This window comes from Pantoea sp. RCC30.1, assembly GCF_058148845.1.
Genome location: NZ_JBXUHX010000004.1, coordinates 56675 through 113887, shown reverse-complemented (window position 1 = coordinate 113887; position 57213 = coordinate 56675). Strand labels below are relative to the sequence as shown.

The window sequence follows — 57213 nt, the reverse complement described above, 5'->3', positions numbered from 1 at the left end:
TGCTGTCGGTACAGATGGCATCGACGCCCCACTTCAGTAATTCCCGCGCCCGATCCGGGCTGTTCACGGTATAAACCAGAATCTTCAGTCCGACTCCTTTCAGTTCGGCGACACGCTCAGCGGTCAGCACCTTATGATTGAGATGGATCGACACGCACGCCAGCGCGGTCGTTTTTTCCCGCCACTCTGGATCCCAGCTGTGCGACAGCAGGCCACGCGGTAGCTGCGGCTCGACCTGCATCGCCGCTTCCAGCGCCTCAAAAGAGAACGAAGAGAGCAACGGTGCTGTCTGACCCTGCCACAGGATCGCGGCAGCCTGGGCCACGGCGCGTCCGGTTTCGGCGTCACTGCCGGTGGTCGGTTTTATTTCGATGTTCGCCATCATCTGATGCTGGCGGCAGCGGGCCGCGACTTCATCCAGCCGCGCCAGCTTCTCGCCGGTAAACGCGTTGCCAAACCAGCTGCCCGCATCGAGCTGCGATAGCTTCTCCCACGGCAGCTGACCCGCCACGCCCCAGCCGTTGCTGGTGCGATCCAGCGTGTCGTCATGCAGCAGGAAGATCTGCGCATCCGCCGATAACTTGGCATCAAACTCAATCATCTGATGACCATATTTCGCGCCGGTGTCGATCGCTGCCAGCGTATTTTCCGGTGCCAGTTTACCGCCGCCGCGATGGGCGACGATGCGGGGATAGGGCCAGTGTTGTGTGCTCATTCCAGACGCTTTCCATGGGTTGAATCGAAGAAGTGTAACGCATCTGACGGCAGATGCAGCCACAGCGTACTACCGGGCTGTGGGCGTTCGCTATGGGCTAAGCGTACCACCAGTGGCGTGTCACCGATGCGACCATGTGCCAGATTATCGGCGCCCAGCATCTCCAGCGTATCGACTCGTAGCGGCACGCCGCCCTGCTCGCGGCTACTGAGCTGGATATGCTCTGGCCGGATACCCAGCACCACCGGCCGGTTAGCCCATTTCGCTTTTGTGTCGCTGAGCGGCAATGCGTGCGAAGCGTCAAGGTTGAAGCGTGAGCCATCACTGCTGAACTGCCCTTTCAGCAGGTTCATGGCGGGCGCGCCGATAAACGAGGCAACAAACTTGCTGGCAGGACGTTCATACACTTCGACCGGCGTGCCGAGCTGCTCAACCACCCCTTTGTTCATCACCATCACCCGCTGCGCCAGTGTCATCGCCTCGACCTGATCGTGAGTCACATAGAGGCTGGTGGTCTGTAAGCGGCGATGCAGTTGCTGCAACTCCAGCCGCATCTGCACCCGCAGGCGGGCATCAAGATTCGACAACGGTTCATCGAACAGAAACACCGCCGGTTCACGCACGATCGCGCGGCCCATCGCCACACGCTGGCGCTGTCCGCCCGAGAGTTCGCGAGGCCGACGCATCAGCAGATGATCCAGCTCCAGGCTGCGCGCCGCGTCGAGCACCCGCTGGCGGATCTGCTCTTTGCCCATCCCGCGGATTTTCAGGCCATAGGCCATGTTCTCCTCCACCGACATGTGAGGATAGAGCGCGTAATTCTGGAACACCATCGCAATGCCGCGATCTTTCGGCTCTTCCTGGGTGACGCGACGGTTGTCGATATAGATATCGCCGGAGGTGACGCGCTCCAGTCCGGCCACCATGCGCAGCAGAGTCGATTTCCCGCAGCCAGATGGCCCGACCATCACCATAAACTCGCCGTCATTGATGGTGACATTCAGAGGCTGAATGATCTGATTTTTGCCATCGTAGGACTTGGTTACTGCCTGAAGGGTTACGCCTGCCATCTTATTTCTCACTCTCAACCAGACCGCGCACAAAGGCACGCTGCATGACTAATACCACCACCAGCGGTGGGATCAGGGTTAATAACATTGCCGCCATCACTTCGTTCCACTGGGTCGGCGAGCCGCTGGTGGAGATCATGCTTTTGATCCCCGCAACCGCCGTGCCGAGACTGGCGTCATTGATGATCAGCAGCGGCCAGAGATACTGGTTCCAGCCGTAGATAAAGGTGATGACAAACAGCGCCGCCAGATTGGTTTTAGACAGCGGCAGAACAATGTCGATGAAGAAGCGCATCGCGCTTGCCCCGTCGATGCGCGCCGCTTCCACCAACTCATCCGGCAGCGACATAAAGAACTGGCGGAACAGGAAGGTGGCGGTCGCCGACGCCATCAACGGCAAGGTTAATCCGCTGTAGCTGTCGAGCAGATGAAGGTCGGCAATCACCTGCACCGTGGGGAAGATACGCACCTCAACCGGCAGCATCAGAGTGATGAAGATCAGCCAGAAAAAGAGCGTGCGTAGCGGAAAGCGAAACCAGACCAGCGCAAACGCCGACAACATCGACACCGTGATTTTGCCGACGGTGATGCCCAGCGCCATGATCATGCTGTTGAGGAGCATCAGGCCAAACGCCGGCCCGCTGCCGTTGACGCCGTGCGTCCAGATGCGCGAGATGTTCTCCCACAGGTGCGTACCGGGCACCAGCGTCATCGGCACCTGATAGACCGCCTCGTTATCCAGCGTCGCCGCCACAAAGGCGACATAGAGCGGAAACAGAATAGTGAGCACGCCCAGCACCAGCACGATGTGGCTGAAGATATCCAGTCCGCGTCGATTCTCAATCATTGGTATTGCACCTTACGTTCAACAAAGCGGAACTGGAGCACCGTCAGCCCAATGACCAGCAGCATCAGCACCACCGACTGCGCCGCGGACGAGGAGAGATCCAGCCCGGTAAAGCCTTCGCGATAGATTTTGTAGATCAGCGTGGTGGTCGCCTGCACCGGCCCGCCGCCGGTCGCGGCATCGATCACCGGGAAGGTATCGAAGAAGGCGTAGATCAGGTTCACCACCAGCAGGAAGAAGCTGACCGGCGTAATCAGGGGCAGTGAGAGGTTGAAGAAGCGACGCACCGGTCCGGCACCGTCAATCGCGGCGGCTTCCACCAGCGATTTAGGGATAGATTGCAGTGCGGCGAAGAAGAACAGGAAGTTGTAGCTCATCTGCTGCCAGATCGAGGCCAGCACCACCAGGAACATCGCCTGACCGCTGTTTTGCGCGTAGTTCCAGTTGTAGCCGATGTGGTTCAGCAGATAGCTGAACAGGCCAAGGCCTGGATTAAACAGGAACATCCACAGCACCGCGGCCACCACGGGCGCAACGGCGTAGGGCAGCAGCAGCAGGGTCTGATAGAGGCGGCGCAGTCGTACCACATAATCCACCAGCGCTGCCAGCAGCAGCGAGAAGACCATGCCGAACACCGTGACCATGCCGCTGAATTTGATGGTGGCCCAGAACGAATCCAGATAGTAAGGATCGGCAAACAGCCGTCTGAAGTTTTCCAGCCCGACAAAGCTGCTGGAGATGCCAAAAGGATCGAGGCTTTGCAACGAGTACCACAGCGCTTCACCGGCAGGCCAGAGAAAGAAGATAGCGGTAATCAGCAGTTGCGGCAGCACCAGAAGATAGGGCAACAGGCTGGTGCGAAAGACCGGACGAGATGAAGACATTGCGTACCTGACGTCAGAAAAGAGGGGCCAGCCAGGCTGGCCCGCATGGAGAGATTACTTTACCTGCTGCTGGAAGCGGCGCAGCAGCTCGTTGCCGCGTTTCACTGCGTTATCCATCGCGTTTTGCGGTGACTGTTTGCCGGTCCAGACGCTTTCCAGCTCTTCGTCGATCACGGTACGAATCTGCGGCATGTTGCCCAGACGCATCCCTTTGGTGAACGGCAATGGCGGCTTGTTCATCATCTGGCGGGTGGCAATATCCGCACCCGGATTCTTATCGTAGAAGCCCTGCTGTTTCGTCAGCTCGTAGGCGGCGGTAGTAATCGGCAGATAGCCGGTTTTCTGGTGCCATTCCGCAGCGATTTCCGGTTTAGCCAGGAACTGCATGAACTCAGCTACGCCTTTGTAGGTTGCCGCATCTTTGCCTTTCATCACCCACAGGCTGGCACCGCCGATCAGGGCGTTCTGCGGCGCATTCGGCACGGTATCGTCATACGGCATCATGCCAACGCCGAAGTTGAATTTGGCGTAATGACGGATATCAGCCAGCGAACCGGATGAGGCGGTAGTGATACCGCAGTCGCCGTTGTAGAACTTGGCGGTGGATTCATCTTTGCGGCCAAAGTAGGTGAAGTCCCCTTTCTTGTTCATCGCTTCCAGCTGTTCGATATGACGAACCAGTACCGGTTTGTTGAACTCCAGCACCGCATCGAGTCCGTCAAATCCGTTGTTTTCAGTCGCTACCGGCAGAGCATGCCAGGCGCTGAAGTTTTCAATCTGGATCCAGCCCTGCCAGCCGCTGGCGTAGCCACAGCTCATGCCCGATTTACGCAGTGCGGCGGCATCCGTCGCCAGCGCCTGCCAGGTTTTAGGCGGCTGGTCCGGGTTCAGGCCCGCTTTTTTAAAGGCGTCTTTGTTGTAGTAGAGCACCGGCGTCGAGCTGTTGAACGGCTGAGAGATCAGCTGACCTTTGCTATCGCTGTAGTAGCCCGCCACCGTTGGCACGAACTGTTTTTCATCGAAAGGAATTCCGGCATCTTTGAAGACCTGATGCACCGGCACAATCGCTTTTGAGGCCATCATGGTCGCCGTACCGACTTCATAGACCTGCAACACCGCAGGCGCTTTGCCGCTGCGCACAGCCGCAATTCCTGCTGCCAGGCTCTGCTCGTAGTTACCTTTGTAGGTCGGAACAATTTTGTAATCGGGATGCGTCTCGTTAAAACGCTGTGCCAGCGAATCCACTTCTTTGCCTAACTCGCCTTCCATAGAGTGCCAGAAAGGGATCTCAGTAGCGGCCATGGCATGGCTGCTGAGCGTCAGACCGAGCAGCGCGCTCATCAGGCTACGACGAAAGGTAACGACGGACATAGAATTTTCCTGTGCAGGTAAATACGCGTGAAATCACGGATTTCTGGTTCGCGAAGTAACATGACACGGGGAAATGACAGATTAATAACAACCAGATGACAGCCGGATGACAGGCTAAAGCGAGGAAAAGAGGACGCTGGCAGCGCGGCGGCAAAGTACCACCACCGCCAGGTTTTGGTTACATAATTTGCAAAGTGGTTGGGAAGTGAAAACATGTGATGCTGGTTTTCACTTCACCAGACTCAAAGGCTAATGGCGGCTCCACCATCATCGATATTCAAGGCCGTCGGCGTCGCAGGCAGTTCGGCGCCGGCCAGCGCACAGCATCCAGAGCGTACTGAAGTACGTGAGGAATTCGAGCACTGCCCGGTGTCGAAATGGCCAGTAAGCCAGGCCGTGCCCCATCAGGCACCTAAGTACGCGCTGCGGACGGCTTCGTTGGAGAGTAGCGCTGCACCTGTGTCTTCGAGCACCACATGCCCGTTCTCCAGCACATAGCCCCGATCCGCCAGTTTCAGTGCCTGATTCGCATTCTGCTCCACCAGGAAAATCGTCATCCCCTCGCTGCGCAGCTGCTCAATGGTGTCGAAGATCTGCTGAATAATGATCGGTGCCAGCCCCAGCGACGGCTCATCCAGCAGCAGCAGGCGCGGCTGGCTCATCAGCGCACGGCCAATCGCCAGCATCTGCTGTTCGCCGCCTGACATTGTCCCGGCGCGCTGGATTTTGCGCTCTTCCAGACGTGGGAAGAGTTCATACACGCGCTTAATCCGTGTCAGATAGTCCGGACGGCTGGCAAAAAAGCCGCCCATCGCCAGGTTCTCTTCCACCGTCATGCGCGAAAACACCCGCCGTCCCTCTGGCACGATGGCAATCGCTTCACGCATGATGCGCGCCGTTTGCCAGTCGGTGATGGCTTTACCATCAAAGGTAATCGTGCCCTGGGTCGCGCGCGGCTCACCGCAGAGCGTACCCAGCAGCGTGGTTTTTCCGGCTCCGTTAGCGCCAATCAGGGTGACGATTTCGCCCTGATTGATATAGAGGCTGACGTTGTGCAGCGCCTGAATTTTGCCGTAATGGGCGCTAACGTTCTCAATGGTTAACATCGCATTTGCCATCTCAGGCCTCTCCTAAATAGGCACGAATGACATCCGGGTTATTACGAATCTCCTCCGGCGTTCCGTTAGCCAGCGGCGTTCCCTGATTAACCACGTAAATACGGTCAGAAATGCCCATTACCAGCTTCATATCATGTTCAATCAGCAGCACCGACACCTTGTGTTCGCCACGCAGCTCTGCAATCAACGCGTCCAGCTCGTGGGTTTCTTTAGGGTTAAGGCCCGCCGCCGGTTCATCCAGCATCAGGATCTCCGGGCGTGTCACCATGCAGCGCGCAATCTCCAGCCGACGCTGCTGACCATAGGCCAGATTGCCCGCCTGACGGTTAGCAAGATCCAGCAGACCGACCCGCTCCAGCCAGGTCGCCGCACGGTCCAGCGCCTCACTCTCACTGCGGCGAAACGCCGGAGTCTTCAGCAGGCCGGAAAACACGCCGCTTTTCAGATGCTGATGTTGCGCGACCAGCAGGTTCTCAATCACCGTCATCTCACGGAACAGACGTACATGCTGGAAAGTGCGTACGATGCCCATCCGCGCAATCTTATGGCCCGGCAATCCTTCCAGATGCTGCTCACGCAATGTGATCGTGCCGCCAGTCGGCTTGTAAAAGCCGGTCAGGCAGTTGAACACGGTGGTTTTACCGGCACCGTTGGGGCCAATCAGTGAAACGATCTCCTGCGGACGCAGCTCCAGCGCCACATTGTTCACGGCTAACAGACCGCCGAAGCGCATCATCAGGCCTTCAACGGCTAATAAAGGCTGAATCATGCCTGCTCTCCTTTTTTAGCGGCTCTGAGCTTCAGATGCGGACGCTTCATCGGCAACAATCCCTGCGGACGCCAGATCATCATCAGCACCATCAGGCCACCCAGCACCAGCATGCTGTATTCATTAAGATCACGCATCAGCTCGCGTGATACCACCAGCAGAATGGCGGCCAGAATCACCGCAAACTGCGAGCCCATCCCGCCCAGAACCACAATCGCCAGCACAAAGGCAGATTCGACAAAGGTAAAGGATTCGGGGCTGACAAAGCCCTGACGCGCCGCGAACAGACTGCCGGCAAAGCCCGCAAACGCAGCACTGATGGTAAAGGCGGTCAGCTTGATGCGGGTCGGACTCAGGCCCAGTGAACGGCAGGCAATCTCATCTTCGCGCAGCGCTTCCCAGGCCCGCCCCAGCGGCATGCGGAGCAGCCGGTTAATCACGAACAGGGTCAGCACCACCAGCAGCAGCGCCACCAGGTAGAGGAAGATAATGCGGTCGCTGGGATCGTACTTCAGCCCAAAGAAATTATGGAAGGTATCCCAGCCGCCTTCACGCGGCGTACGGCCAAACTCCAGACCAAACAGTGTGGGTTTCGGGATCTGGCTGATGCCATTCGGGCCACCGGTCAGGGCGGTGTTGTTCAGCAGCAGAATACGCACGATTTCACCGAAGCCCAGCGTCACAATCGCCAGATAGTCACCGCGCAGTCGCAGCACCGGGAAGCCCAGCAGCAGACCAAACAGCGCAGCGACCATGCCGGAGAGCGGCAGGCACTGCCAGAAGCCGAGACCGTAATAGTGGTTCAGCAGCGCAAAGGTGTAGGCACCGATGGCGTAGAAGCCGCCATAACCCAGCACCAGCAGGCCAGAAAGGCCGACCACCACGTTTAAGCCCAGACCGAGCATCACGTAGATCAGCGTCATGGTAGCGATATCGACGGTGCCGCGTGACACCAGGAATGGCCAGGCAATCGCGGCGATAATCATCACCGTCATCACCAGCTTCTGCTTCGGCGTCGAGCCATCCAGGCCGGGTAACACCAGCGCCGGACCGGAGATTTTATTCAGGCCGCTTTGCCACACCGGACGCATAAGCTGGAACAGAAACACCACCGCACAGCCTGCGGCGATCCAGTTCCAGCGCACGCTATCGGCGTTCTGCACCACCAGATTAGTGCCATCCAGATTCAGACGTAGCCCCATAAAGAAGGTGGCGAGCACCAGCAGCATCACCGAGGAGATCAGAGCGTTGATAAAGGAAGACTTCATACTTTTTCGACCTCCGGGCGACCCAGAATCCCGGTGGGCATCACCAGCAGCACCACAATCAGCAGGGCAAACGAGACAACATCTTTATATTCCGTGCTGAGATACGCCGAGGTCAGCGCTTCAGCAATGCCCAGCACCAGGCCGCCAATCATTGCGCCCGGAATACTGCCAATCCCGCCCAGTACGGCGGCGGTGAAGGCTTTCATGCCCGCCATAAAGCCGATGAAGGGGTTGATCGAACCGTAGAACTGGCCCAGCAGCACGCCTGCGACTGCCGCCATCGCGGCACCGATCACAAAGGTCAGCGAGATCACGCGGTCGGTGTTAATCCCCAGCAGGCTGGCCATTTTCAGATCTTCAGCGCAGGCGCGACAGGCGCGGCCCATGCGGGAATAGCGGATAAAGGTCGTCAGCGCCAGCATCGCCAGGAACGTCACCACCCAGATCACAATCTGCATGGTAGAAATCGTGGCGGCAAAACCGTTGCTCTCGCCTACCGTCCACTGTCCGGTGATCAGGCTTGGCAGCGCCAGGTCGCGTGAACCCTGCGTCAGGCTGACGTAGTTTTGCAGGAATATCGACATGCCGATGGCGGAGATCAGCGCAATCAGGCGCTTGGACGAGCGCACAGGCCGGTAGGCGACGCGCTCAATGCTCCAGCCGTAGGCGCTGGAGATAATGACCGCCATCACAAAGCCAGCTGCAATCATCAGCCAGGTGGTGTCGATGCCCATCATCATCAGGGCGGCAATCACGATAAAGGAGACATAGCTACCGATCATGTATACCTCGCCATGGGCGAAGTTAATCATGCCGATAATGCCGTAAACCATGGTGTAACCGATGGCGATCAGCGCGTAGGTGCTTCCCAGGGTCACACCGTTAAACATCTGCTGAATAAAATAGAGGAACTGCTCGGACATACCTTGACCCTTACTTAACCGATCGCAGGCGATCGGGGTACAAAAAACGCCTGGCAGAGGAGCACCAGGCGTTCGTGTCGCTGATCAGAGGAAACCGGTTAACCGGCTTCCCGCTCACCACAAAACAGCCTGGTTTACTTCACTGCGGTCGAGGTGCCATCGGCATGCCATTTGAAGACGCCGAATTCAAAGCCCTTAAGATCGCCCTTCTCATCCCAGTTCAGGTTGCCCATCACGGTTGGCACAGCAGCGCCTTCCTTGAGGTTTTTCACGATAGCGTCCGGCTCAGCACTCTTGCTGCGCTCCATACCGGTTGCCAGTGACTGCAGTGCTGCATAGGTGGTCCAGACGAACGGTCCGGTCGGATCCAGTTTCTTCGCTTTCAGGGCTTCAACGATCGGTTTATTGGTTTCAACCTGGTCGTAGCGTTTCGGCAGGGTCACCAGCATGCCTTCAGAAGCCGCACCGGCAATGTTCGACAGAGAAGCGTTACCCACGCCTTCTGGTCCCATAAACTGGGTTTTCAGACCAGCAGCACGTGCCTGACGCACGATCTGGCCCATTTCCGGATAGTAACCGCCGAAATAGACGAAATCGACGTTCTCTTTCTTGAAGCGCGCGACCAGGGTAGAGAAGTCTTTGTCGCCTGCGGTAATCCCTTCAAACATCACGATATTGGCACCCTGCTTTTTCAGGCTCTCCTGCACGGAGCGCGCCAGGCCTTCACCATATTGCTGTTTGTCATGAACCACGGCGATGCGCTTGGGTTTAAGCTCGCTCATCACATATTTCGCGGCGGTCGGCCCCTGGTCGGAGTCGAGACCGGTGGTGCGCATAATCAGCTTATAGCCACGGGCAGTCAGGTCAGGTGCGGTCGCGGCCGGGGTGATCATCAGTACGCCTTCATCTTCATAGATGTCAGACGCGGGCTGGGTGGAGGAAGAGCAGAGGTGGCCGATAACGTAATGGATGCCGTCGTTAATCACCTTGTTCGCTACCGCAACCGCCTGTTTCGGGTCGCAGGCGTCATCATATTTCACCGCAACCAGCTTATTACCGTTAACGCCGCCTTTGGCATTGATGTCTTCAATCGCCTGCGTTGCACCCGCGAACTCCATGTCACCGTACTGTGCCACCGGACCCGACATTGCGCCGACAATCGCCACTTTGATATCTTCAGCCAGCGCCGCTTGGCTCATCGCCAGTGCTACACATCCCGCCAGTAATGCGCGACCTTTCATTTTCATCCTGACTACCCCATTTGTTTTGTCGTGTATGTTGTGAGTGCTTGCGTTGCCAGATAAAGCCGAAAACTGATTAATCATGAAGGAGTTAGCGTACTTTTCTGGCATTTTTTAGTAATAAGGCTTTATTTTTCAGGTTATTAAACAGGAAGTTTCTTCTGTAAATCAACTGACATATTCAGAATTGACTGAGTGAAACAGCATAATACACTGGAGGCAACGGCCGGTTTTTCATCACTTTGCCAGCGCGTTATGCTGGATTGATCGCCAGCTAACCCTGTTTACAACTATCATCCTGGCATCCAGGCCACCTTTTGACCTGTTTTATTGATGAAAATGTGGTAGCACTCTGGTTGTATATTTTCGCTGCACTTTCCCCTATTACAGAGGTTTTTGTTATGAAGCTCACTATTCAGCGTTTAACCACGCTGACCGCGCAGGACCGCATCGATCTTGGCAAAGTCTGGCCGGATCTGGAGATTGAAAAACTGGAACAGAATCTGAGTGAGCGACATCGTCTCTACGCCGCGCGCTTTAACGATCGGCTGCTGGCGGGTTTGCAGCTGGAAATCTCGGGGATGCATGGCAAGATTCACCGGCTGACGGTGCGCGATGTCACCCGGCGACGCGGAGTGGGACAATATTTACTGGAGGAGACGATCAGGCAGAACGGATCGATATCGGACTGGTGGATTGCCGATGATGGCAGTGACGATCAGCAGGTGCGGGCAGCGTTTATGCAGGCGTGTGGCTTCAGGGCACAGAGTGATGGCTGGATACGGGCGGTAGAATAGGCAAACGCAGAAAACAAAAAGGGCGACATCATCTGTCGCCCCTTGAGGTGTTGAAGTGCGTTACGCTTCGATCGCCATACGCAGTTTCTTCATGGCGTTCTTTTCCAGCTGCCGGACACGTTCGGCTGATACGCCGTACTGATCGGCCAGCTCCTGCAGCGTGGTTTTATTGTCTTCATCCAGCCAGCGGGCGCGAATGATGTGCTGACTACGCTCATCCAGACCTTCCATCGCATAGCTCAGCTTGTCAGCGGCGTGCGCGTCCCAGTTATCCTCTTCAATGCCATCAGCAAAGTCAGAGGTTTTATCCTGAAGATAAAGCACTGGCGCCATCGAACGGCCTTCACTGCTCTCGTCGTCGGCAGACATATCAAAGGTCATGTCCTGCGCGGCCATACGCGATTCCATTTCACGCACATCTTTGCTGCTTACGCCCAGCTCACGCGCAACCATCTCGACTTCGTCCTGATTGAACCAGCCCAGACGCTGCTTGGTTTTACGCAGGTTAAAGAACAGCTTACGCTGTGCTTTAGTGGTCGCGACTTTCACGATACGCCAGTTACGCAGCACGTATTCGTGAATCTCCGCTTTAATCCAGTGCACGGCAAACGAAACCAGACGCACGCCCACTTCAGGGTTGAAGCGACGCACCGCTTTCATCAGGCCGATGTTGCCTTCCTGGACCAGGTCAGCCTGTGGCAGACCGTAGCCGGAGTAATTACGAGCGATATGAACTACAAAGCGTAGGTGAGACAGGATCAGCGTCTTTGCTGCTTCCAGATCGCCCTGGTAATGCAGCCGTTCAGCCAACGCTTTTTCCTCTTCAGCCGAGAGCATCGGCCAGGTATTCGCAGCCCGGACGTAAGACTCCAGGTTGCCAAGAGGAGCAATAGCTAAAGTTTGCATTTCTTTGGTCATTCAAACCCTCACAAATTTAGTGGAATTGCCGCACATTTCCCTGCGCAGACGATACATTAAGTCAACGTCGCGCGAAATCCGAAAGCAATCTGTGCTACTTAGAGTGATAAAGTTATCCACAAGTTCAATTGTAGCAGTGAATATTTTACACACAGATGACGGGAAGGGAAGAGGGGAAAATATCCTCTGCTCCCACCATCGGTAGCAGAGGACCATTATAACAAAAAAATGTTGCAGGCGTTTACTGCGGCGTAAATCGACGTAAATGTTGTACCGTTGCCAGCCATGCAGCCACCCAGCCGATGATTGCCGCAATCAGTAACAGCAGCAGCGCCTCATCCCACGAGAAGCCTTCCAGTGAGAAGGTGGTACCAAATACGGTCGCCACACTGGCGACAACGGATTGCAGACGCAGCACCAGCACTTCTGACAGCAGCAGTGACAGCACCGCCCCGCTGAAGCCCAGCAGCGCCCCGCCATAGAGGAAAGGACGCAGGATAAAGCCGTCAGTAGCGCCAATCAGCTTCTGCACGTTAATCGTGTCGCGTCGGGCAAAGATGCTGAGCCGGACGCTGTTACCGATCACCAGGAACACCGCCACAATCATCAGCACGCCAATCATTGAGGCGATCTGCCCCACCAGCCCAGTCAGCGCCGCCAGTCTTGCAAACCAGCTGTCATCCATCCGCACCTCATCCACGCCCTGCACTTTGCTCACCCGATCGCGCAGGCTTTGCATGGTGTCGGAGTTCTGGAAGTTAAGCTTAGGCGTGATGATGGCCACAGCAGGCAGCGGATTCTGCTCCAGCATATCCATTGCGCCGCCAAAGCCTGACCAGTTGCGGAACTCGTTCAGCGCCTCTTCCCGTGTCAGATAGTTGACGTTATCCACGCCTTCAACCTGCTTGAGCTGTGCCACGACGTTCTCTGCCGCCGTATCATCCAGCGTTTTGGAGAGATAAACGGTTAACTGCGGAGCCGGATACCACTGCGTGGCCGCCTGGCTGACGTTTTTCCACACCATGTAGCAGACGCTGGGCAGCGTCAGCGAGATGGCGATAACCATGACCGTCAACAGAGTAGCCAGCGGCTGACGCCACATATCAGAAAGCGTGCCGCGCAGCGCATAGCGCCACTGCTCCTGCCAGCCGCCCTTGAGCGCTTTACTCTTCGACTGCTGCTTCGCTTTCGGCGCAGCCGGACGTTTAATGCGTTTATTGACCATCGTGGCCTCCGTGCAGACGTCCCTGATTCAGCGTCATCATCCGGTAGTTGCGTCGGGCGATAAGACCGCTGTCATGCGTCGCCATCAGGACGGTGACGCCGACGCGGTTGAACTCTTCGAACAGGCGCAGAATGTCTTCTGACAGCGCGTCGTCAAGGTTACCGGTCGGTTCATCAGCCAGCAGCACGGCTGGCTTGTTCACCACCGCACGGGCGATGCCCACACGCTGCTGTTCACCGCCAGAAAGCTGAATCGGATAACTTTTCGCTTTGTCGAGCAGACCCACTTTATCCAGTGCCGCCGAGACGCGACGACGAATATCTTCGCCGCTGGCACCGGAGATAATCAGCGGGATCGCCACATTTTCATAAACCGAACGATCCATCAGCAGGTGGTGATCCTGGAAGATCATGCCGATCTGACGACGCAGGAAAGGCACCTCGCTATTTCGCAGGCGGGAAATGTCATGGCCGCTGAACCAGATTTTTCCGGCACTCGGGCGCTCAATGCCACAAATCAGCTTCAGCAAGGTACTTTTACCGGCACCGGAGTGTCCGGTCAGAAACGCCATTTCGCCAGGACGCAGACGGAAATCTACCCCCTGCAGCGCCTGACGTCCGCCGAGATATGCCTTACTGACCTCTTCAAAGCGAATCATCCTAATTAGTCCTCTCGGGCAAACAGTGCCTCAATAAAATCTTCCGCCTTAAACGGCCGTAAATCTTCAATGCCTTCACCAACGCCGATGTAGCGAATCGGAATACCGAACTGATCGGCCACCGAGAAGATTACGCCGCCTTTGGCGGTGCCATCCAGCTTGGTGAGCGCGATACCGGTCACACCAACAGCTTCGTTAAACAGTCGGGCCTGGCTGACCGCATTCTGTCCGGTGCTGGCATCCAGCGTCAGCATCACTTCGTGTGGCGCTGAATCATCCAGTTTTTTCATCACGCGGGTGATTTTTTTCAGCTCTTCCATCAGGTGCGATTTGTTCTGCAGACGGCCGGCAGTATCGGCAATCAGCACGTCAACGCCTCGCGATTTCGCTGCCTGAATGGCATCGAATATCACCGAAGCAGAATCTGCGCCGGTATGCTGAGCAATCACAGGAATATTATTACGCTGGCCCCACACCTGCAGCTGCTCAACCGCCGCTGCACGGAAGGTATCACCAGCCGCTAACATCACCGTTTTGCCTTCGGCCTGATACTGGCGCGCCAGCTTACCGATGGTGGTGGTTTTACCCACGCCATTGACGCCAACCATCAGGATGACAAACGGCGTTTTGCCTGAGACTTCCAGTGGCGCATCCACTTTTGCCAGAATCGAGGCCATTTCCGCTTTCAGCAGGCCGTAGAGCGCTTCCGCGTCACGCAACTGCTTGCGGTTTGCCTGCTGGGTAAGATGGGTAATGATGCGGCGCGTGGTATCCACGCCGACATCTGCAATCAACAGCTGCTCTTCCAGCTCATCAAACAGGTCATCATCAATTTTTTTGCCACGGAACAGGCTGATAAAACCGGAGCCGAGGTTCTGACGGGTTTTGACCAGGCTGCGCTTCAGGCGGGCAAAGAAGCCCTCTTTGCTGGGACGTTCCTGCTCCTGCACGATGAGTGGCGCGGCGGCCAGCGGAAGATCGCTGACGGTATCGGATAACGTATCAGCCGGTTCCGCGTCAGTGACTTCGGCTTCACCTAATGCCAGCGCGGTCAGCTCTTCTTCACTTAATGGCGCATCCGCTTCACTGTCCGGGATTTCAACGATCGGGGCGTCATCCAGCGCCAGCGCAGCCAGCTCTTCTTCGCTTAATGGCGCGTCTGCTTCACTGTCCGGGATTTCAACGATCGGGGCGTCGCCCAGCGCCAGCGCGGTCAGTTCTTCTTCGCTTAACGGCGCGTCTGCAGGAGCCTCGTCAGCGATCGGCGTGACCACGGCGTCGGCGTCGATAACCGGCATCGCGTCATGTTCAGGTGCGGAGACTTCCAGTAACGCTTCAGGATCGGCCTCAATTGGCTCAGCCTCATCGAGCACCGCGGGTGCTGATTCATGCGGCGCTGCCGCGGTGACTTCCGCCTCACGCTGCTGTCCGGCCACCGTTTCAGTGATGACGACAGTCTCTTCCGCTTGCGCTTCAGCCTGGCTTAATGCCGGGGCTTCCTGTTCTGTCTGCTGCTGTTCGGGTTCAGCGACCTCTTGTGTCTGCTCCTCCGCTACAGGTTGTTTCTCTTCCTCTTTGCCAAATCCCAGCCAGGAAAAAAAGCCACGTTTTTTCTCTTTTGCCATTGTGTGACGACACTCCTCGATGGCTTTGTCCCGGTCGCGCGTGGTTTCCAGGGGTAAATCAATGAAAGTCGGTCAGCGCCAGACCGGCGTAAACCGCAGAATAATGCATGACTTCAGCAACTCAGTAGTCTAACACTTTCCAGCCAGCTCACCACAGCACCCTTTTTTAACGTTTCTTCTCACCGATTCGCCCGTTAAACTACTCAACAAATTATGACGAGTTGTGAGCAAGATGAATAAAAACCCCCGCAGTACAGGCGGTGCCGGGCAGATTCGCATCATTGGCGGCCAGTGGCGCGGACGCAAATTGCCGGTGCCGGACAGTGCCGGACTGCGCCCGACCACCGATCGGGTGCGTGAAACGCTGTTTAACTGGCTGGCCCCGGTCCTGCCAGAGGCTCGCTGCCTTGACTGCTTTGCCGGTAGCGGCGCATTAGGACTGGAAGCGCTGTCGCGTTACGCGGGATCGGCGACCCTGCTGGAGCTGGAACGTCCGGTGGCACAGCAGCTGACAAAAAATCTGCAGACGCTGCACGCCAGTAATGGCACCGTGATTCAGACCAATGCGTTAAACTGGCTGGCACAGCCAGGTACACCCTTTGATGTGGTGTTTATCGATCCGCCGTTTCGTCAGGGATTGCTGGAACAGACGTTGCAGCTGCTGGAGCAGAATCACTGGCTGGCCGCTCAGGCGCTGATTTACGTCGAAAGTGAAGTAGAAAATGGCGCACCGTCAGTGCCGCCAGAGTGGGATCTTTATCGCGAGAAAATAGCCGGACAAGTGGCTTATCGTTTGTATCAACGTCAACAGGAGACGCAGGATGTTACTTAATTTGGGGCGTCTGTTGATGCTATGCGTGTGGGGATTTTTACTGGCTAACCTGGTTCATCCCTACCCTAAACCGCTGACTTATTTTATCAACGTTGCGCTGATTTTCATGATCCTGATGCATGGTCTGCAACTGGTATTACTGCGCACGACGCAGACCAAAGATGCGCCGCCGATTGACCGCGTCACCCAGGCCAAAGTTTTTCTGTTCGGGGTGTTCGAACTGGTCGCATGGCAGAAGAAAAACTTCCCACGCAAGAAATAGTGCCGTGCGGGCGCAATGCCCGCCGGTTACTGCAGAGGCATGAAGCTGATAAAGCGCGTGCCCTGCATCTTCAGCTCGCCTCTCGCGCCTTTATCCAGCTGATGATATTCCGCCTCTTTCAGCTGTACTTTGATGTCGCTGGCACCGTTCAGCGGATGAAACAGCACCTCATACCGCATCTCTTCCCCGGCGATCACTTCGCGCTGCCGTGAACGGCGATTAGGAGAAGGAAATTCACGCTTGGTTTTGACCTCAGCCTGCAAAGCACGCTCCGGTGACGCGTCGTTCACTGCCACTTCACGACGTTGCTTGATGAACTGACGAGTCGCCAGCACGGCGATAATCGCCAGGACGATGATAATAATTAGCGGCGGTTTGCTCATAGCGCTCTCGTGCCTGTGGGGATAATGAATCAGGCGGCAAAGCATACAACCAGAGTTGCCTGATTGTCACATCTCAGAGGCTTAACCTAAACTGGAAGGGATATTTTGGGATCTTTCACCATTTTGAGTAAAAAAGGGAGAAACAATGCTCTGGTCTTTCCTCGCTGTACTTTTCTCCGGCTGGCTCTATGTCGATGCCACCTATCGCGGGCCTCAGTGGCAACGCTGGCTGTTTAAACCGGTCACGCTGCTGCTTCTCGTCGGGCTGGCCTGGCAGGCACCGGTGCTGCAGACCACGGACTACCTGATTCTGGCCGGGCTGGTCGCGACGCTGGTCGGTGATGCGTTAACGCTGCTGCCTCGTCAGCAAATGCTCTATGCCGTCGGGGCTTTCTTCCTGTCGCACCTGCTTTATACGCTCTGCTTCGCCGCCAGCATGACCATGACCTTCTTCTGGCCGATTCCGCTGACGCTGCTTATCATCGGTGCCGCCCTGATTGGCATCATCTGGAGCCGACTGGAAGATCTGCGCTGGCCTGTCTGTACCTTTATCGGCATGACGCTGGTGATGGCCTGGATAGCGACCGAGCAGTACTTCTTCCGCCCGACCGATTACAGCTTCTCGATCATGGTCGGTGCCGGTCTGCTGCTGCTGGCAAACGCCGTCTGGTTTATCTCGCACTATCGCCGTCGCTTCACCGCTGACAGCGCGATTGTTGCCGCCTGCTACTTTGCCGGTCACTTTATGATCGTGCGTTCATTGTGGGTCGTCTGAGAAAATAGCCTTGACTCTGGAGTTCACTCCAGAGTGTAGGATAGCGGGATGGGCAGCGTTGCTCATCCCATTATCCGGAGGTCATATGCATCAAGATCACGCCTGTGGCTGCGGCAAACCGCGTGCCAGCCACGCCGCAGCAAAACCGCTGTGCCAGGTTCGCCAGGCCCGTCCCCTCTCCCTTTCCATCCATGCTGCTACGCCCGTGACGGCGGATACAGCAGGCTGTTGCTGTGACAGCAACAGCAGTCCTGGCAACGAGGCTGACACCGCTGAGGAAAGCGACCGGCGAGGGTCCACTTATCCCTTTAGCTGGCAGGTCAGCGGAATGGATTGCCCGAGCTGCGCCCGCACCATTGAAACTGCCGTCCGCCAGGTAAAAGGCGTGACCGACGCCCGCGTGCTGTTCAGCAGCGAGAAGCTGGTTGTCAACGCAGACCAGGATGTGCAAAACGCCGTTGAACAGGCGGTGAAAAAAGCCGGTTTCCAGCTCGCAGCCTCATCAGCCACGTCGGCTACATCCCCCGCCAGTACGGGCTGGCAGCATAACCGGATGCTGATTTTACTTGCACTGCTGGTGCTCGCCAGTAGCATTCTCAGCCAGTTCGCACCCGCCTGGGGCGATCGGCTGTTCGTGCTGACCACGCTGGTCGGCCTGGTCCCGGTAGCGCGCGGTGCATGGCAGCGCATTCGCAGCGGATCGCCTTTTACCATTGAGACATTAATGACACTGGCGTCAGCCGGTGCGCTGATTATTGGCGCGCACGCTGAAGCCGCGATGGTGCTGGTGCTGTTTCAGCTGGGTGAACAACTGGAAAGCTATGCCGCTTCCAGGGCGCGCAGCGGCGTCACCAGCCTGATGGCGTTGCGGCCTGAATCGGCGATTCGCCTTGAACAGGGCAAACGTCTTGAAGTACCGCTGGCGGCGCTGCAACCCGGCGATGTGATTGAAGTCGCGGCGGGCAGCCGCCTGCCGGTCGACGGCCGTTTAATCAGCCCGCTCGCCAGTTTCGATGAGAGCGCGTTAACCGGGGAATCATTGCCGGTAACCCGCGCCAGCGGCGAAAAGATTCTCGCCGGAGCCACCAGCGTGGATCGACTGGTGATGCTGGAAGTGGTGTCGAAGCCAGGTGAAAGCGCGATTGACCGTATCCTGCAGCTGATCGAGGAAGCGGAAACGCATCGTGCGCCGGTTGAACGCTTTATCGATCAGTTCAGTCGCATTTATACGCCGCTGGTGATGCTGCTGTCGCTGCTGGTAATGGTGGTGCCGCCCTTGCTCTTCGCAGGCGACTGGCAGCCGTGGATCTACAAAGGGCTGACACTGCTGTTGATTGGCTGCCCCTGTGCACTGGTGATCTCAACGCCTGCCGCCATTACCTCCGGGCTGGCTGCGGCGGCGCGACAGGGCGCACTGATCAAAGGCGGTGCGGCGCTGGAGCGGCTGAGTTCGGTGCGCAGAATGGCGTTTGATAAAACCGGTACCCTGACGCTGGGTAAGCCACAGCTGACGCAAATCCTGCGCTTTGGCACGGCCAGCGAGTCAGAGATGCTGGCCCTGAGCGCCGCTGCGGAACAGGGTGCGACCCATCCGCTGGCCAGCGCTATCGTGTCGGCCGCGCAGGCGCGTGACCTTGTTATTCCTGAAGCGCAGGATCAGCAGGTGCAGGCCGGCCGCGGTATCAGTGCGCAGGTTTCAGGCCAGCAGATTCAGCTGCTGACGCCCGGCCATGCTCCCGGTCTGACGCCGCAGCAAAGCGCGCAAATAGCTCAGCAGGAAGCCGAAGGTGAAACCCTGGTGGTGCTGATGCGCGATGGCGAGGCGCTGGGTGCGCTGGCCCTGCGCGATCAGCTGCGTGACGATGCAATGGAGGCGTTAAAAGCGTTGAAAAAGCTGGGTATTGAGAGCCTGATGCTGACCGGCGATAACCCACGCGCCGCAGCAACCATTGCCCGCCAGCTGGATATAGATTATCGCGCCAGCCTGCTGCCCGCCGATAAGGTGGCGGCCATCCGTGAACTGAGTCGGCAGCAGCCGCTGGCAATGGTGGGAGATGGTATTAACGACGCCCCGGCGATGAAAGCGGCGACGCTGGGCATTGCGATGGGTAGCGGCACCGATGTTGCGCTGGAAGCGGCCGATGCAGCCCTGACGCGTAATCAGCTCAGCAATCTGGCCCCGATGATTGCACTGGCACGCCGGACACGGCGCATCATCCGCCAGAATGTCGGAATTGCGCTGGGTCTGAAGGCGATTTTCCTGGTCACTACCCTGCTGGGTCTGACCGGACTCTGGCTGGCGGTGCTGGCGGATTCCGGTGCGACCGCGCTGGTCACCGCCAACGCGTTGCGGTTACTGCGTCGTCGCGCCTGAGTGTGAGGCTTCTGATCGATGAGTGAGGTTAACCACGGCCCGAACGGCTGTCGTTAACCTGCCATGCCTTTGCGGATCAGAAACTGGTAGGGCAGCGTGTCGGTCTGCTGCGCCAGCAGGCCATGTTCCATAAAGCGGCAGAAACCAGGAATATCGCGGGTCGTCGCCGGATCATCGGCGATGATCAGCAACGTCTCGCCATTCTGCAGGCCGCGTACGGTTTTGCGCACCATCATCACCGGCTCCGGGCAACGCAGGCCACGGGCATCCAGCTGATGGTCGGCAGAGGAAAAAGCATCGCTCATAATCAACTCGGTTCAGGTAAAGGGCGCTCATTCTAACGCGTGCTGGCGGTGAAGCAAGGCGATAACGATTGCGCTAAAATTAACCATTGCATAAAAAGCACAACGCGGTAAGATGCCGCCGCTTTTTGCTCATGAAACTGCCAGGCGCTGCTCGAACGGCGTCCCGCAATGGGTTCCCTCACCCCAACATTAAAAAGGTTGAATATGCTCGCATTTTCTTCACGTCAGCGCATGCATGCGCTTTTCTGGTTGTCGCTGTTTCACCTGCTGGTGATCACATCAAGTAACTATCTGGTACAGCTGCCAATTTCCGTTTTTGGCTTCCACACCACCTGGGGTGCGTTCAGCTTCCCGTTTATCTTCCTGGCGACCGATCTCACCGTGCGTATTTTTGGCGCACCGCTGGCCCGACGCATTATTCTGGCCGTGATGATCCCGGCGCTGTTTATCTCTTACGGCGTCTCGGCACTGTTTTATCAGGGTGAATGGCAGGGCTGGCACGCACTGGAAGTGATGAATCTGTTTGTTGCCCGTATCGCCTGCGCCAGCTTTATGGCTTATGCGCTGGGTCAGATCCTCGACGTTCATGTGTTTAACCGTCTGCGTCGTCTGCCGCAGTGGTGGATAGCACCGGGCTGCGCGATGTTTCTGGGGAATATCAGCGATACGCTGGCCTTCTTCTTCATCGCCTTCTATAAAAGCCCCGATGCGTTCATGGCGCAGCACTGGGTTGAGATCGCTCTGGTGGATTACAGCTTCAAGGTGCTGATCTGCATGATCTTCTTCCTGCCCGCCTACGGCGTGCTGCTCAACGCCGCGCTGAAGCGTCTGGCTGAACGCCAGACCGCCCGCCAGGTAAATTTCGGCTAAGAACCCATACAGTGTTCTGCCATTACCCGCTAAGATCTTCTGACAATCATCAGGTTGCGTTTGCAACCTGATTCCTGTTGTATTAATGCCTGACTGGAAACTTAAAAAGGGATTCTGATGCGCAACCTGGTGAAATATGTAGGAATGGGTTTACTGGTACTTGGCCTGGCGGCCTGTGACCAGAAGAAAGATGAAGCGGCGAATGACAACGGCGTCAGCGCCAGTCAGTCGGCGCAGACCGTCACGCTGATGGATGGCAAACTGAGCTTCTCACTGCCACCAGGCATGTCAGATAAAAGCGGTAAACTGGGTTCGCAGACCACGAACATGCACGTTTATGCCGATGAAACCGGTGCCCGCGCCATTATTGTGATTGCCGGTGACCCGACAAATGATGGGCTGGATGTGCTGTCGAAGCGCATGGAACAGCAGCAGCGCAACCGCGACCCGCAGCTGCAGGTGGTGTCGAACAAATCTGTGACGCTGAAAGATCAGCCCGCACAGCAGCTGGATACAGTGATTTCTGCCAACAACCAGACCTCATGGTCTTCCGTGGTTCTGGCAAAAGTGGATGGCAAGCTGGTGACACTGCAGATTACGCTGCCAGGCGATAATCAGCAGCAGGCGCAGAGCGATGCTGACAACATTGTGAAAAGTATTACGCTGAAGTAAAGCAAAAGGCTGGCTTCCCATAGGGAGGCCAGCCTTTGTTCAGAGGACGTTATAAACCTGTATTTTCCCGGATATATTTCCGCGCTTTCACTGCATACTCAAACGGATTGGCCAGCGCCGGATCCTGCTCCGCTTCCACCACCATCCAGCCTTTGTAGCCGTAATCATCCAGGATTTTAAACACCGGTTTGAAGTCGATCACGCCATCGCCCGGCACGGTAAAGGTGCCCTTTTTGACGCCTTCCAGGAACGAGAGATGATTCTCACGTACCTCGGTGACCACCTCATCACGCACATCCTTGAGATGAACGTGAAAGATGCGCGGCAGATATTTTTCCAGTACCGCCAGCATCTTCTGCTGGGAGCCTTCGGAGTAGTAGACGTGGCCGGTGTCATAGAGCAAACCAACCTGCTCGTCGGTCATCGCCATAAACCGGTCGATCTCTTCAGTGGTCTGAATGCCGGTGCCCATATGATGATGCAGCGTCACGCGCATCCCCTTCTCCCCTGCGATGCGGGCCAGTTCGTTGTAGCCCTCTGCGGTTAACCGCCACTCTTCATCGCTGAAAATCGCTTTCTCTTCAAACACCGCAAGCCCGGTGCCCTGAATACTTTTACTCTGCTCTGAACAACCAATCACCCGCGCGCCCATCGCATGCAGGAAGTTCATGTGCTCGATGAACTGTTCGATGGTTTTCTCTTTATCGCCGTTGGCAAAAAAGGTGCTGAACCAGGCGTTGCAGATTTCAATGCCGCGAATGTCGAGCATCGGTTTCAGAATCGCTGGATCGCGCGGATATTTGCTGCCCACTTCGCTTCCGGTAAAGCCAGCCAGCGCCATCTCACTGACGGTCTGCTGGAAGGTATTCTCACTGCCGAGATCCGGCATGTCATCGTTGGTCCAGCCGATTGGCGCGATCGCCAGTTTTACGTTCTTTTTGTTCATCTTCTTATTCCCAGGCGGAGAGCGGCTATGCCGCATAGAGAGCTGAATCAGTTATAGAAAGCAGGACGCGGCGGCATCTCTACCGGCTCAATCGCACCACTGTTCTGCGCTTTGATGCAGGCATCGGCGGCCACTGAAGCGGCGAAGCCATCCCACGCAGAAGGTCCGGTAAGCTGGCCCGCTTTGATGTCGTTGATAAATGCCTGCAGCTCAACGTCATAAGCCTCGATAAAGCGATCTTTCCAGTCCACCAGAATGGTGTTCGACAGGCGGGCATCTTTGCGCAGTTGCACTGAAGATGGCTCTGGCAGGCGGGCAATGCCCTCTTCACCGACCACTTCACACTGAATGTCATAGCCGTAGGCGCAATTAACGAAGATCTCGACGTCGATGCGTACCCCTTTGTGGGTTTCGAACAGTACGATCTGCGGGTCTTTCAGCTGACCATGCGACTTTGACGTCACGCGCGGGAAGATCACCTGCACCGTTTTATAGTCGTCGTTTGTCAGCCAGCGCAGCACATCCAGCTCGTGGATCAGGGTGTTGGTGATTGCCATCGGCGTGGTGTAGTTCTCCGGCACGGTCGGGTTACGGTGCGCGCAGTGCAGCATCAGCGGCTCCCCGATATCGCCATCGGTGATGACTTTTTTCAGGGCGCGATAACCCGCATCGTAAGGACGCATAAAGCCAACCTGCACCAGGCGTTTACCCGCCTGAATCTCTGCATCCACCACCCGGCGGCAGCCCTCAGCGCTCATCGCCAGCGGCTTCTCACAGAAGACCGGTTTACCGGCGGCAATCGCCGCTAAGGTGAACTCTTCATGGGTCGGATCCCATGAGGTGACCAGCACCGCATCGACGTTGGGTGACTGAATCACATCGTGGCCATTTTCGAACACCTCTGCCTCAATGTTCAGGCGTTGCAGTGCGGCACGCGCGCCTTCGACATTGATGTCAGAGACGGCAACCACCTGGGCGCCCTGCAGCACATGGCTGCAGCGGCGAATATGTTCCTGACCAATTGCACCTGTACCGATGACGCCAAGTTTCAAAGTCATAATTACACCTGTGTAGGGTTCGTACGGAGAAGAGGAAAACGGGCCGCAACACGGCCCGGAAATTAATATTTGCGCGCCTGATCCAGATGACTGTTGAGCTTGTCCGCCACCGCCTGAGCGCGTTCGGTTTTAGAGGTCTGCGCCACGCCGACATGCCACCAGCTGAAATATTTGTGGATCATGGTTTTTGGCAGCACTTTGATGTCGATAAGGGTGGAAACAGTCTGGGTACGGGCATCTTCCAGCGCCGCTTTGAGCTGCTCCAGTGTGGTGACCCGATAGGTTTTGCAGCCATAACCGGCAGCAATCGCGGCGAAATCGACCGGGATAAAACCGCCATCCAGCTTGCCGCCTTCCGGATTACGGAAGCGGAACTCGGTGGTAAAGCTGTCCATGCCATGTTCCATCTGCAGGTTATTGATGCAGCCGTTAGTCATGTTATCCAGCAGCACCACGTTGATCTTCGCCCCTTCCTGAATCGAGGTGACCAGCTCTGAGTGCAGCATCATAAAGGAGCCATCACCGACCAGCGCATAAACCTCGCGCTGCGGCTGTGCCAGCTTCACACCCAGTGCGGCATTCACTTCATACCCCATACAGGAGTAGCCATATTCGACGTGGTAGGCGTTGTAATCTTTGGTGCGCCAGACGCGCTGCAGGTCGCCCGGCAGACTGCCCGCCGCCGCGACCACCACCGCGTCTTTCGGCAGTTGCTCGTTTAAAGTGCCGAGCACGCTGCTTTGCGTCAGCAGCGACTGAGTCAGGCGATTGAATTCAGCGAACACCGCTTCGCGGTCGAGATGGTCAGCAATCTCCGGCACAAAGTCGCCATCGTGATATTCCACCTGATAGACGCGCTGCGTCTCTTTCAGCAGCTGACTCTGCGCTTGCTCAATCTGATCGCCCCAGTCGTTGCTGTAGTGCTGTGAGGCCAGCGCGGCGGTGAGCGCGGTCAGCCCTTCGCGGGCATCGGCCAGCAGCTGCACGCCATCAAGCTTGTAGCTGTCGAAGTTGCTGACGTTAATGTTCAGGAAGCTGACATCGGGATGCTGGAAAATCCATTTCGATGCGGTGGTGAAATCGGTGTAGCGGGTGCCAATGCCGATCACTAAATCGGCCTCTTTTGCCAGCAGGTTAGCGGCCAGACAGCCGGTTTCACCCACGCCGCCGACATTCAGCGGATGGTCAGAGACCAGCGTGCCTTTGCCGGCCTGCGTCTCGGCAAAGGGAATCTGATAGCGCTCGGCAAACTGGCGCAGCGCCTCGCCCGCTTCGGAGTATTTGACGCCACCGCCGCAGATAATCATCGGCTTGCGCTTACGGTTAATCAGCGTCAGGGCATCTGCCAGCTGGGCCGCCACCGGAAGGCGGCGATCGAGACGGTGCACGCGTTTCTGGAAGAAATAGTCCGGGTAATCCCAGGCTTCACCCTGCACATCCTGTGGAAGAGAGAGCGTGACCGCACCGGTTTCTGCCGGATCGGTCAGTACGCGCATGGCGTTGATACAGGCAGACATCAGCTGCTCCGGGCGGCTAACGCGATCCCAGTATTTGCTGACGGCGCGGAAGGCGTCATTGGTGCTGATGCTGAGATCGTAGCTCTGCTCAATCTGTTGCAGTACCGGATCGGGCTGGCGGGTAGCGAAAACGTCGCCGGGCAGCAGCAGCAGAGGAATGCGGTTAGCGGTCGCCGTGGCGGCGGCGGTGATCATATTCGCCGCACCAGGCCCCACGGATGAACTGCAGGCGATAATCTGACGACGCAGTGACTGGCGGGCAAAGCCGGTGGCAGCATGGGCCATGCCCTGCTCATTACGGCCCTGATAAACTATCAGATCGCCGCTATCCTGTTCCAGCGCCTGGCCCAGCCCCAGCACGTTACCATGTCCGAAGATCGCGAAGATGCCTTTGACGAACTTCGTTTCAACGCCATCGACATCAATGAATTGATTATCAAGAAATTTAACCAGCGCCTGTGCCGTGGTGAGTCTGATAGTGCCCATATTCTTCCTTACATGCTGGTGGACCCCAACTTCCGCGACAGCGCGCCAGGCGCTGTCATCGGCGGAAAAGGCGACCGGAATAACTGAAACGTGAGGCGATTATAAACAAATATATTTTTCATAAAACACGATTACAGAAGAAACATTTCATTTTGCGAGTGAGATCAAATTTAATGGCGGCGACAGGTCTGGCGGGCAATGGCAGAGGGGAAATCTGGAACGTTTAACAGAGAGTGGTGCATGATGAAAAAATTCATTTCAATGCAGCAGCTTGCCTGACTGGGGTGCGGATTCCTGCGATCCCCTTCACAACCCTGACACACCGCACATCGCGATGGCAGAGACCGCGCAAGCGGACGACAATCAGGAGTTTTACCTGGTTCACAAATTTGCGATGGATATTTCATTTTGCATTGAATATGGAATTTTTATTCCTCATACTCCCCTCATAGCCAGTCAGACACCCATAGACCCGGAAGCAGAGCGCACCTGGTGTCGGTCTTTTCGCCCGCCAGCTCTGCTAATCACAGAAGGAAACCACAGGTATGAGTACACAACAGAAGCCGCTTGATGTGATTTGTATCGGGCGCATCGCCGTTGATTTTTATGGCCAGCAAATCGGAGCGCGACTGGAAGATGTCACCTCGTTTGCGAAATATCTGGGTGGATCGTCGGGCAATGTCGCCTATGGCACCGCGATTCAGGGGCTGAAATCGGCGATGCTGGCGCGGGTGGGAGATGAGCATAATGGTCGCTTTCTGCGTGAAGAGTTGCAGCGCGTAGGCTGTAACACCGATGCGCTGATCACCGATCCGCAGCGTCTGACCGGACTGGTGATCCTCGGCATCAAAGATGAAGAGACTTTTCCGCTGATTTTCTACCGTGATAACTGTGCCGACATGGGCCTGGTGCCAGACGATATCGACGAAGCCTTTATTATCTCTGCGCGTGCCGTGGCGGTAACCGGCACCCACTTATCCCATCCTCAGACTCGTGAAGCGGTGCTAAAAGCGCTGGATATCGCCCGCCGTAACGGCCTGCGCACGGCGCTGGATATTGATTACCGCCCGGTGTTGTGGGGACTGACCTCTTTGGGCGACGGTGAAACGCGTTTCATTGAGTCGTCTCAGGTCACGCAGCAGTTGCAGGAAGTGGTGCACTATTTCGATTTGATCGTCGGCACCGAAGAGGAGTTTCATATTGCCGGTGGCAGCACTGATACCCTTACCGCCCTGAAGAACGTACGTAAAGCAAGCCAGGCAACGCTGGTCTGCAAACGCGGTCCGCTGGGTTGCGTGGTGTTTGAAGGTGATATTCCGGATAGCTGGGAAGAGACTCAGTTGCACACCGGCGTGCGCGTCGAGGTTCTCAATGTGCTGGGCGCAGGCGATGCCTTTATGTCTGGCCTGCTGCGTGGCTGGCTGAATGATGAAGGCTGGGAGCAGGCGTGCCGTTACGCCAATGCCTGCGGAGCGCTGGTGGTTTCACGCCACGGCTGTGCCCCTGCCATGCCAACTAAAGCGGAACTGGATGATTTCCTGAGCCGCGACAAAGAGGTGAAACGTCCCGATCTCGACAGTCGTCTGAACCACCTGCACCGCGTGACCACACGTAAGCAGGCGTGGCCGGAGCTGAATGTCTTCGCCTTTGATCACCGTAAACAGCTGGCGGACATGGCGCAGGAAGCGGGTGTTGACGAGAGCCGTATTCCGCAGCTTAAACTGCTGCTGCTGGAAGCCGCTCAGCAGGCTGCCAGAGAGGCGGGATTAGAGAATAAGAGCGGCATTCTGGCGGATACGACCTATGGTCAGAAAGCGCTGAATGCTATTACCGGTAAGAACTGGTGGATTGGCCGCCCGATTGAGCTTCCCAGCTCACGTCCGCTGCGCCTTGAGCATGGCAATATTGGCTCGCAGCTAATCGACTGGCCCGCCGAGCACGTAGTGAAATGTCTGGTCTTCTATCATCCTCATGACAGTGCTGAACTGCGTAAAGAGCAGGATGATGTGGTGCTCGACGTCTGGAAAGGCTGTAATAAAAGCGGTCATGAGCTGCTGCTGGAAGTGATTTTGCCGGAAAGCAATCCGGATAAAAATGAAGCCTATTATCTTGATATGCTGACTCATTTCTACAGTCTGGGCATCCAGCCTGACTGGTGGAAACTGCCACCGCTGTCGGCAGAGAGCTGGCAGGCGATCAGCACGCTGATTGAGCAGCAGGATCCCCACTGTCGCGGCATTCTGTTACTCGGTCTGGATGCGCCCGAAGAGAAGCTTAAAGCAGGCTTTGCCGCGGCGGCCAAAGCGCCATGGGTAAAAGGCTTTGCGGTGGGTCGCACAATCTTTGGTCAGCCTTCGCGCCAGTGGTTGCAGGGTGAACTGGACGATCAGGCGCTGATTGAGACCGTAAAAGGCAACTATCTGAGGCTGATTAATTACTGGCGCGCTGCCCGCGCCTGACTTCCTGCTCTGCCAAAAGCCGCTTTGATAAAGTGCAGACGCAGGGAACACGGTCAGATCAGAAAGGCGCAAAAGCCGCCATCCATGGCATGCCCGGCCCGCGACGTCCTGTCGCGGGCCGCTTTCCTTTTCTGACCGTGTTCCCTGCTCGTTATGCTAATCCGTTGCTGCCAGACCCGATTTTTCAGCATTCTGCCGTCATCCCAGCCTGGATGGCATTTTTACTCGCTACACTCTTCTCCCCACCGAAATTCAACGCCGGTTTTCACACTGTCATTGTCCGCGAAAAGGCAGGCCTGAGGCGCTAAAGCTAATCTGTGAACCATTTCATAAAGCCATGAAATAAACTGCATCGTTGATGCAAAGAAATGAAATTTTCCATCCATCTGGTAATATAGCGCTCATTATGCAGCCATTATTCTAATTATACGGGCAGAAGTGATGAACAATAATCCCACCCAACTTTCTCTCTTGCAGGACGATATTCGTCGCCGCTATGAAACACTGAGCAAGCGTCTTAAACAGGTTGCGCGCTACATCCTTGATAACAGTAACAGTATTGCTTTCGATACCGTCGCCTCGATTGCCCAGCAGGCCGATGTGCCGCCTTCGACGCTGATCCGTTTTGCGAATGCATTTGGCTTTAGCGGTTTCAACGAAATGAAACAGGTTTTTCGTCAGCACCTGATGGAAGAGACGGTAAACTATACCGAGCGTGCACGCCTGTTTCGTCAGACCTCAACAGACGACAGCGCCAATGCGCCTGAAAGTCCGTCGGAGATCCTCAACGTCTTTACTATGGTGAACAGCCAGGCGCTGCAGCAACTGGCAATGCAGGTTAATCCTGAGCAGCTGAACAAAGCGGTGAAACTGCTGAATGAGGCTGAGAACATCTATGTGATCGGCCTGCGTCGCTCTTTCAGCGTCGCATCCTATCTGGTCTACGCGCTGCGTCACCTGGAGCGTCGCGCTTTTCTGATTGATGGCCTTGGCGGGATGTTTACCGAGCAGCTCAGCCTGGTAAACCCGAAAGATGTGGTGATTGCGATCAGCTACTCGCCGTATGCGCGTGAAGCGGTCGAAGTGGTGGAAATGGGTGCCAAGCGTGGCGCGCATCAGATTGCTATTACCGACAGCCAGGTTAGTCCGCTGGCCGCTTTCAGCGATGTCTGCTTTGTGGTGCGTGAAGCGCAGGTCGATGGCTTCCGTTCGCAGGTTGCCTCACTCTGTCTGGCGCAGACGCTGGCGGTGTCACTGGCTCTGAACAACGCCGATAGTTCCGCTCAGTAACCTTGCGTTCCGCACAGTAAAAAGGGCAGCCCAATCGGCTGCCCTTTTTGATGCTATCCACGCACTATGCACGCACTGATAAAACCGCAGTGACTTATGCTTTGCGCGGATAGCTATCGCTGTTCACCCAGGCGTGATCTTTCTCCCAGCTGAATTTCCACAGCCGCACCGGCCCCGCCATCACGTTCAGATAGTAGTTGTTATAACCCGCCAGCGTCGCCACCGGATGATAGCCGCGCGGCACCATCACCACATCGCGATTATAGGGTGCCATACAGACATCCAGTGAGCGGTCATCGGTATAGACGCGCTGCATGGCAAAGCCAGGCTCGGGATCGAAACGGTGATAGTAGGTCTCTTCCAGGTAGGTTTCGTTTTCACTCTCCTCCTGGTCATGCTTATGGCTGGGATAAGAGCTGGTATCGCCCTCATTGGTATAGACCTCAACCACCAGCAGGCTGTCAGCGGGTGCAGTGTCAGGCAGGATGTTATGAACCAGACGCTGGTTGCGCCCTTTTCCACGATGCTCAACGCCAACATCGGCTGGCGCAATCAGTCGCGCAGGCAGATTTCCCTGACCGGGCGCGTTACAGACCGCCAGCTCAAGATCGCTGTCAGCGTAAACTTCCACTTCATCGTCATGCGGCACATAAACGGAATAAGGCGGCACGCGTTCAAACGGCGACATGCGCTTACCGATACCGGGAAACTCAGCATGGCGGGTTTTCACCGAGGCCAGCCCGGCCACCAGCACCAGACACAGCTCTTTGTCACCGCTGTTGAGGCGCAGGGTTTCCCCTTTCTTCAGCAGATAAGCATCAAACCCTACATAACGCCAGCCAGCGCGCTCAGGCGTGACATGCTGAATACGGCCCTGTGCGTCAGGGGCCTGTGCTTTCGACAGTAAAGACATCCTGATCCTCCTCTCTGTCACGATTAACACGGCGAGAGTCACGCGGGCACAATGCCAGCGAACAAAGCGACCGGCAGACTATCCTGCCGGTCGCACACCGTGATCAGCGTTTAAATGAATTAGCCTAAGGTTGGCATACTGAATTCAGACACGGTCTGCTGACCGGACGGCCAGCGCACAGTGGCAGTTTTCATGCGCGTATAGAAACGCACGCCATCCGGCCCGTGGACATTAAGCGCACCAAACACGGAACGTTTCCAGCCGCCGAAGCTGTGGAATGCCATCGGCACCGGAACCGGCACGTTGACACCGACCATGCCTGCCTCAACATTCTGCACAAACTCACGCGCGGTGTGACCGTTGCTGGTGAAAATAGCGCTGCCATTACCAAACTCATGGCTGTTGACCAGTTGCAGGGCACTGTCGTAGTCCGGAGCGCGCATAATGCTCAGCACCGGCCCAAAAATCTCTTCACGCCAGATCACCATCTCAGAAGTGACGTTATCAAACAGCGTGCCGCCAACGTAGTAACCTTCAGCGTGACCTGCAACCTGCACGTTACGGCCATCGACCACCAGCTTCGCACCTTCCTGCTCGCCTTTGTCGATGTAACCCAGCACTTTTTTCTGGTGCGCGGCTGAGACGACCGGACCCATCTCATTTTCATCGGCACCCTGACTCATTCCTGGGCCGATACGCAGCGCTTTCACCAGCGGTGTCAGACGGGCAATCAGCTTGTCAGCGGTGTCATCGCCCACGGCGACCACAACGGGCAGTGCCATGCAGCGTTCACCGGCAGAGCCAAACGCACCGCCCATGATGGCGTTGACGGTGGCATCCAGATCGGCATCCGGCATGACGATGGCGTGGTTTTTCGCCGCGCCAAACGCCTGTACCCGCTTGCCGTGGGCACTGGCGGTTTTATAGATATGCTCAGCCACGCCTGAAGAGCCGACGAAGCTCACCGCAGCGATACGCGGATCTTTATAGAGCTGCTCAGCATCTTCGTTAGAGCTGTGCACCACGTTGAATACGCCATCCGGCAGGCCCGCTTCGGTCAGCAGCTCGGCCATACGCACAGCCGCTGAAGGATCAAGCGCCGGTGGCTTCAGCACAAAGGTGTTACCGCAGGCCAGAGCGATCGGGAACATCCACAGTGGCACCATTGCCGGGAAGTTAAACGGCGTAATACCCGCCACGACGCCAACCGGCTGCATCAGCGAGAAACTGTCAACGCCGCCGCCGACGTTCGGGGAATATTCGCCTTTGAGCAGATGAGGGATCCCGCAGGCAAACTCAATCACTTCAATGCCGCGCGTCAGTTCGCCCAGCGCATCAGACCAGACTTTGCCATGCTCAGAGACAATCAGCGCCGCCAGCTCATCACGGTGCTGCTCCATCAGGGCTTTAAAGTTAAACAGAACGCGAGCGCGACGCAGCGGCGAAGTTTTCGACCAGGCTGCAAACGCGTCATGCGCGACACCAATCGCCTGGGCCACTTCATCAGCGGTACTTTGCGTCAGTTCACGGACCACTTTGCCGGTTGCCGGATCGTAAACAGGAATGGTTTCGTTGCTGGCGCTGAAAGTGGTTTTACCGCCAATAAAGTTACCTATGATTGTCATGATGTTGCCTCTTAAAATGGTTAAGTTCGCTGCAGACAGACCCTGTGGCCTGCCACACTGCCTGACCAGGCAAACCTGAAAGCGTGCTATGAAGCTATTACAGTGGAATAAATTTTTCAAATAGTTCTTTTTGAAAAATTTGATTTTAGCGGCACAGATCGCATTTTTCCCGCTCGTCGATAACGGATAGCTTTACAAGGAGAGGAGGCCGTTAACAGCGGCCAGCCTTAGCGCAGCAGGGAAATCGCAGTGGTGCGGATCGGTTGTGTTTCTGCGAAGTCGCTCCAGCGTTTATGCATATTGGTGAAACGAAATATGAAATTAATGCGAGGCTGATCTAATAATCTGCATTTCATAATTCACTATTAATGAAATAAATGTTCTCTTTAATCGCAACATTCTCCTGTCCCGGAGTCAGCGCATGGCTATTGATCCCACCCGTTTCTGCATCAACCGCAAAATTGCGCCCCGGCTCTCGCTGGAGGCCTTCTTTCAACTGGTTCAGCGTCTGGGGCTGAGCAAGGTTGAACTGCGTAATGACATGCCGGGTGGCAGCGTTACTGACGATCTCGGCCCCGATCAGCTTCGCGCCCTGACCGACCGATATCACATTGATATCCTCACCATTAATGCGCTCTATCCATTTAACCGCATTGATGACGCGCTGCTAAGCCGGGCCGAGGCGCTGTTACAAACAGCACAACAGATTGGGGCGAAAGCGCTGGTGATGTGTCCGCTGAATGAGGGGATTACCGTGTCGCCTCAGCAGACTCAGGCGGCGATGCAGGCGCTGGCTCCGCGCTTTGCCCACTATGGCATTCAGGGGCTGGTGGAGCCGCTGGGATTTTCGGTCAGCTCACTGCGTTCGATCGTGCATGCGCAGGAATTGATCGCAGGGGCGGGTGTACCCTTCAGGCTACTGCTGGATACCTTTCATCATCATCTCTATGAGAATGCTGAACAGGAATTTCCGGCGGGGATCGATATTGACCAGATTGGACTGGTGCACCTTTCAGGCGTGGAAGATCGGCGTCCGACTGCCGAACTGACCGATGACGAACGCATCATGCTGAGTGATAACGATGTGCTGAAGAGCTTGGTGCAGGTTAAACGGCTGGAAATTCTCGGTTACAAGGGCGTCTACGCTTTTGAGCCCTTCTCCGGCCAGCTCAACAGCTGGACCCCGGCGGAGATAGAACGCCAGATCCGCCACAATATTGAACTGCTGCAGGCCTGAAGCCTGTTGCACCCAGAATTTATCAGTTTATCTGTGTCTGAAAAGACGTTATGGCCCGTTGTTGGGCCATTTTTTTTATTCTGAAGGACCGTCTGCTGCTGACAGCGATGCCTGATGCCGCAGCAGCCGCAGCGTGCAGAAAAACGCGACACAGACCAGCAGCGCCGTGAGCAGATAGACGCGTGAGACATCCGCATAATTCATGATGAATCCGGCCAGTGGCCCGGTTATCCCCAGCGACAGATCCATAAAGGCAGTATAGGTTGCCAGAGCACTGCCCTGATTCTGCTGCGGTACGACTTTAACCGCCACCACGCCGAGTGCCGGAAACACCAGTGAAAACCCGGCGCCGGTCAGAAACGCACCCGCGTTTGCCATCCAGGGATTACCCGCGGCAGCGACCAGAAACAGTCCGGCAGCCTCAACCGCCAGACAAACGCTGGCGACCCGGAGGCCGCCGTGGCGGTTAATCGCATTGGGAAACAGCAGGCGCGCACCGACAAAAGCCACGCTGAACAGGGAGAGCGCAAAGGCAGCCCCTTCCCAGCCTTTATCCTGATAGAACAGCGTGATAAAGGTGGCGATGACGCCGAAACCTGCCGACCCCATCGCCAGAATCGCCCCAAAGCCAGCAATTTTTCCCAGCACCGCCCGAAACGGCAGCGGTCTGGCGCGGCTGGCTTTTACAGTCGGACGTGGCACGGCGCAGACGATGCCCACCACGCAGATAGCCACAATCACCAGCGACAGCCACAAGAGGCCACCTGCCTGGAAGATCACCACGCCGAGCGGCGCACCAATCGCCATCGCGCCATAGGTGACGATGCCGTTCCAGGAGATGACCCGGCCAATATGCAGCGAACCGACCCGCGCCACACCCCACAACGAAGTGCCGGTGCCGGTAAAACTCTGGCCCACGCCCAGAATCAACCGGCCCACGCAGAGCAGCGTCAGGCTCCATATTGGTGATGCAATCAGCGCCGCCAGCAGAATACATAATCCGCTGATCAGACAGCCCACCAGGCCGGTCACCACCACTTTCTTTGGCCCCCAGATATCGGCATAGCGCCCGGCGTGTGGCCGGCTCAGTAGCGTCGCCACATATTGCAGGCTGATCACCAGACCCGCCCAGAATGCGCTGAATCCCAGCTGGTCATGCACCCAGCCAGGCAATACTGCCAGCGGCAGGCCAATGGTGAGATAGCTGGCAAAGTTGTAGACCACAATAGAGAGGATCAGCAGAGAGATATTCAGGTTTCCGGATGGGACGTTCTGTTCCGCTGCAGGCTGTTCAGGCATGAGTCCTCGCGCTCGTATTTGGCTGAATGATAAGGTTTATCCTTTAACTATACCCGCTTTCGCCACCCACGCATCACAATGGTACGGTTATCGGGCAGCTGAACGCGGCGTAAAAATCGGGAAAATCGGGAAAAAGGGTGTTTGGCTGCTCTGCCACTATAGCTGAGTAACGTGGTGCTGATTACTTCGCCCTTTTGCCGCCGCGCTTTACCGTTTCTCTGATAAATCAGATTGTTAATTTTCTTTCAGCTACACTTTCAACAGCCAAATTACGTTATGAGAGAGAGAATGAGCGAGCTGCAACGGGAAAAGATCGGACAAAATATACTGATAAAACTGGCGATGCTGGTCATCATCCTCGCCGGGGTTCGGGCAGCGTCAGATATTCTGGTCCCGCTCCTGCTGGCGGCGTTCTTTGCCATTGTGCTGAACCCGCTGGTGACAATGCTGATGCGTCGAGGCTTCCGTCGTGGGCTGGCGATTGGACTGGTCATTACCGTTATCTTCTGCGGTATCCTGCTGCTGGGTGCCATCATCGCCAGTTCAATGAGCGAGTTTTCTGATCTCTACCCGCAACTGCGCACCACCATGGAACAGAAAATGACGGTGCTGCAACATCTGGCGGCGGGCTTTCATCTCAATATCTCAACTGATGCGCTGATACAGCGTTTCGACCCGAACACCATGATGAACCTGGCAAGCGTGGCGCTGAGCGGCTTTTCCGGCGCGATGACCAATACCGTGCTGCTGGTGCTGACCGTGGTCTTTATGCTGTTTGAGGTTCATCACCTGCCTTACAAAATGCGTAATGCGCTGGTGAATCCCAAAATTCGTATCGCCGGGCTGCATAAGGCGCTGAAAGGCGTGACGCACTATCTGGCGCTGAAAACCCTGGTGAGCCTGATCACCGGCATCGCCGTCTGGCTGAGTCTCTATCTGCTGGATGTGAAGTTCGCGCTGCTGTGGGCGGTCGTGGCGTTTATCCTCAACTTTATTCCCAATATCGGCCCGATTATCGCCGGCATTCCGCCCTTTCTGCAGGCGCTGTTACTGAACAGCCTGTTTGATGCCGCAATGGTGGCGGCGCTGTTTACCGCGATTCATATGGTGTTCGGCAATATGCTGGAACCGCGTCTGATGGGGCGCGGTCTTGGCTTATCAACACTGGTCGTGTTCCTGTCACTGGTGTTCTGGGGCTGGCTGCTCGGGCCAGTCGGCATGTTGCTCTCGGTGCCGCTTACCAGCATTACCAAAATCCTGATGGAGACCACGCCAGGCGGCAGCCGTCTGGCGATTATGCTGGGCACCGGACGACCTAAGCGGGCGCGGGCATTAACCAAGTAGCCGCTGCTGCACGTGCTGCAGATGGCTTTCCATCGCCTGGCGGGCCGCTGCTTCATCGCCCGCCACAATCGCGTCGGCGATCTGCTGATGGTCAGCGTTCATCTCCTGCGCAAAGCTTTTATCGGCATAATGGCGTTCCAGTCGCTGCACATGCGGGCTGTGACGCCGGTTCCATAACTGCTCCAGCAGGTCACGTAACACATCATTGCCGCTCATCTCGCTGATCAGCAGGTGGAAGCGCTTGTCCTGCTCCAGAAAAGCCGCGTCGTTTTCATTGTACTGCTGCAATTCGGCGGTCAGCGACAGCAGTTCCTCCCGCTGCCCGGCGGTGCCATTACGTGCGGCAAATCCTGCCAGCATTCCCTCAAAGGCTTCACGCGCCTGAAGCAGATCCTGCAGGCTGCAGGTCTCACTCTCCTGCGGAACAGCGGCCTGCGGCAGCGGCTGAGCGACGTAAACGCCGTTGCCGGTGCGGATATCGACCCAGCCGGTCATCTCCAGCGCAATCAATGCTTCACGCACTGACGAGCGGCTGACACCCAGCTGTTTTGCCAGCTCGCGCTCCGGTGGCAGCAGGCCACCGGCCACAAAATCACCGCGCGTGATGCCAGCCATGATGACGTTGGCGATCTGACGGTACAGCCGCTCGGTTTTTATGACGGGTAGCGTCATCATCCTCTCCCTATGATTGCATTTAAAACCGATCTCTTCGCCGATGCAGTTTGTCATGCTGCGATCCGGATCACGGCCCTGATTTGCCCACTATCATACTCTTGGCCCAGCGGCCTGACCACTGGGCCACATCACAGTAAGGAGTAAAAATGGAACATACATGGCGATGGTACGGCCCGAATGACCCGGTCTCACTGGATGATGCGCGTCAGGCGGGCGCGACGGGCATTGTGACGGCCCTGCACTCTATCCCTAACGGTGAAGTATGGCCGGTTGAGGAGATTAAAGCGCGTCAGGCTCTGCTGGCGGAAAAAGGTCTGGTCTGGTCGGTGGTGGAGAGCATCCCGGTCCATGAGGCGATCAAAACCCAGCGTGGTGACTACCTTCTCTATATCGCCAATTATCAGCAGTCGATACGCAATCTGGCCGCCTGCGGCATTGATACCGTCTGCTACAACTTCATGCCGGTGCTGGACTGGACGCGCACCGACCTCGCCTGGACGCTGCCGGATGGCGCAAAAGCCCTGCGCTTCGACGCCGACGCTTTCGCCGCTTTCGAGCTGTATCTGCTGAAGCGTCCCGGTGCTGAGCAGGATTACAGCGCTGCTGAGCAGAAGGCCGCCGCAGCGCGCTTTGCCGCGATGAGCGAAGAAGAGAAAAGCACCCTGGTGCGCAATATTATCGCCGGTCTGCCAGGTGCCGAAGAGGGTTACACCCTGGATCAGTTTCAGGCGCAGCTGGCACAGTATGATGGCATCGACAAAGCGAAACTGCGCGAGCATATGGCAACCTTCCTGCGCGCCATCGTGCCGGTGGCGGAGGAAGTGGGGATTAAACTGGCGGTGCATCCGGACGATCCACCGCGTCCTATTCTCGGCCTGCCGCGCATTATCTCTACCCAGGAAGATATGCAGTGGCTGAAGGAGACCGTGGACAGCCTGCACAACGGTTTCTGTTTTTGCACTGGCTCCTATGGCGTGCGTGCCGACAATGCGCTGGTTGAGATGGCGGAAACCTATGCTGACCGCATCAACTTTATCCACCTGCGCGCGACGAAGCGTGAAGATAACCCCAACAGCTTCCATGAAGCGGCGCATCTGGCGGGCGATGTCGATATGGTTGGCGTGATCAAGGTCCTTCTGGCGGAAGAGCAGCGACGTCGTCGTGCGGGCAACCAGCGGGCAATACCGATGCGTCCCGATCATGGCCACCAGATGCTGGATGACCTGCATAAGCGTACCAATCCGGGTTATTCCGCGATTGGCCGCCTGAAAGGACTTGCTGAGCTGCGCGGCGTTGAAGTGGCGCTGAAACAGATCTATTTTTCCGATTAAGTCAAACGGTTACCCTGCGCCTGCCCGCTGGCGGGCCAGGGTGCCTCCCGACCGGTAGAGCTGATTGCGCATTTACCTGACCGTCCTACTTTCTCGCCTGATTTTTTGCTGAATACCAATGAAAGCAAAACAACCTGTCAATAATTGCTAAGTCTGGTCGATAATTGACCTGAATCAGTTCTGTTGATCGCAAAAACGCTAATCTGCCCGGCCCGGAGAAATGCTATGCTGCGCGACTAATCAGCCCCTGCATACAACAAATAATACTCAGAGGATTCAGCGGTGCCGCTACTGAAACGAAAACGCGACTACGCCAGGCTGGTAATTATTATCTCCGGCGTGCTACCTCTGATTATTGGCATTTTTTTCACCGCCCTGGATGCACGCCATACCGTGCAGCAGCAGCAAGTGAGCGCAGCAAATACCCTGTTATCCCAGGCTGAGAGAATGAGCGACAGCGCCTGGGATATGATCACCGTGCTGCGCCAGTTTCAGCACCAGCCCTGCCGTCAGATTCAAAACCAGTTGCAGCGCATCGGCTCACTGAATCCTTATTTCCGTGGCGTCGGTAAAATGGAAGAAAACAGAATTGCCTGCTCTTCGGCCTATGGGACAGAGCCTGGTTTCCTGAAAGATATGATTATGCGCGACGCGCCCGTTACCGGAAAAGCCTGGTGGAGCCTGTCGATTGCCGGAACATCCGGCGTACCCGACCGTCCGGCAGTGATATTTATGCGCAACCTGCCCGATGGCGAGGGATTCTGGGCAATTATTGATGGCCAGTACCTGATCGATTTTATGCGCGCTATCAGCAGCACCCACCTCTATCATTTCAGTATGGTGTTCAGCGGCGGCGCGTCGATCTCGTTTGGCGATCCGCAAATCGCGGCGTCCAGCTGGTTGGAACCCATGATTTATAAGGCTACTTCAAACCGCTATCCGCTCTCTGTCACGCTGATTGCCTCGCCTTCTGAGCTGATCTCCGCCTGGCGTCAGGTGATGTTTATCATCATGCCGATGGCCGCTATTTTCTCTATTCTGCTAATGATGCTGATGTCGACCTGGCTTCAGCGACGTATTTCATGGCGCGATGAGATTCGCCGCGCCATCACCAGCGGCCAGTTCAGGGCGCACTATCAGCCGGTCTATGACAACCGGCTGCAACGCTGCAGCGGCGCAGAAGCCCTCCTGCGCTGGACCACGCCCGACGGTAACGGCGTGCGGCCCGATATTTTCATCGGCGCGGCAGAAGCGGAAGGAATGATTGTGCCGCTGACCCGCCATCTGCTCGATTTAATCGCGGAGGATGTGCAGGAGTGGCAGGTTGAGCCCCATTTCCACCTGGCCATTAACGTGGCAGCGGATCATCTGCAGCATCCTGACTTTGTCGACGATATGCTGCAGTTTGCTGAGCGGATCAAAGATAAGCAGTTCCTGATTACCCTGGAGCTGACCGAACGCAGCCTGATCAAGGATGGCGCTGAGGTCGCTCGCAAGCTGGAGCAGCTTCGCGGTTGCGGAATGAAGGTGGCCATTGATGATTTTGGAACCGGTCACTGTTCGCTGAGCTATTTACAGACTTTCACCCTGGACTACCTGAAGATTGATCGCGGCTTTATCAGCGCGATTGAATCCCTGGAAGGCAGAACCCCGGTGCTGGATGTCATTATCCAGCTCAGCAATGAACTGGAGCTGGAAGTGCTGGGGGAAGGCGTCGAAACCGCGTTACAGTTCAGCTATCTGCAACGGCGCGGCGTGGTCTATATCCAGGGCTATTATTATGCGCGCCCAATGGACAACGAGGCGCTCATCGCCTGGCTGGCCGCTGAGGGTGACCAGCCGGTTGAGCCGGATCACTTTCTTAATGCCCCGCAGAAGGCCACTGTCTGAACTGAATCTGAACTGACCAGGTTCCCGGCTGAATAGCTCCTTAATTTGCTTTTTCTCCTGTTTGTGGTCTGCCCGGATTTCCCTGCCGCCCTGCTTAGTACACCGGATAACCACCTGCGGCGTCTGCGCTTCCTTTAATCTCCCTCTCACGCCCCCTGATTTGCTGAAAAAAACGGCGGTCGTCACGCAGCGTGATAATTTTTTTGCGGAGTTAAACAGCCAGAACTCGCGCCACTGAAGGCCATTTTTAGCTCAAACATGACAGATATCACACAAAAACGGTATACTCTGTCGCTGTTCGCAATAATCACAACAGTAATTATTGTGTCAGCCGGCGCGTAAATAGCGCTTATTTACGGCTATGCTTAAATTTCTCAACGCAGCGATCTGATGACTCACCGCGGCTCGCGCCGTTGAGAACTTTCGTGTTCCATTACAGGGTAATTCTATGAAATTGCGTAGGAAGCGTGTAAAACCAATTGGGATCGATGATGTCACTATCATCGATGATACCCGTTTACGTAAAGCTATCACCGCGGCCTCTCTGGGTAACGCGATGGAGTGGTTCGACTTCGGTGTTTATGGCTTCGTAGCCTATGCGCTGGGTAAAGTGTTCTTCCCGGACGTTTCGCCGGGTGTTCAGATGATCGCGGCGCTCGCCACTTTCTCTGTTCCATTCCTTATTCGCCCGCTGGGTGGACTGTTCTTCGGGATGCTGGGCGACAAATATGGTCGTCAGAAAATCCTCTCCATCACCATTATCATCATGTCGATCAGTACCTTCTGTATCGGCCTGATACCCTCTTACGCCTCCATCGGCATCTGGGCACCGATTCTGCTGCTGTTAGCGAAGATGGCTCAGGGCTTCTCGGTGGGCGGTGAATATACCGGTGCTTCGATTTTTGTGGCCGAGTACTCGCCTGATCGCAAACGCGGCTTTATGGGAAGCTGGCTGGACTTTGGTTCGATTGCGGGCTTCGTGCTCGGCGCGGGCCTGGTAGTGCTGATCTCCTCCATTATCGGAGAAGAGAGCTTCCTTGAGTGGGGCTGGCGTCTGCCGTTCTTCGTCGCGCTGCCACTGGGCATTATCGGTCTTTACCTGCGTCATGCGCTGGAAGAGACCCCGGCATTCCAGCAGCACGTGGACAAACTGGAACAGGGCGACCGCGAAGGCCTGCAGGATGGTCCGCAGGTATCGTTTAAAGAGATTGCGACCAAACACTGGCGCAGCCTGCTCTCCTGTGTCGGTCTGGTTATCGCCACTAACGTCACCTACTACATGTTGCTGACGTACATGCCGAGCTACCTGTCGCACAACCTCCACTACAGCGAAGATCACGGCGTGATGATTATTATCGCCATCATGATCGGTATGCTGTTTGTTCAGCCGATGATCGGCATGATGAGTGACCGCTTTGGCCGTCGTCCGTTTGTCATTATCGGCAGTATCGCCCTGATGATTTTCGCGATACCCGCCTTCATGATGATCAACAGTGGCGTGCTGGGACTGATTTTTGGCGGTCTGCTGTTACTGGCAGTGATCCTCAATGCCTTTACTGGCGTGATGGCTTCGTCACTGCCTGCCATGTTCCCGACCCATATCCGCTACAGTGCGCTGGCGAGTGCGTTTAACATTTCGGTACTGGTTGCCGGTCTGACGCCTACTCTGGCCGCCTGGCTGGTGGAAACGACTAATAACCTCTACATGCCAGCTTACTATCTGATGGTGGTGGCGGTCATTGGTCTGATTACCGGTCTGTACATGAAAGAAACTGCCAATAAGCCGCTGAAAGGCGCGACACCGGCAGCCTCGGATATGGAAGAAGCGCGCGAAATCCTGCAGGAGCATCACGATAATATCGAGCACAAAATCGAAGATATTGACGAAGAGATCTCCCGTCTGGAAGCGAAACGTAAAAACCTGGTGCAGCAGCATCCGGATATCAACGAGTAATGGTTCTGCTCTCCCGCCGCCCGGCGGGAGAGTCCTTTTTCCCCTCTCTTACCGCACACAAACCTTCATACCTCGCGGGCAAAGGGAGTAAACTGTTGTTACTTTTTTCACCTGCGTAAGAATGAAAATGTCTGATTATTCCCTTATCCAGCGCCCAAGAAGATTGCGCGCCAGCGCTTCCATGCGTGAAATGTTCCAGGAGTCTTCCCTGAGCCTGAACGATCTGGCTCTGCCTATCTTTGTTGAAGAAGAAGTCGACGATTACAAAGCGATTCAGGCGATGCCTGGCGTGATGCGTATTCCGGAAAAACGTCTCGCCTATGAGATTGAGCGTATCGCCAAAGCGGGTATCCGCTCGGTGATGACCTTTGGTATTTCGCACCATACCGATGCCACCGGCAGCGATGCCTGGAACGAAAACGGTCTGGTGGCGCGCATGTCGCGCATCTGCAAAGATACCGTGCCTGAAATGATCGTGATGTCTGATACCTGCTTCTGTGAATACACCAGCCACGGCCACTGTGGCGTGCTCTGTGATCACGGCGTCGATAACGATGCCACACTGGAAAACCTGGGCAAGCAGGCGGTGGTTGCCGCAGCCGCCGGTGCAGATTTCATCGCCCCGTCAGCGGCGATGGATGGTCAGGTCGAGGCGATTCGCCGGGCACTGGACGCTGCGGGCTTTACCCAGACCGCCATCATGTCCTACTCCACCAAGTTCGCCTCCTCGTTTTACGGCCCGTTCCGTGAAGCAGCGGGTACAGCACTGAAAGGCGATCGTAAAACCTACCAGATGAACCCGATGAACCGCCGTGAAGCGATCCGTGAATCGCTGCTTGATGCGGCACAGGGCGCAGATTCCCTGATGGTGAAACCGGCAGGCGCTTATCTGGATATCCTGCGCGACATCCGCGAACGTACCGAACTGCCGCTGGCGGCTTATCAGGTGAGTGGTGAATACGCGATGATCAAATTTGCCGCACAGGCAGGTGCCATTGATGAGCGTAATGTGGTGCTGGAAAGTCTCGGTGCGATTAAACGCGCCGGTGCGGACCTCATTTTCAGCTATTTCGCCCTTGATCTCGCCGAACAAAAAGTGCTCTGATCCCCTCCTCATAAAGAGCGTGGTCGCTATATCACGCTCTTCTTCTTCGCTGTAAGGCAAACACCAGAACCTGGCTTCAGCTAGAAAACAAAGGGCTCTGTGATGAAAGCACCTGAAATCCCCGCCGATGAGGCACAACGTTTATCGCAGCTGCGTGCGCTGAACATAATGAACACCCCAGCGGAAGAGCGTTTTGATCGTTTAACCCGGCTGGCACGCCGCCTGTATGACGTTCCTATCGCGCTAGTCAGCCTGCTGGAAGCGGATCATCAGTGGTTTAAATCTGCTCAGGGCTATGAACCTACAGGATCGCCCAGGAACATCTCTTTTTGCGCCCATGCCATCCTGCAGGTTGAGATCATGATCGTTGAAGATGCATTAAAAGATGAACGTTTTCATGATAATCCGCTGGTGACCGGCGATCCGCACATTCGCTTTTATGCGGGCTGTCCGCTGCGGGCGCCAGGCGGCGCTAAAATGGGTACGCTCTGTATTATTGGTCGTGAGCCGCGTCAGTTTAATGAAGAGGACCAGGCCACGATGCGCGACCTGGCTGCCATGGCCGAGGCGGAACTGGTCGCCTTTCAGGCCGCCACCTGTGATGAACTGACGCAGATTACCAATCGCCGCGGCTTTATGACGCTGGGCCAGATGGTGCTGAATGAGTGCCGGATGAAGAACCGTCCCGCCTGCCTGACCTTCCTCGATCTCGACAAATTTAAGCAGATTAATGACACGCTGGGCCATCGCGAAGGCGACCGCGCGCTGATGGACTTCGCCGATGCGATGAAAGTGGTGTTCAAGCACTCTGATCTGTTTGCCCGTCTGGGCGGTGATGAGTTTGTTGTGTTGTTTAATGGCCTGCAGCAGCAGCAGAGTGAAACGCTGCTCATGCAGTTCGACCATTATCTGCAACAGCAGTCGATCAGCCTGAACCGTCGTTACCGTTTGCAATTCTCTTCCGGTGTCGTGGAGTTTGACGCGGCGAATCCGCAGTCGCTGGAACAGCTGCTGCACGACAGCGATGAGCAGATGTACCTCAGCAAAAAGCAGAAACGCATCGCGTTATAAGGTCAGGCGCCGCAGCGCCTGACAGTTCAGGGCCGGGCCAGATCGTCGAGCAGTTTCTGATTAAACGTTGCCGGTTCTTCCATTTGCGGCGCGTGTCCCATACCGGAAAATTCAATTAAGCGCGCGCCCGGAATACGTTTTGCCGTCTCTTTCCCCAGCACCGCGTAATCACCCAGCCGGGCTTTCACCTCCGCAGAGGCGATATCACTGCCAATGGCCGTGGTGTCTGAGGTGCCGATCATCAGAGTGGTCGGCACTTTTAAATCGCCGAATTCATAAAATACCGGCTGCGTGAAAATCATGTCGTAGATTAAAGCCGAGTTCCACGCCACCTTCTGATGCCCCGGCCCGCTGTTGAGTCCGGCCAGCATATCGACCCACTTGTCATATTCCGGTTTCCAGCGCCCGACATAGTAAGTCTGCTGCTCATACTTCTTAATGCCCGCTGCGCTGAGTTTGAGTTCACGCTGATACCACTGATCCACCGAACGCCACGGCGCGCCTTTGGCTTTCCAGTCCTCCAGCCCAATCGGGTTGACCAGCACCAGCTTCTGCGTCTGTTCCGGATACATCAGCGCATAACGCGTTGCCAGCATCCCGCCCGTAGAGTGACCGACAATCACCGCCTTTTCCACACCCAGCCGGGCAAGCAGCTGATGGGTGTTCTCCGCCAGCTGCTGAAAGGTGTATTGATAGCTGGCGGGCTTGGTCGAGCTGCAGAAGCCAATCTGGTCGGGCGCAATCACGCGATATCCCTGCTGAGTCAGTGCGCGAATGGTCTCTTCCCAGGTCGCGCCACAGAAGTTTTTACCGTGCATCAGCACCACGGTTTTGCCATTGGCCCGTTGCGCCGGTTTCACATCCATATAACCCATACTCAGCGACTGCTGCTGGGACTGAAAATCGAAATGCTGCAGAGGATAAGGATATTGAAATCCTTCCAGCTGCTCGCCATAGACAGGCGCGGTACTGGCCGATGCCTGAGCAAATAAAGCCAGCGAGGTGAGCAAGGCGGCAAGCGGTTTTTTCAGCGCATATGTCGGGCTCATCCGGGGTTCTCCAGGTTAAAGGTGAGTCCTAAGCCTGGCAGGTCACAGCCAAAAATCTATTGATGGGCCGTGCTATCGCGTTGATTACACAGACGCTGGCAGGGTTAACCCGGAGGCTGGCAGCAGAATAATGCCTCGCCTTATTGACTGTCAGTCTGAATCACTTATCTATTCATCTATAATTACCAACAAATTAATCACAATTCATCTTATTTATTAATAACTGCACTTCAAATGAATATTATAAGAGATAACGATTCAAATACTGAAAAAACTTTACGCAAAGAATAAGCACATTAAGATAAATTAATTAGAATTCTCCTAAATTAAAAAGGGGGGGTATCTATGAACGAAAATAAATATAATGAAAGCGTGATCGTCTCCATCACTGAGTGGATTAATAATAATCTGGATCAGCGTTTAAGCGTTGATGATATTGCAGAAAAGGCAGGTTACTCTAAATGGTACTTACAGAAACTTTTTGCCCGTTACCATAATGAAACGCTGGCGCGTTATATTCGTAAGAAAAAGCTGAACGCCAGTGTGAATGATTTAAAGAACAGCCGCACGCCCATTATCAGCCTGGCGCTGAAATATCATTTTGAAAGCCAGCAGTCTTTTACCCGCTCTTTTAAGCAAATTATGGGCTGCACGCCGAGCGCCTGTCGCAAACGCCTGATGAATGAGGATGCGAAGCAGCAGATGGCCGAGGTTGATGATCCCTGTGCGCTGTGCAGCTATGTGCGGCCAGGAAGCATAAAGCCGAGCTGTGGCGTAACAGTCCGGCCTGTTACGCCCTTAGTGCGCGGATATGCGCAGGCAGAGGCTTTCCGCGATTTCAATTAATCATGATTCATCCGGCTGATAATATTGCACACCAATCTGAATGCGCTCACGCCCCTGGGTGACGCGATGACGATTGGTGTCGCGCAGTGAATAGACACAGCCACAATATTCCTGCTGATAAAAGCTCTCGCGCTTGCTGATTTCAATCATGCGCGACGACCCGCCGCCTTTACGCCAGTTAAAATCCCAGTACATCAGATCCGGATAGGCCGCCGCTGCGCGGACACCACAACTGTTAATCTGTTTCATATCTTTCCAGCGTGAAATACCCAGGCAACTGGTCATCACCGGGAAGCCGTTCTCATGGGCGTACAGTGCCGTGCGCTCAAAGCGCATATCAAAACACATGGTGCAGCGTTCACCCCGTTCCGGTGACCACTCCAGCCCGCGCGCCCGCTCAAACCAGTTATCCCGGTCGTAATCCGCATCAATAAACGGCACGCCAAATTTTTCGGCAAAGCGAATATTCTCCTCTTTGCGCAGCTCATACTCTTTGAGCGGATGAATATTCGGGTTGTAGAAATAGATGGTGTATTCAATGCCGGATGCCAGCATCGCTTCCATCACTTCACCCGAACAAGGTGCGCAACAGGAGTGCAGCAGGACTTTTTTATGGCCGCCCGGCAAAGGCAGCGGCTGACGCTGGAAAGGTTCAGACATAAGCACCTTCAATCAATGGCACAAAAGCGGCAGTGTAATGCCGCAGGCGGACAGTTGCAAAACCTGACCCGAACTGCCCTGCTTTGCGTATTCGTGCCTCTGCCGCGGTTTCCCCTCGCTGCGCCACCCCGCTGATCTCTATTACGTTCTTATCGCGATAAGGCTGTGTCACCCCGGCGATGGCCGGAAGTGTGATCGGCCCCACACTGGCATCGGCTATGTTTACATAACATTAACAATATTGACATTGAATCACTGCAAGGAGACCGGCATGGTTACGGCAAAAAAATCGGGAAATCAACAGAACCGCTTTACCTGGTTCGTCTGTTTTATGGCGGCGCTCTCCGGCCTGCTGTTTGGTCTGGATATCGGCGTCATTGCAGGTGCCTTACCGTTTCTGGCGAAGGAGTTGCAGATCACTAACCATCAGCAGGAGTGGGTAGTGAGTTCGATGATGTTTGGTGCGGCGCTGGGTGCGCTGGCGGCGGGCTGGATGTCATCAAAGCTGGGACGTAAGAAAAGCATGCTGGCAGGCGCGACGCTGTTTGTGATTGGTTCGCTGTGGTCAGCTTTTTCACCCGACGTGGAGTCGCTGGTCTGCGCCCGCGTGATGCTGGGTCTGGCGGTGGGGATCGCCTCTTACACCGCGCCTCTCTATCTGGCAGAGATTGCGCCGGAACGTATTCGTGGCTCAATGATTTCGATGTATCAGCTGATGCTGACCACCGGCATCGTGGTGGCTTATCTCTCCGACACCGCGTTCAGCTACAGCGGCAACTGGCGCGGGATGCTGGGCGTTATCGCCATTCCGGCGGTGATCCTGTTTATCGGCGTGCTGTTTCTGCCCAACAGTCCGCGCTGGCTGGCAGCACACGGACGCTTTAACGAGGCGCAGCGGGTGCTGGATCGGCTGCGTAACAGCAGCGAGCAGGCCCGCCAGGAGCTGGAAGAGATCCGTGAGAGCCTGCAGGTGAAGCAGCGTGGCTGGTCGCTTTTCCGCTCTAATGGCAATTTCCGCCGCGCGGTTTGGCTCGGCATGCTGCTACAGGTGATGCAGCAGTTTACCGGCATGAATGTGGTGATGTATTACGCCCCGAAAATCTTCAATATTGCCGGATTCTCCAGCACCAGTGAGCAGATGTGGGGCACGGTGATTGTCGGACTGGTCAATATGCTGGCCACGCTGATTGCGATTTTCTTTGTCGACCGCTGGGGTCGCAAACCCATGCTCACCACCAGTTTTCTGGTGATGGCGGTGGGCATGGGCGTGCTGGGAACGCTGCTGCACATGGGCGTTGAAACCGATTTCCGCAAATACTTTGCTGTTGCGATGCTGCTGATGTTTATCGTCGGCTTTGCGATGGCGGCCGGACCGGTGGTCTGGCTGCTCTGCTCAGAGATTCAGCCGCTGAAAGGGCGTGACTTCGGCATTACCGCCTCCACTACCACTAACTGGGTTGGCAATATGATTGTGGGTGCCACCTTCCTGACCATGCTGGATCAACTGGGGAATGCCAACACCTTCTGGTTCTACGGCGCGCTCAACCTGGTGTTTATTGTACTGACGATGATGCTGGTACCAGAGACCAAACATGTGACGCTGGAGCACATTGAACGCAACCTGATGAAGGGTAAGGCACTGCGTGACATCGGGGCGTAACCGCCCCGTATCAGCTTACCATTGCAGCTGCTGACCGGTGTAATCAACGTAGTGATGACCACCGCGACCGCGCCACTGGATCAGCTGCTGGACGATACCGGCAGCACTCTCTTCTGCCGTGAGGGGCGCACCCTCGCCGCCCATATCCGTTTTCACCCAGCCGGGATGCAGCGTCAGCAGTGTCCCGTTCTGAGCTTCTACTGCCGGAGTCAGCGTGCGGCTCAGCATATTCAGTGCGGCTTTGCTTGCCGAGTAAATCGGCATCTGTGCCTCCGGATTTTCATTCAGGCTGCCGAGCTGGGATGAGGTCAGCGCCAGCACGCCTTCCTGTTTCAGCAGCGGTAGCAAAATCTCTGCACTGCGAACCGGTGCTATCGTATTGGTCAGGAACAGCTGCGCCAGATCCTGATCGTCACTCTGCGACACTTTCTGGTGTGAAGGCCCGGAAATTCCGGCGTTGATAAGAATCGCATCGAACGCCCTGCCACTGAGCTGGCTGGCAAGCTGTTGAACCGCAGATGAGTGAGTCATATCCAGCGCATGCCAGTGAATGTCTGGCTTGTTGCCCTGCTCCGGAATGCCACTGCGATGCGTAGCCGTGACCTGCCAACCCTCACCGGCAAATGCCTGTGCCACCGCCAGTCCGATACCGCGCGAAGCACCAATAATCAGAACCTCTTTTTGCTGAGCCATATTCATTCCTCGTTAATTGTCTCACTACAAGCTTAACGGGTATTCCGCCAGGACAGCGGCCCACTGTGCTTTTAAGCCTGACGACCGCACGGTCGGTAAAAACCTCCCGGCACAGCGCTGATGATGGGTTTCCATCATTAAATCGCTTTATCTTTTACTTTTAACCGTTTAGAAGAGATAAACAGTCTGGCAGGCAGCAGTTAATCGCCATTTTTCGCGTGGAGTCTGAATGAAAAAGCTCACCTTAGAGGTGGTGGCAAAAATGGCGGGCGTCGGGATCGCGACGGTCGATCGGGTACTGAATGAGCGTGGCGGTGTGTCGCTGGAGACCAGCCGCAAGGTTCTGAAAGCCGCGCGCGAAGCAGGACTCAAGCGTCTGCTGCCGGAGGAGTACCAGCATCCGTGGCAAATCGAGGTGTTCCTCAGTAATAACGGCTCATCCTTTTTTCAGCAGCTCACCACCCATTTCAGCGAAGTCGCCAGCCAGCTTGGCTATCGCCGCCTGAAACTGCACAAAACCCTGGTGGCCGAAGCGCAGCCTGAGCAGCTGGCGCAAAGCATTATCGCCCGTAGCAGTACCCGCGACGGCATCATTGTGTTTGCGCACGATTCGCCGCCCATCTATCGGGCACTGGCGCTGTGCCGCAGCCGCAATGTGCCGGTAATCACTATCGTCACCGATCTGCCCGATGCCGACCGCCTGTGTCATGTCGGCATCGACCAGTATCAGGCGGGACGCACAGCCGGACTGCTGATGAGTAAGACAGCAAATCAGCCTGGCGACATTCTGATGGTCAGTGGCCGTTTTGATTACCGCGCCCATCGCCAGCGCATCGCGGGATTTCGTGAGGCCATGGAGCAGCGCGCGCCACAGCGTCATCTGCGTGAGGTACTATCGGGTCAGGATCAGCGGGAAACCATCCGCAGCGTGCTGGCCCGCAATCTGAAGCCGTCGCAGGCGATTGCGGGTGTCTATAACACCGGCATGGGCAATACCGATGTCAGCGACACCCTGCGCGCCCACCAGTTGCTGGGTAAATGCACCTACATCACCCATGAGCTTTATGATGTTACTCGCCAGCTGCTGCTGAACGATGAAGTGGCATTTACCCTGGATCAGCATGCTCAACAGCATGCCCGGCTAGCGATTGATCTGATGCTGAGTCATCTGGAAACCGGCTATCAACCGGATATCTATCAGGCGGGTAAAGTGGCGTTTAGACTGTTTACGGCGGAAAATATGGCGTGAGGTAGTTTTTTTCCAGGCTATGGCAAAACGATAAATGATCATAGCGTTGCTGAATACCGTAACCGCAAAAATTCAACATTTGCTATGAGAACCAGTCCTTATGAAAAAAAAGTCAATAATTAGCGACTGCTAAATAGCCAATTTCATTTTTTTCTGATAATTTTTCCTTACTTTAAAGTGAATTGAAGGAACAATTCGACCTGCCAAAAATAAATTAAGCAAATGATTTATATAAAAAATAAAAATTTCTAACATGTTACATCCCGGCAACTTCATTAAATCAGCTAATGAAGCTCAAACACGACTTGAGTCGAACAAAAACAGGGTGAGCAATGGACATTTTCAATAACCTCAATGGTCTTTCAGCTAAGATCCAGCAGCAAGCAGCAATTATTCAGACAGAAGAAGCCACTAAAAGTGCTTTTGTTATGCCTTTCATCAGTCAGATACTTGGATATGATGTTTTTGACCCGACAGAAGTTATCCCTGAGTTCATTTGTGATGTCGGTACTAAGAAAGGTGAAAAGATCGATTACGCCATATCTAAAGGGGGTGAAATTCAGATCCTGATAGAATGTAAAAAAATTGGTGAACCTTTAAACGTTAAGCATGCCTCGCAACTCTTCCGCTACTTCCATGTGACGAATGCACGCATTTCTATCTTAACAAATGGCCAGCTTTATAAATTTTTTACCGATCTGGATGCACCGAATAAAATGGATGAGAAGCCATTTTTAGAACTGGATTTATTGGATATTGATGAACACGTGGTTCCAGAACTGATTAAACTCACCAAAAGCGCTTTTGATGTTGATTCGATTGTCAGTGCAGCTGGCGAACTTAAATTTATCAGTCAGATAAAAAAAATGATTTCCAGCCAATTCAGCGAACCAGATGAGGACTTCGTTAAACTTTTTGCTTCACGTGTTTATGACGGCATACTTACGCAAAAAGTCAGAGAGCAATTCTCTATACTAACTAAAAAAGCTGCAACTCAATGGCTCAATGATCAGGTTAATGAGAGACTTAAATCTGCTATCAGCGGTGGAGCGATGGTATCAAACCAGCCTAATAATGAAGATTTATCGAAAAACAGTGGTGATAAAAGCGAGGCGGATAACGGTACCATTGTTACTACTGAAATGGAGATTGAAGGATTTCATATTGTAAAATCAATCATCAGAAAAGTTATTGAGCCTCAACGCATTACCTTCCGCGATACCCAAAGTTACCTTGGTATTTTGATCGATGACAATAATCGTAAGCCCATTTGCCGTCTTCATTTCAATCGTAGTCAGTTATATATCGGGATTTTTGATGGCGAGAAAAAAGAGACTCGCCATCCAATCACCTCACTCAACGATATCTATAACTTCACTGATCTTTTAAGAGATACAGCGCAACAATACTGTTGACAGTCAGAAGCCAGGATTCTTTCCTGGCTTTCTTAACCCGCAGTATCCCGGCTTTCATCATCCGGGCTGTCGCCTTCCTCATTACCCTGACTCTTCTCCACTTCCTGCGGATGTCCCATCGAAAGCGCCGTGGCGCTGGCCGGATCGAACAGTGACAGACTTTCTATCTGGTCAACCATGATCACTTTACGGAACGACATCGCATCTTTGGGTTTAGAGTCGAGCGTGATGTCATGTTCGGCGTACCACTTGCTGTAGTTATGTTCCACCGCCAGCTTCAGTGTCTTGCTGTCGCGGTATCCGCTCAGCATCGGGATCAGCACGATGTTTTTGGTACTCTCATATTCAAAGGTCGAGGCATGAACCATGCCAATGTAGATGCGGCGCGACTTCAGCGTAATCCAGGCCAGTTCCCCCTCTTCCATACACTGAAACAATAATTGCTCCACGCCATTGGAGCGTGACAGTCGCTGATAGAGGTCTTTGCGACCGGAAACGTTCAGGCGTGCGCTGCCTGCCCAGTTTGAGCGATAGAGACAGAGCAAAATGGCAAAGGCGAGCATGATCACCACCGGAGCCTGGATGCCCAGGAAGCTCCAGTTCATAAACTCCATCTGCCACTTCAGATGAACGCCGGGGATCATCTGTACGGCGTTGGCAATGCCGGAGATACAGAGCAGCAGTAACCAGACGATGCCGGTTGCGAACACACCCTGCAGAACAAAAATACAGCCGTAGAGCGCGACCAGAAAATAGACATCCCAGCCCGACGAACGACGGATTTTAAAGCGGCTGTTTAAATCACGGCTGGTGTACCAGTAACCACTGACCATCAACACCATAAATATTGCGGTACCCACCTCACACTCCCTTTAACGTATTCACGTGGCGGGCAAAATCTTCATGGACTTCCTCGCTCAGCGTGTTGACCGAGATATTGCCGTTTTCATCAATAATGATGCGCTCACCTTCAGCGATTGAGTCATTGATATCCTGACGGGTCATGATCTGCAAAAACTTATCGGGACTGGCAAAGACCGATTTAATAACTTTAAACATAGCGATCCCATTGTTGGCCTGAAAATTGAAGTATGTGACCGAATCCACACTCTCGCCTGTTTAATTTCCGGTGAAATTTCTTAAAATCAATTAATTAGCGAAGCGGCAGCCAGACAGTCGAAGCCGTTTTTCAGTGAAATCTTCAACGTAACCAGCAGCCTGGCGTCACCGCATCGCATTTTTACGGGGCGGGCCTGCGAGGACGTGAAATCGCCTCTCCCTCAGGAAGCGCTAAGCTCAATGGTTAGCCGCTTTTTGTCACCCTGTCTGAAACGCATCGAGGAATGTTTGCATGAAACTACGAACACTGGGCCGCACCGGTCAGCGCGTCTCCGAAATTGGCTTTGGCGCATGGGCTATTGGCGGAACCTGGGGAGAAGTGAGCATGGAGGATGCCAAAGCCGCGCTCAATGCCGCGCTGGATGCGGGCATCACCTTTATTGATACCGCCGATGTTTATGGCGATGGCCGCTCTGAAAAGATCATCGCAGAGGTGCTGAATCAGCGCGGCGGTGAGCGCCCGTTTGTGGCGACCAAGCTGGGGCGTCGCCTTTCGCCACACGTCGCTGAGGGCTACAACGCCGAAAACCTCAACGCGTTTATCGAACGCTCACGGGAAAATCTGCAAACTGAAACGCTGGATCTGGTGCAGCTGCATTGTCCGCCGACCGAGGTCTACTACAACCCGGACGTGTTTGCAGTGATGGACGAGATGGTTGCCGCCGGAAAAATCCGCCATTACGGCGTTTCCGTTGAGAAAGTCGAGGAAGGTCTGAAGGCGCTGGAATTTCCCAACGTCTCGTCGATTCAGTTGATCTACAACATTTTCCGTCAGCGTCCGGCGGAACTGCTGCTGCGTGAGGCAAAACGCCGTGATGTGGCAATCATTGCCCGTGTGCCGCTGGCGTCAGGCTTACTGACCGGCAAAATGCGCGCCGACAGCGTGTTTGCCGCTGACGACCATCGCACCTTTAACCGTAATGGCGAAGCGTTTGATAAAGGCGAGACCTTTTCCGGCGTGCCTTATGAGGTGGCGCTGGAGGCGGTTGAGGAGATTCGCCGCTTTGTCACGGGCGACACCACCATGGCGATGTTTGCGCTGCGCTGGATCCTGATGAACGAGGATGTCAGCGTGGTGATTCCTGGTGCGAAAAACCGCGAACAGGCTGAAGCCAATGCCCGCGCCAGCGATGCCGATGCGCTCTCTGCAGATACGATGGCGGCGCTGAAGCAGATCTATCAGGAGAAGATCGCGCCTCACGTGCATCAGCGCTGGTAAACGTGCGTTACAACGCCTGGGCGCAAGCCCAGGCAGAACTCCACGCCCACTGGAAGTTATATCCCCCCAGCCAGCCGGTGACATCGGCCACTTCACCAATAAAGTAAAGGCCCGGCACCGCGCGCGCCTCCATGGTTTTTGAGGAGAGCTGTGTCGTATCCACGCCGCCCAGCGTCACTTCCGCAGTACGATATCCCTCGGTGCCGTTTGGCTGGATGCGCCAGGCGTGCAGCGTCTGCACCAGCTCGGTTTGCTGTTTGCTGTTGAGCTGCTTCAGGGTGATATCCGGCACCACCTTCAGCGCCTGCAGGACTTCCACCAGACGCTTCGGCAGGATTTTCGCCAGGCTGTTTTTCAGGCTTAGATTCGGATGTGCTTCACGCTGCGCCGTCAGAAAGTTTTCAATTGGCGTGGCGGGTGAGAGATCGATGGTGACGAACTCACCCGGCAGCCAGTAGCTGGAAATCTGCAATACCGCCGGCCCCGACAGACCGCGGTGAGTAAAGAGCATCGCCTCTTTGAAGCGGGTACCATCCTGCGCATCGATCGTGGTTTCCAGCGCGACGCCTGACAGCGTCTGCAACTGCTCCAGCAGCGGCTTGTGCAGGGTAAAGGGCACCAGCGCCGCCCGCGTCGGAAAGACGCTCAGCCCGAACTGTTCCGCAATTTTGTAGCCAAACGGCGAAGCACCCAGGCCTGGCATCGACAGACCGCCACTGGCGATAACCAGCTTTTCCGCCTGAACCGTGCTGCCGTTGAGTTGCAGGGTATAACCGCCGTCATGGCGCTCTACGCTGAGCACTTCACTGCGCAATTGCAGGGTGACATTGCCTTTGTCACATTCGGCCAACAGCAGATCGACAATCTGCTGCGCTGAGTCGTCACAGAAGAGCTGGCCCAGGGTTTTCTCATGCCAGGCGATACCGTGGCGATTAACCAGATCGATAAAATCCCACTGGGTATAACGCGCCAGCGCCGATTTACAGAAGTGAGGATTGTGCGACAGATACGCCGCCGGTTCAGTGTAGAGATTGGTGAAGTTGCAGCGGCCCCCGCCAGACATCAGAATCTTGCGTCCTGGCTTTTTGCCGTTATCCAGCAGTAACACGCGGCGCCCCCGCTGTCCGGCCTGGGCGGCGCAGAACAGCCCTGCTGCTCCGGCACCAATGATGATAACGTCAAACTGTTCCACTACGACTCACTCACTTTACTGGAAAGGCGCAGATTGTAGTGTTCTGCTCACCCAGACGCCAGCGTCAAAAAATTGCCGCAAATGTGTCATATTGTATCTGTCTAATATCTAACCCTTTTTCGTTGAGTTACCCTTAACCCTTACGAAGAAAGGTTAAATTAGCGCTATATTTTCCTTTCCCATACAGCACGTTGTCGCGGATAATGCGCCGCGTTCATGTCCTCCAAAAATGGCGTAACGTTTATGCTACATCTGTTTGCTGGTCTAGACCTCAGTACTAGCCTGTTATTGGTTCTTGCCCTGCTGTTTGTATTGTTTTACGAAGCGATCAACGGTTTCCACGACACGGCCAACGCAGTTGCGACGGTCATTTATACGCGTGCCATGCGTGCCCAGCTTGCTGTGGTGATGGCGGGTGTATTCAATTTCCTTGGCGTGCTGCTCGGTGGATTGAGTGTCGCTTACGCTATTGTTCATATGCTTCCCACCGATCTGTTGTTAAATGTTGGATCGGCTCACGGTCTCGCCATGGTGTTTTCTATGCTGCTGGCGGCGATTATCTGGAACCTCGGCACCTGGTATCTCGGTCTGCCGGCCTCCAGCTCCCATACGCTGATCGGCGCTATTATCGGTATCGGTCTGACCAACGCCCTGATGAGCGGAACCTCGGTGGTTGATGCGCTCAATATCCCGAAAGTTCTGAACATCTTCCTTTCTCTGATCCTGTCGCCAATTGTCGGCCTGGTGATGGCGGGCGGCTTAATCTTTATTCTGCGTCGCTACTGGAGCAATACCAAAAAGCGTGCGCGTATTCATATGACGCCTGCTGACCGCGAGAAGATCGACGGCAAGAAAAAGCCGCCGTTCTGGACGCGTATCGCCCTGATTGTTTCGGCAATTGGCGTGAGCTATTCGCACGGTGCGAATGACGGTCAGAAAGGCATTGGCCTGATCATGCTGGTCCTGATTGGTGTGGCTCCGGCAGGTTTCGTGGTGAATATGAATGCCTCCGGTTATGACATCACGCGCACCCGCGATGCGGTCAATCACCTGGAGCAGTATTACCAGCAGCATAACGCCGCACTGACGCACATCATCCAGATGGCACCGCCTAAGTTGCCTACGCCGGAAGAAGTGCCAGCAACCAGCTCGCAGGAGTTCCACTGTGACAGCGCGCGCGCATTGCAGGCGGTACAGCGTGCTCAGGTATTGCTGAATAATCTGCAGAGCTACGATCAGCTGACGGTTGATCAGCGCGGTCAGATGCGTCGCCTGCTGCTGTGTATCTCAGATACCGCCGATAAAGCGGCTCGTCTGCAGGAAACCACGCCAGATGACAAACGCTTCCTCAATAAGCTGAAAAGCGACCTGCTTGGCACCATTGAGTATGCGCCAATCTGGATTATTGTGGCCGTCGCGCTGGCGCTGGGCATCGGCACCATGATTGGCTGGCGTCGTGTTGCCACCACTATTGGTGAGAAGATTGGTAAAAAAGGCATGACTTATGCGCAGGGAATGTCAGCACAGGTGACTGCCGCGCTGTCGATTGGGGTTGCCAGCTATACCGGCATGCCCGTCTCCACCACGCATATCCTCTCTTCATCGGTGGCCGGTACTATGCTGGTCGACGGTGGCGGATTGCAGAGCCGGACCATCAAGAATATTGCCATGGCGTGGATCTTCACCCTGCCGGTCTGTATTCTCCTTTCAGGTTCGCTCTACTGGATTGCCTTAAAACTGGTGTGATGCCAGCTAAAAAAAGGGCGACGCAAGTCGCCCTTTTTTAATGCCAGATCGCCAGCGCCACCAGGCTGATGACCACCAGTCCACACAGCGCACTGGTCAGCACAAACTGCCCCCGTACCCGCTCGCAGCGCCGGATAAACTCATCGTCATGATGATCAAGATAGCGTTTTGCCCAGATATAGGTGACCAGTCGAACCTGCTTGCTCGGCTGACCGTGAGAGGTGAAAAACCCCGCCCCATCCACATACTGATACAGCAGCGGA

Annotated in this window: 52 protein-coding genes (2 of these 52 only partly in view); 22 read left to right on the top strand and 30 right to left on the bottom strand. The window is 55.4% G+C overall.

All coding sequences use genetic code 11. The features are described from left to right. From ugpQ to AC2LB6_RS05665, 10 genes are all read right to left on the bottom strand, one after another. Positions 1–715, bottom strand: the 5' portion of a protein-coding gene (gene ugpQ / locus AC2LB6_RS05710; RefSeq protein WP_490092786.1) for a glycerophosphodiester phosphodiesterase. 29 nt of this gene lie to the left of the window's left edge; 715 of the gene's 744 nt are visible here — the first part of the coding sequence; the start codon lies at positions 713–715; its stop codon lies beyond the left edge, outside the window. Next, positions 712–1785: a sn-glycerol-3-phosphate import ATP-binding protein UgpC gene (locus tag AC2LB6_RS05705; protein ID WP_490092785.1), complete on the bottom strand. Its 1074-nt coding sequence runs from the start codon at positions 1783–1785 to the stop codon at positions 712–714. The genes ugpQ and AC2LB6_RS05705 overlap by 4 nt, the downstream gene beginning before the upstream one ends. Position 1786: 1 nt before the next feature. Then, entirely contained in the window at positions 1787–2632 is an 846-nt protein-coding gene (gene ugpE, locus AC2LB6_RS05700; RefSeq protein ID WP_490092784.1) for a sn-glycerol-3-phosphate ABC transporter permease UgpE, read from the bottom strand. Beyond that, a complete protein-coding gene (gene ugpA / locus AC2LB6_RS05695) occupies positions 2629–3516 on the bottom strand; it encodes a sn-glycerol-3-phosphate ABC transporter permease UgpA (RefSeq protein ID WP_490092783.1) in 888 nt (295 codons plus the stop codon). The genes ugpE and ugpA overlap by 4 nt, the downstream gene beginning before the upstream one ends. A gap of 54 nt (positions 3517–3570) precedes the next feature. Further along, the gene (gene ugpB / locus AC2LB6_RS05690; RefSeq protein WP_490092782.1) at positions 3571–4887 is read right to left on the bottom strand and encodes a sn-glycerol-3-phosphate ABC transporter substrate-binding protein UgpB; all 1317 of its coding nucleotides are present in this window, start codon (positions 4885–4887) and stop codon (positions 3571–3573) included. 404 nt (positions 4888–5291) lie between these two features. Beyond that, positions 5292–6005 carry a high-affinity branched-chain amino acid ABC transporter ATP-binding protein LivF gene (gene livF, locus AC2LB6_RS05685; RefSeq protein ID WP_008926291.1) on the bottom strand — a complete coding sequence of 238 codons (714 nt, stop codon included), beginning with the start codon at positions 6003–6005 and terminating at the stop codon, positions 5292–5294. 1 nt (position 6006) lies between these two features. Continuing rightward, a complete protein-coding gene (gene livG / locus AC2LB6_RS05680; RefSeq protein WP_490092781.1) occupies positions 6007–6774 on the bottom strand; it encodes a high-affinity branched-chain amino acid ABC transporter ATP-binding protein LivG in 768 nt (255 codons plus the stop codon). Beyond that, complete coding sequence (locus AC2LB6_RS05675) at positions 6771–8042, bottom strand: high-affinity branched-chain amino acid ABC transporter permease LivM (protein ID WP_490092780.1); 1272 nt, start codon at positions 8040–8042, stop codon at positions 6771–6773. The genes livG and AC2LB6_RS05675 overlap by 4 nt, the downstream gene beginning before the upstream one ends. Further along, positions 8039–8965, bottom strand: a complete 927-nt coding sequence (gene livH / locus AC2LB6_RS05670; protein WP_009087789.1) for a high-affinity branched-chain amino acid ABC transporter permease LivH — start codon at positions 8963–8965, stop codon at positions 8039–8041. Before livH ends, AC2LB6_RS05675 begins: the two co-directional genes overlap by 4 nt. Positions 8966–9099: 134 nt before the next feature. Further along, positions 9100–10212 carry a branched-chain amino acid ABC transporter substrate-binding protein gene (locus tag AC2LB6_RS05665; RefSeq protein WP_490092779.1) on the bottom strand — a complete coding sequence of 371 codons (1113 nt, stop codon included), beginning with the start codon at positions 10210–10212 and terminating at the stop codon, positions 9100–9102. A 395-nt stretch (positions 10213–10607) separates the two neighbouring features. Here AC2LB6_RS05665 and panM point away from each other — a divergent pair, with 395 nt between their 5' ends. Further along, entirely contained in the window at positions 10608–11003 is a 396-nt protein-coding gene (panM, locus tag AC2LB6_RS05660) for an aspartate 1-decarboxylase autocleavage activator PanM (RefSeq protein WP_490092778.1), read from the top strand. A 60-nt stretch (positions 11004–11063) separates the two neighbouring features. Here the strand turns inward: panM and rpoH are convergent, their stop codons facing one another. The 4 genes from rpoH to ftsY all read right to left on the bottom strand — a co-directional run bounded on the left by rpoH (position 11064) and on the right by ftsY (position 15429). Then, a complete protein-coding gene (gene rpoH, locus AC2LB6_RS05655; RefSeq protein WP_003852201.1) occupies positions 11064–11921 on the bottom strand; it encodes an RNA polymerase sigma factor RpoH in 858 nt (285 codons plus the stop codon). Positions 11922–12162: 241 nt separating this feature from the next. Then, positions 12163–13146 carry a permease-like cell division protein FtsX gene (ftsX, locus tag AC2LB6_RS05650; protein WP_490092777.1) on the bottom strand — a complete coding sequence of 328 codons (984 nt, stop codon included), beginning with the start codon at positions 13144–13146 and terminating at the stop codon, positions 12163–12165. Continuing rightward, complete coding sequence (gene ftsE / locus AC2LB6_RS05645) at positions 13136–13804, bottom strand: cell division ATP-binding protein FtsE (RefSeq protein WP_010253318.1); 669 nt, start codon at positions 13802–13804, stop codon at positions 13136–13138. Before ftsE ends, ftsX begins: the two co-directional genes overlap by 11 nt. Before the next feature lie 5 nt (positions 13805–13809). Continuing rightward, positions 13810–15429 carry a signal recognition particle-docking protein FtsY gene (gene ftsY / locus AC2LB6_RS05640; protein WP_490092776.1) on the bottom strand — a complete coding sequence of 540 codons (1620 nt, stop codon included), beginning with the start codon at positions 15427–15429 and terminating at the stop codon, positions 13810–13812. A 232-nt stretch (positions 15430–15661) separates the two neighbouring features. Here ftsY and rsmD point away from each other — a divergent pair, with 232 nt between their 5' ends. Together rsmD and AC2LB6_RS05630 are read left to right on the top strand one after the other, a co-directional pair. Next, complete coding sequence (gene rsmD / locus AC2LB6_RS05635; protein ID WP_490092775.1) at positions 15662–16261, top strand: 16S rRNA (guanine(966)-N(2))-methyltransferase; 600 nt, start codon at positions 15662–15664, stop codon at positions 16259–16261. Continuing rightward, positions 16251–16523 (top strand): DUF1145 family protein, encoded by a 273-nt coding sequence (locus AC2LB6_RS05630; RefSeq protein WP_003852192.1) that lies wholly within the window; start codon positions 16251–16253, stop codon positions 16521–16523. The genes rsmD and AC2LB6_RS05630 overlap by 11 nt, the downstream gene beginning before the upstream one ends. 26 nt (positions 16524–16549) lie before the next feature. On the opposite strand, the gene AC2LB6_RS05625 is transcribed toward AC2LB6_RS05630, so the two are convergent. Continuing rightward, on the bottom strand, positions 16550–16906 hold the full coding sequence (locus tag AC2LB6_RS05625) for a DUF2500 domain-containing protein (RefSeq protein WP_490092774.1): 357 nt from the start codon (positions 16904–16906) through the stop codon (positions 16550–16552). A gap of 145 nt (positions 16907–17051) precedes the next feature. On the opposite strand from AC2LB6_RS05625, the gene AC2LB6_RS05620 reads away from it, so the two are divergent. Next, on the top strand, positions 17052–17681 hold the full coding sequence (locus tag AC2LB6_RS05620; RefSeq protein WP_090966878.1) for a lysoplasmalogenase: 630 nt from the start codon (positions 17052–17054) through the stop codon (positions 17679–17681). Between the two features lie 85 nt (positions 17682–17766). After that, on the top strand, positions 17767–20055 hold the full coding sequence (locus tag AC2LB6_RS05615; RefSeq protein ID WP_490092773.1) for a zinc/cadmium/mercury/lead-transporting ATPase: 2289 nt from the start codon (positions 17767–17769) through the stop codon (positions 20053–20055). Between the two features lie 53 nt (positions 20056–20108). Here AC2LB6_RS05615 and tusA read toward each other — a convergent pair whose 3' ends face one another. Next, entirely contained in the window at positions 20109–20360 is a 252-nt protein-coding gene (tusA, locus tag AC2LB6_RS05610; protein WP_490092772.1) for a sulfurtransferase TusA, read from the bottom strand. 204 nt (positions 20361–20564) lie between these two features. On the opposite strand from tusA, the gene AC2LB6_RS05605 reads away from it, so the two are divergent. Further along, complete coding sequence (locus tag AC2LB6_RS05605; protein ID WP_490092771.1) at positions 20565–21230, top strand: 7-cyano-7-deazaguanine/7-aminomethyl-7-deazaguanine transporter; 666 nt, start codon at positions 20565–20567, stop codon at positions 21228–21230. Positions 21231–21347: 117 nt separating this feature from the next. After that, entirely contained in the window at positions 21348–21902 is a 555-nt protein-coding gene (locus AC2LB6_RS05600; protein WP_090966882.1) for a DcrB family lipoprotein, read from the top strand. A 49-nt stretch (positions 21903–21951) separates the two neighbouring features. Here AC2LB6_RS05600 and iolE read toward each other — a convergent pair whose 3' ends face one another. The 3 genes from iolE to iolD all read right to left on the bottom strand — a co-directional run bounded on the left by iolE (position 21952) and on the right by iolD (position 25909). Then, the gene (gene iolE / locus AC2LB6_RS05595) at positions 21952–22848 is read right to left on the bottom strand and encodes a myo-inosose-2 dehydratase (RefSeq protein ID WP_490092770.1); all 897 of its coding nucleotides are present in this window, start codon (positions 22846–22848) and stop codon (positions 21952–21954) included. Between the two features lie 47 nt (positions 22849–22895). Further along, positions 22896–23906, bottom strand: coding sequence for a bifunctional inositol 2-dehydrogenase/D-chiro-inositol 1-dehydrogenase (iolG, locus tag AC2LB6_RS05590; RefSeq protein ID WP_003852177.1), 1011 nt, complete (start codon positions 23904–23906; stop codon positions 22896–22898). A 62-nt stretch (positions 23907–23968) separates the two neighbouring features. Next, positions 23969–25909: a 3D-(3,5/4)-trihydroxycyclohexane-1,2-dione acylhydrolase (decyclizing) gene (gene iolD / locus AC2LB6_RS05585; protein WP_490092769.1), complete on the bottom strand. Its 1941-nt coding sequence runs from the start codon at positions 25907–25909 to the stop codon at positions 23969–23971. Positions 25910–26454: 545 nt separating this feature from the next. Here iolD and AC2LB6_RS05580 point away from each other — a divergent pair. Further along, the gene (locus AC2LB6_RS05580; protein WP_490092768.1) at positions 26455–28368 is read left to right on the top strand and encodes a bifunctional 5-dehydro-2-deoxygluconokinase/5-dehydro-2-deoxyphosphogluconate aldolase; all 1914 of its coding nucleotides are present in this window, start codon (positions 26455–26457) and stop codon (positions 28366–28368) included. 441 nt (positions 28369–28809) lie between these two features. Next, positions 28810–29658 (top strand): MurR/RpiR family transcriptional regulator, encoded by an 849-nt coding sequence (locus tag AC2LB6_RS05575; RefSeq protein ID WP_490092767.1) that lies wholly within the window; start codon positions 28810–28812, stop codon positions 29656–29658. A 94-nt stretch (positions 29659–29752) separates the two neighbouring features. Here AC2LB6_RS05575 and iolB read toward each other — a convergent pair whose 3' ends face one another. Both iolB and AC2LB6_RS05565 read right to left on the bottom strand, forming a co-directional pair. Then, entirely contained in the window at positions 29753–30571 is an 819-nt protein-coding gene (gene iolB / locus AC2LB6_RS05570) for a 5-deoxy-glucuronate isomerase (protein ID WP_490092766.1), read from the bottom strand. A gap of 119 nt (positions 30572–30690) precedes the next feature. Then, positions 30691–32196, bottom strand: coding sequence for a CoA-acylating methylmalonate-semialdehyde dehydrogenase (locus AC2LB6_RS05565; protein WP_090966892.1), 1506 nt, complete (start codon positions 32194–32196; stop codon positions 30691–30693). A 421-nt stretch (positions 32197–32617) separates the two neighbouring features. Here AC2LB6_RS05565 and AC2LB6_RS05560 point away from each other — a divergent pair, with 421 nt between their 5' ends. Beyond that, positions 32618–33433, top strand: coding sequence for a TIM barrel protein (locus AC2LB6_RS05560; RefSeq protein ID WP_490092765.1), 816 nt, complete (start codon positions 32618–32620; stop codon positions 33431–33433). 75 nt (positions 33434–33508) lie between these two features. On the opposite strand, the gene AC2LB6_RS05555 is transcribed toward AC2LB6_RS05560, so the two are convergent. Next, on the bottom strand, positions 33509–34732 hold the full coding sequence (locus tag AC2LB6_RS05555) for an MFS transporter (protein ID WP_490092764.1): 1224 nt from the start codon (positions 34730–34732) through the stop codon (positions 33509–33511). Between the two features lie 288 nt (positions 34733–35020). On the opposite strand from AC2LB6_RS05555, the gene AC2LB6_RS05550 reads away from it, so the two are divergent. Continuing rightward, on the top strand, positions 35021–36076 hold the full coding sequence (locus AC2LB6_RS05550) for an AI-2E family transporter (RefSeq protein WP_490092763.1): 1056 nt from the start codon (positions 35021–35023) through the stop codon (positions 36074–36076). Here the strand turns inward: AC2LB6_RS05550 and AC2LB6_RS05545 are convergent. Then, positions 36065–36748, bottom strand: coding sequence for a FadR/GntR family transcriptional regulator (locus AC2LB6_RS05545; RefSeq protein WP_490092860.1), 684 nt, complete (start codon positions 36746–36748; stop codon positions 36065–36067). The genes AC2LB6_RS05550 and AC2LB6_RS05545 overlap by 12 nt on opposite strands. A 149-nt stretch (positions 36749–36897) precedes the next feature. On the opposite strand from AC2LB6_RS05545, the gene uxuA reads away from it, so the two are divergent. The 5 genes from uxuA (at position 36898) to AC2LB6_RS05520 (ending at position 44102) form a co-directional block, all read left to right on the top strand. Then, positions 36898–38082, top strand: coding sequence for a mannonate dehydratase (uxuA, locus tag AC2LB6_RS05540; protein ID WP_490092762.1), 1185 nt, complete (start codon positions 36898–36900; stop codon positions 38080–38082). 282 nt (positions 38083–38364) lie between these two features. Then, entirely contained in the window at positions 38365–39972 is a 1608-nt protein-coding gene (locus AC2LB6_RS05535; RefSeq protein WP_490092761.1) for an EAL domain-containing protein, read from the top strand. A 448-nt stretch (positions 39973–40420) separates the two neighbouring features. Beyond that, a complete protein-coding gene (gene proP / locus AC2LB6_RS05530; RefSeq protein ID WP_425030034.1) occupies positions 40421–41926 on the top strand; it encodes a glycine betaine/L-proline transporter ProP in 1506 nt (501 codons plus the stop codon). A gap of 127 nt (positions 41927–42053) precedes the next feature. Further along, positions 42054–43031: a porphobilinogen synthase gene (gene hemB / locus AC2LB6_RS05525; protein WP_010671515.1), complete on the top strand. Its 978-nt coding sequence runs from the start codon at positions 42054–42056 to the stop codon at positions 43029–43031. Between the two features lie 102 nt (positions 43032–43133). Continuing rightward, the gene (locus AC2LB6_RS05520) at positions 43134–44102 is read left to right on the top strand and encodes a GGDEF domain-containing protein (protein WP_490092760.1); all 969 of its coding nucleotides are present in this window, start codon (positions 43134–43136) and stop codon (positions 44100–44102) included. Positions 44103–44128: 26 nt separating this feature from the next. Here the strand turns inward: AC2LB6_RS05520 and AC2LB6_RS05515 are convergent, their stop codons facing one another. Then, positions 44129–45151: an alpha/beta fold hydrolase gene (locus AC2LB6_RS05515; RefSeq protein WP_490092759.1), complete on the bottom strand. Its 1023-nt coding sequence runs from the start codon at positions 45149–45151 to the stop codon at positions 44129–44131. Positions 45152–45496: 345 nt separating this feature from the next. Here AC2LB6_RS05515 and AC2LB6_RS05510 point away from each other — a divergent pair, with 345 nt between their 5' ends. Then, positions 45497–45997, top strand: coding sequence for a helix-turn-helix domain-containing protein (locus tag AC2LB6_RS05510; RefSeq protein ID WP_490092758.1), 501 nt, complete (start codon positions 45497–45499; stop codon positions 45995–45997). On the opposite strand, the gene AC2LB6_RS05505 is transcribed toward AC2LB6_RS05510, so the two are convergent. After that, complete coding sequence (locus AC2LB6_RS05505; protein WP_022623997.1) at positions 45998–46657, bottom strand: epoxyqueuosine reductase QueH; 660 nt, start codon at positions 46655–46657, stop codon at positions 45998–46000. Positions 46658–46928: 271 nt separating this feature from the next. On the opposite strand from AC2LB6_RS05505, the gene AC2LB6_RS05500 reads away from it, so the two are divergent. Further along, positions 46929–48317 carry a sugar porter family MFS transporter gene (locus AC2LB6_RS05500; protein WP_490092757.1) on the top strand — a complete coding sequence of 463 codons (1389 nt, stop codon included), beginning with the start codon at positions 46929–46931 and terminating at the stop codon, positions 48315–48317. 15 nt (positions 48318–48332) lie between these two features. On the opposite strand, the gene AC2LB6_RS05495 is transcribed toward AC2LB6_RS05500, so the two are convergent. Then, complete coding sequence (locus tag AC2LB6_RS05495; protein WP_490092756.1) at positions 48333–49010, bottom strand: SDR family oxidoreductase; 678 nt, start codon at positions 49008–49010, stop codon at positions 48333–48335. Between the two features lie 229 nt (positions 49011–49239). Between AC2LB6_RS05495 and AC2LB6_RS05490 the strand changes: the two genes are divergently transcribed. Both AC2LB6_RS05490 and AC2LB6_RS05485 read left to right on the top strand, forming a co-directional pair. Further along, on the top strand, positions 49240–50259 hold the full coding sequence (locus AC2LB6_RS05490) for a LacI family DNA-binding transcriptional regulator (RefSeq protein WP_490092755.1): 1020 nt from the start codon (positions 49240–49242) through the stop codon (positions 50257–50259). A 332-nt stretch (positions 50260–50591) separates the two neighbouring features. Continuing rightward, a complete protein-coding gene (locus tag AC2LB6_RS05485) occupies positions 50592–51674 on the top strand; it encodes a type I restriction endonuclease (RefSeq protein WP_490092754.1) in 1083 nt (360 codons plus the stop codon). A gap of 32 nt (positions 51675–51706) precedes the next feature. On the opposite strand, the gene AC2LB6_RS05480 is transcribed toward AC2LB6_RS05485, so the two are convergent. Together AC2LB6_RS05480 and AC2LB6_RS05475 are read right to left on the bottom strand one after the other, a co-directional pair. Then, a complete protein-coding gene (locus AC2LB6_RS05480; RefSeq protein WP_490092753.1) occupies positions 51707–52534 on the bottom strand; it encodes a hypothetical protein in 828 nt (275 codons plus the stop codon). A gap of 1 nt (position 52535) precedes the next feature. Next, positions 52536–52733 (bottom strand): hypothetical protein, encoded by a 198-nt coding sequence (locus tag AC2LB6_RS05475; RefSeq protein WP_490092752.1) that lies wholly within the window; start codon positions 52731–52733, stop codon positions 52536–52538. Positions 52734–53025: 292 nt separating this feature from the next. On the opposite strand from AC2LB6_RS05475, the gene AC2LB6_RS05470 reads away from it, so the two are divergent. Continuing rightward, on the top strand, positions 53026–54012 hold the full coding sequence (locus AC2LB6_RS05470) for an aldo/keto reductase (protein WP_490092751.1): 987 nt from the start codon (positions 53026–53028) through the stop codon (positions 54010–54012). Between the two features lie 7 nt (positions 54013–54019). On the opposite strand, the gene AC2LB6_RS05465 is transcribed toward AC2LB6_RS05470, so the two are convergent. Continuing rightward, entirely contained in the window at positions 54020–55204 is a 1185-nt protein-coding gene (locus AC2LB6_RS05465) for a BaiN/RdsA family NAD(P)/FAD-dependent oxidoreductase (RefSeq protein ID WP_490092750.1), read from the bottom strand. Positions 55205–55447: 243 nt separating this feature from the next. Between AC2LB6_RS05465 and pitA the strand changes: the two genes are divergently transcribed. Further along, positions 55448–56950, top strand: a complete 1503-nt coding sequence (pitA, locus tag AC2LB6_RS05460) for an inorganic phosphate transporter PitA (protein WP_136196250.1) — start codon at positions 55448–55450, stop codon at positions 56948–56950. A 37-nt stretch (positions 56951–56987) separates the two neighbouring features. On the opposite strand, the gene uspB is transcribed toward pitA, so the two are convergent. After that, positions 56988–57213, bottom strand: partial view of a universal stress protein UspB gene (gene uspB, locus AC2LB6_RS05455; RefSeq protein WP_003852126.1) — the 3' portion only. The gene runs 110 nt beyond the window's last position; only the last 226 of its 336 coding nucleotides appear in the window; its start codon lies beyond the right edge, outside the window; its stop codon occupies positions 56988–56990.

What these genes read in the sequence shown, in the direction of transcription:
- AC2LB6_RS05605 (WP_490092771.1), top strand. Translation starts at nt 20,565, where the DNA reads ATGCTCGCATTTTCTTCACGTCAGCGCATGCATGCGCTTTTCTGGTTG.
- AC2LB6_RS05620 (WP_090966878.1), top strand. Translation starts at nt 17,052, where the DNA reads ATGCTCTGGTCTTTCCTCGCTGTACTTTTCTCCGGCTGGCTCTATGTC.
- AC2LB6_RS05490 (WP_490092755.1), top strand. Translation starts at nt 49,240, where the DNA reads ATGAAAAAGCTCACCTTAGAGGTGGTGGCAAAAATGGCGGGCGTCGGG.
- livG (WP_490092781.1), bottom strand. Translation starts at nt 6,774, where the DNA reads ATGATTCAGCCTTTATTAGCCGTTGAAGGCCTGATGATGCGCTTCGGC.
- AC2LB6_RS05600 (WP_090966882.1), top strand. Translation starts at nt 21,348, where the DNA reads ATGCGCAACCTGGTGAAATATGTAGGAATGGGTTTACTGGTACTTGGC.
- tusA (WP_490092772.1), bottom strand. Translation starts at nt 20,360, where the DNA reads ATGAGCGATGCTTTTTCCTCTGCCGACCATCAGCTGGATGCCCGTGGC.
- iolG (WP_003852177.1), bottom strand. Translation starts at nt 23,906, where the DNA reads ATGACTTTGAAACTTGGCGTCATCGGTACAGGTGCAATTGGTCAGGAA.
- AC2LB6_RS05625 (WP_490092774.1), bottom strand. Translation starts at nt 16,906, where the DNA reads ATGAGCAAACCGCCGCTAATTATTATCATCGTCCTGGCGATTATCGCC.
- hemB (WP_010671515.1), top strand. Translation starts at nt 42,054, where the DNA reads ATGTCTGATTATTCCCTTATCCAGCGCCCAAGAAGATTGCGCGCCAGC.
- AC2LB6_RS05575 (WP_490092767.1), top strand. Translation starts at nt 28,810, where the DNA reads ATGAACAATAATCCCACCCAACTTTCTCTCTTGCAGGACGATATTCGT.
- AC2LB6_RS05675 (WP_490092780.1), bottom strand. Translation starts at nt 8,042, where the DNA reads ATGAAGTCTTCCTTTATCAACGCTCTGATCTCCTCGGTGATGCTGCTG.
- livF (WP_008926291.1), bottom strand. Translation starts at nt 6,005, where the DNA reads ATGGCAAATGCGATGTTAACCATTGAGAACGTTAGCGCCCATTACGGC.
- rpoH (WP_003852201.1), bottom strand. Translation starts at nt 11,921, where the DNA reads ATGACCAAAGAAATGCAAACTTTAGCTATTGCTCCTCTTGGCAACCTG.
- AC2LB6_RS05520 (WP_490092760.1), top strand. Translation starts at nt 43,134, where the DNA reads ATGAAAGCACCTGAAATCCCCGCCGATGAGGCACAACGTTTATCGCAG.
- AC2LB6_RS05495 (WP_490092756.1), bottom strand. Translation starts at nt 49,010, where the DNA reads ATGGCTCAGCAAAAAGAGGTTCTGATTATTGGTGCTTCGCGCGGTATC.
- AC2LB6_RS05545 (WP_490092860.1), bottom strand. Translation starts at nt 36,748, where the DNA reads ATGACGCTACCCGTCATAAAAACCGAGCGGCTGTACCGTCAGATCGCC.
- AC2LB6_RS05510 (WP_490092758.1), top strand. Translation starts at nt 45,497, where the DNA reads ATGAACGAAAATAAATATAATGAAAGCGTGATCGTCTCCATCACTGAG.
- ugpA (WP_490092783.1), bottom strand. Translation starts at nt 3,516, where the DNA reads ATGTCTTCATCTCGTCCGGTCTTTCGCACCAGCCTGTTGCCCTATCTT.
- AC2LB6_RS05565 (WP_090966892.1), bottom strand. Translation starts at nt 32,196, where the DNA reads ATGACAATCATAGGTAACTTTATTGGCGGTAAAACCACTTTCAGCGCC.
- AC2LB6_RS05550 (WP_490092763.1), top strand. Translation starts at nt 35,021, where the DNA reads ATGAGCGAGCTGCAACGGGAAAAGATCGGACAAAATATACTGATAAAA.
- AC2LB6_RS05580 (WP_490092768.1), top strand. Translation starts at nt 26,455, where the DNA reads ATGAGTACACAACAGAAGCCGCTTGATGTGATTTGTATCGGGCGCATC.
- AC2LB6_RS05475 (WP_490092752.1), bottom strand. Translation starts at nt 52,733, where the DNA reads ATGTTTAAAGTTATTAAATCGGTCTTTGCCAGTCCCGATAAGTTTTTG.
- AC2LB6_RS05555 (WP_490092764.1), bottom strand. Translation starts at nt 34,732, where the DNA reads ATGCCTGAACAGCCTGCAGCGGAACAGAACGTCCCATCCGGAAACCTG.
- AC2LB6_RS05665 (WP_490092779.1), bottom strand. Translation starts at nt 10,212, where the DNA reads ATGAAAATGAAAGGTCGCGCATTACTGGCGGGATGTGTAGCACTGGCG.
- AC2LB6_RS05485 (WP_490092754.1), top strand. Translation starts at nt 50,592, where the DNA reads ATGGACATTTTCAATAACCTCAATGGTCTTTCAGCTAAGATCCAGCAG.
- ugpE (WP_490092784.1), bottom strand. Translation starts at nt 2,632, where the DNA reads ATGATTGAGAATCGACGCGGACTGGATATCTTCAGCCACATCGTGCTG.
- AC2LB6_RS05630 (WP_003852192.1), top strand. Translation starts at nt 16,251, where the DNA reads ATGTTACTTAATTTGGGGCGTCTGTTGATGCTATGCGTGTGGGGATTT.
- iolE (WP_490092770.1), bottom strand. Translation starts at nt 22,848, where the DNA reads ATGAACAAAAAGAACGTAAAACTGGCGATCGCGCCAATCGGCTGGACC.
- livH (WP_009087789.1), bottom strand. Translation starts at nt 8,965, where the DNA reads ATGTCCGAGCAGTTCCTCTATTTTATTCAGCAGATGTTTAACGGTGTG.
- pitA (WP_136196250.1), top strand. Translation starts at nt 55,448, where the DNA reads ATGCTACATCTGTTTGCTGGTCTAGACCTCAGTACTAGCCTGTTATTG.
- AC2LB6_RS05515 (WP_490092759.1), bottom strand. Translation starts at nt 45,151, where the DNA reads ATGAGCCCGACATATGCGCTGAAAAAACCGCTTGCCGCCTTGCTCACC.
- AC2LB6_RS05615 (WP_490092773.1), top strand. Translation starts at nt 17,767, where the DNA reads ATGCATCAAGATCACGCCTGTGGCTGCGGCAAACCGCGTGCCAGCCAC.
- ugpB (WP_490092782.1), bottom strand. Translation starts at nt 4,887, where the DNA reads ATGTCCGTCGTTACCTTTCGTCGTAGCCTGATGAGCGCGCTGCTCGGT.
- iolD (WP_490092769.1), bottom strand. Translation starts at nt 25,909, where the DNA reads ATGGGCACTATCAGACTCACCACGGCACAGGCGCTGGTTAAATTTCTT.
- ftsY (WP_490092776.1), bottom strand. Translation starts at nt 15,429, where the DNA reads ATGGCAAAAGAGAAAAAACGTGGCTTTTTTTCCTGGCTGGGATTTGGC.
- ftsE (WP_010253318.1), bottom strand. Translation starts at nt 13,804, where the DNA reads ATGATTCGCTTTGAAGAGGTCAGTAAGGCATATCTCGGCGGACGTCAG.
- AC2LB6_RS05705 (WP_490092785.1), bottom strand. Translation starts at nt 1,785, where the DNA reads ATGGCAGGCGTAACCCTTCAGGCAGTAACCAAGTCCTACGATGGCAAA.
- ftsX (WP_490092777.1), bottom strand. Translation starts at nt 13,146, where the DNA reads ATGGTCAATAAACGCATTAAACGTCCGGCTGCGCCGAAAGCGAAGCAG.
- AC2LB6_RS05505 (WP_022623997.1), bottom strand. Translation starts at nt 46,657, where the DNA reads ATGTCTGAACCTTTCCAGCGTCAGCCGCTGCCTTTGCCGGGCGGCCAT.
- iolB (WP_490092766.1), bottom strand. Translation starts at nt 30,571, where the DNA reads ATGTCTTTACTGTCGAAAGCACAGGCCCCTGACGCACAGGGCCGTATT.
- AC2LB6_RS05560 (WP_490092765.1), top strand. Translation starts at nt 32,618, where the DNA reads ATGGCTATTGATCCCACCCGTTTCTGCATCAACCGCAAAATTGCGCCC.
- proP (WP_425030034.1), top strand. Translation starts at nt 40,421, where the DNA reads ATGAAATTGCGTAGGAAGCGTGTAAAACCAATTGGGATCGATGATGTC.
- AC2LB6_RS05470 (WP_490092751.1), top strand. Translation starts at nt 53,026, where the DNA reads ATGAAACTACGAACACTGGGCCGCACCGGTCAGCGCGTCTCCGAAATT.
- AC2LB6_RS05500 (WP_490092757.1), top strand. Translation starts at nt 46,929, where the DNA reads ATGGTTACGGCAAAAAAATCGGGAAATCAACAGAACCGCTTTACCTGG.
- panM (WP_490092778.1), top strand. Translation starts at nt 10,608, where the DNA reads ATGAAGCTCACTATTCAGCGTTTAACCACGCTGACCGCGCAGGACCGC.
- uxuA (WP_490092762.1), top strand. Translation starts at nt 36,898, where the DNA reads ATGGAACATACATGGCGATGGTACGGCCCGAATGACCCGGTCTCACTG.
- rsmD (WP_490092775.1), top strand. Translation starts at nt 15,662, where the DNA reads ATGAATAAAAACCCCCGCAGTACAGGCGGTGCCGGGCAGATTCGCATC.